Origin of the sequence: Leptospira barantonii (assembly GCF_002811925.1) — a bacterium.
Classification (GTDB): Bacteria; Spirochaetota; Leptospiria; order Leptospirales; family Leptospiraceae; genus Leptospira; species Leptospira barantonii.
Genome location: NZ_NPDS01000001.1, coordinates 832,501 through 890,171 on the forward strand (window position 1 = coordinate 832,501; position 57,671 = coordinate 890,171).

The following is a 57,671-nucleotide window of genomic DNA, read 5'->3' on the forward strand; positions in this document are numbered from 1 at the left end:
CTCCTCGCCGCCGTACTCGGCGCGGTTCTTCTTGGAAAAAAGAATTTAGGAAAGGGCGAAGAAGGGGGAAACGTATGAGCCTCTGGATTTCCGGAATCCCGGTGCACTATTATCTGATTTTGGCGATGATCATCTTTACGATCGGAGTCGCTGGCGTGATGGTTCGTAGAAGCGCCGTGTTGATTTTTATGTCGGTGGAATTGATTCTCAATTCCGTGAACCTCGTATTCGTTACTTTTTCGAAAGCGCTTCACCAAGTGGACGGGGAAGTTGTCGTATTTTTCGTTATGGCGATCGCGGCGGCGGAAGCGGCGATCGGACTTGCGATCGTGATCGCGATTCATAGAATCAAGAAGACGAGTTTCGTAGACGAAATGAATCTGATGAAATGGTAGGAAGAGAATGGAAATATCAAATCTAATCCCTGCGTTAGTCGCTCTTCCTTTGATCGGATTTTTGATCTCCGGCCTTTTCGGTAAATGGTTGAAAGGTCTTACCGGAGTGATTTCCACCGGAGTCGTGTTTCTTGCATTTGCCTTGGCTTTGATGTCTTTCTTTCAGTTTCATCCGATGGAAAGAACGGTTCCCGAAATCGTAACCGTGTTTCCTTGGTTTGAAGCCGGGGGTTTGAACGTTTCTCTTGCGTATCAAGTGGATCAACTTTCCCTATATATGATTTTGATCATCACCGGAATCGGAGCTTTGATTCATCTCTACAGCATCGGTTATATGAAGGAAGATCCGGGTTTTGCGCGTTACTTCGCCTATTTGAATCTATTTATCTTCGCGATGCTCAATCTGGTACTTGCAGAAAACTTAATTCTTCTTTTTCTCGGATGGGAAGGAGTTGGGCTTTGTTCGTATCTATTGATCGGTTTCGACTATCACAAAGAGTCCGCCGCCAACGCGGGAATGAAAGCGTTTATCACAAACCGAATCGGAGATCTCGGGATGCTTCTCGGAATCGCGCTCGTGTTCTGGTATACCGGAAGCGTTTCTTTCGTTCAGATCTCCGAAGCGATCCCGGAAGTTCCTTCGTTTCGTTACGTTCTTCCTTTAGCGGCGGTTTGTTTTTTTATCGGAGCGATTGGAAAGTCCGCTCAGCTTCCTTTGCACGTTTGGCTTCCGGACGCGATGGCGGGACCGACACCCGTGTCGGCTCTCATTCACGCGGCGACGATGGTGACCGCGGGAATCTTTTTAATCGCAAGACTCAATCCTATCTTTTTATCCGCGCCTCAAGTGGGACATTGGATCGTAATCATCGGATCGGTCACCGCATTCTTTGCGGCGACGATCGGGCTTTTCCAAAACGATATCAAGAAGGTGCTCGCGTATTCCACGGTTTCCCAGTTGGGATATATGTTCGTCGCGATGGGTGCGGGAGCGTATGTTGCGGGGCTTTTTCATTTGATGACACACGCGTTTTTTAAAGCGCTTCTCTTCTTGGGGTCGGGTTCGGTGATTTATGCGCTTCATCACGAACAGGATCTCCGGAACATGGGCGGACTCAAAAATCAGATGAAGATCACTTGGATCACCTTTCTCGTCGGATCGCTTGCGATATCGGGAATCCCGCCGTTCAGCGGATTCTTTTCAAAAGATCTAATATTAGAAAAAAGTTATGCTTACGGAACCCTTTTTTACGGACTCGGAATCGTAACGGCATTATTGACCGCGTTCTATATGTTCCGAATGACCTATCTCGCATTTTACGGAGAATCGCGCGTATCTTCCCACAAGGCTTCGCATTTGCACGAGTCTCCTCTTGTGATGACGATTCCTCTTGTGATTCTTTCCATAGGCGCGGCGATCACGGGCTTTTTGGAAGTTCCTCATTTTTTCTTTGGGGGAATGGACGTTCTTACCCGTTACTTCGCACCCGTTTTCTTAAGAGGAACCGAAGTTTCTCAAATGGTCGTCAAACAGTCGTTAGACGCTCATGAAATCGCCGAAACGATCGAACTGAGTTTGGTAGCGGTTTCGGTCGCGGTTGCGATCTCCGGAATTTTCATCGCAAGAACCTTATTCTTAACCGGGAAAAAAATACCGGACGCTGAAGAATCGCATACCGGGATTAAAAGAATTCTTTCCCAAAAATACTACATCGATGAATTTTATAAGAACTTTATCGTAGAGCCGATTCTATTACTCGGAAAATTCCTCGCGGGATACGTGGAAAGAAATTTCCTCGACCTGATTTTGCGGGGAACGGGAAGGGTCGCGGTCGCGATCTCCTTGGTTCTAAGAAGGGCTCAAACGGGAATCATCGTGGACTACGCGATTCTGATCGTATTCGGAACCGTCGTCATTCTTTCCTTTTTTCTATTGAGGGGGCTGTAACTTGGATTTCCCGCCGTTTATATTAAGTATTTTTTTATTTCTGCCTCTGATCGGAGTGCCGTTCTTATTCTTATCCAATAAGGTTTATTGGTTACGATTTATAGCGGGAACTTTCACTCTCGTTCCGTTTTTAATCATCGTAGGTTTGTATTTTGAATACGATCCTTCGAACGCTTCTTTACAATTCGTGGATAGAATCCGAGACATCGTAGTTTCCGGAAATCTGAGAGTGGACTATCATATCGGACTCGACGGTTTTAGTCTTCTTCTTTGCGGAATGTCTTCGATGTTGTTCTTTCTTTCGACGCTTGCGACCTGGTCGAGCATCACCAATCGAATCCGAGAATTTTACATTTATCTAATGATCGTAGAGATGAGCGTTCACGGAGTTTTTCTTTCGGGAAATCTCGTATTGTTCTACATCTTCTGGGAAGCGATGGTTTCTCCGATGGTTCTTATGGTGGGAATCTGGGGTGAGGATCAGCGCGTAAAGGCCGCGATCAAGTATCTGATCTTTTCGTTTACCGGTTCCGTTTTGATGCTTGCAGGAATTCTAATCTTGTATTTTAAAACGGGAACGATCGTCATCGAGGAATTGTCCACCGGACTTCTTCCGGAGATTCCGAAAAACATCCGTTTGTTTATGTTCTTCGCATTCGTTCTTGCGTTTGCGATTAAGGTTCCTTTGTTTCCTCTGCATACTTGGATGCCGGACGTTCACTCTCAGGCGCCCACGGTCGGTTCCGTCGACCTTTCGGGGATCTTGTTGAAGATCGGATTGTACGGATTTATACGTCTGGCGATTCCACTTTTCCCGGAAGAGATGTTGGAATACAGAGAACTACTCGGCGGTTTATCCATCGCAGGAATCATATACGGAGCCGTCATCGCGATGGCACAGGAGAATTCCAAACGAGTTGTCGCATTCTCATCCTTATCACACATGAGTTTTTGTATGCTCGGGATTTTGAGTTTCACCGAAGAAGGAATGGCCGGTGGAATGCTTCAGATGTTGAACCACGGATTCACCGCGGGAATGCTTTTCTTTATGTTAGGAATGTTGCATGAAAGAATCGGCAACAACGACATCGCAAAGGCGGGCGGTTTGTCCAAATTGCTTCCCGTGTTTTCGGTGTTCTTTGCGATCGCCGTGTTCTCTTCGCTCGGAGTTCCCGGAACGAACAGCTTTATCGGAGAATTTTTAATCATACTCGGAAGCATCAAGGCGAACGTCGTATACGGTGCGTTAGCCGCTACCGGCGTCGTATTCGCCGCGGGTTATCTTTTGTTGTTCGCAAAAAGAATGATCTTCGGAGAACCTTCCAAAAATCTGATCGAACACCATGATCTAAATCTCAAGGAATGGGCGATTCTCGTTCCGACCGTAATCATGATTTTTTGGATCGGAATCTATCCGAAACCTTTCCTTAGAGTTCTGGAACCGTCCGTCAAAGTCGCATTAAATTCCGCGTCCATGAAAGTGATCGAAGAACGTTCTCTTAAGGAAAAGGATCTGAGCGATAAACCTTTCGAAAGAAAGTTCACGTCTTACAAATCCTTGGGAACGGAACCGGCTCGTTACGAAGAACGTCTCAAAGGATTTCCGAGCAAATACGCGTTACCGGAATCGATCCGAAAAGGAAAGGAAACCTCGCCTGAAGGGGACGAGGAGGCGCAAAAATGAATTTAATACCGAACGTTCTCGATTTATTTTCCATTCTTCCCGCGCTGATATTGGCCGGTGGCGGGGTATTCTTAATCTGTTTATCCGTTCTGTTTAAAACAAAAGAATTTTTGATCGTACGATATGTGGCCGGTCTGATTCTTCTCATAGCGTTTGCGAGCGTCTTTTATACCGCGTTTCGGTTTCCCGGAAACGGAATCTATTTCGGCGGACAGATCGAAAACTCGGTCTTATCCTTTTGGCTCAATCTGATCTATATCTCGATGGCGATCGGAACCGCGGCCGTCGTTCCGAGAATATTAAAGAATCATAAGATAGAATTCCCCGAATTCTATCCTTTATTGTTGTTCGCGACCTGCGGAATGATGCTGATGACCGCCGGACAGGATTTTATTCTCGTGTTCGTTGCGCTCGAACTGATGAGCATCTGTCTTTACATTCTGATCGGAATGGCTCGAAGCGATTTGTTTTCGCTCGAAGCGACTCTCAAATACTTTCTCTTAGGAAGTTTTTCATCCGGCTTTATGCTGATGGGAATCGCTTTCCTATTCGGAGGAAGCGGATCTACGAATATTTCAGTCGCGTTGAAGCCGCTCATCATCGCGGGTTATCAGGGAAATTTTGCGAAGATCGGTCTTGTGTTGTTCATAACGGGTGTCGCGTTTAAGATCGCGCTCTTTCCATATCACGCATGGACCCCGGACGCATACGAAGGAGCTTTGACTCCTGTAACCGGTTATATGTCCACAGCGGCGAAAGCGGCTTCGATCGGATTGTTGCTCGTTCTTTATTCTAAACTTCCACTTCCGCTGGAAGACAGCACTTGGGCTTGGTTGCCAGGAATTCTCGCGTTGTTGTCGATGGTATACGGAAACCTTCTCGCATTAAAACAGGAAAATTTAAAGCGAATGCTTGCGTATTCCTCGATCGCACACGCGGGTTATATCGTCGCGGGGATTTCGGCAGGAATCAAGGAAGAGGTTCTATTTTATCTCATCGTATATTCTTTTATGAGTTTGGGAGCGTTCGCGATTCTTGCGTATCTCGAAGATGGAACAAGACAGGTAACGTTCTTTTCGGTTCAGTCCTTATCGGGAGCGAAACCGTTTACGGCGATTGCGATCAATATTTTCTTTATGTCTTTGGCGGGAGTTCCACCGTTCGGAGGATTTTGGGCGAAGTTGTTTCTCTTTCAAAAGCTCGCCGAGTCCGAACATCTAATGAATCGAATTCTTCTCATCGGCGGTGTGATGAATTCCGCGCTCGCACTTTATTACTATCTTCGAATCGGAATCGCGACCTTTATGAGTAGCGACGAGGGAGAAATTTCCCGCAACCATTCCGCGCCTTACAGCATCGGAGTCACGGTCATCGTGGTGATCTGTTTCTTTATGGTCGCACTCGGTTGGTTCTTGCTCGTTCCCGGAAATCTTTTAGCCATCGGCGCCTTGCAATATTTGAGCTATTGACTTCGCTTAACAAAATCGGGCGCCTCCTTTCGATTTTCAATCGAAAGGACCGCGCTCTTCCGCGACTTCGCGTTCGCTTCGGCCGCAAGGCGGCTGCGTTGCATCGCTCTGATCGCTGGCGCGGGGAGAAGTCAAGACTCGGTCGGAGTTCCGACAAATTTTTAGTAAACGGCCCCCACCCGAGAAACTCAATAAAATGCTCCCTATGGGTCGCATTTTAGGGCGACGGTGGTGGGCCTTGTGGGAACCCATCGGCGAATTTTTCTCTAACAGAAAATTCAACTTTTGTAAAGTAAAATCTTCACCACGAATTCTCGTCGTACCTCCGACAAAACCGCCGACGACAAACGAAAGTTCTTGAAGAGTTGTTTCTTTGAGATAAGCTCTAAGATCCATGAACCGATTCGCGCTCATCCTGATTCTTTTCGGATTCTTCTCGGATTGTAAAAAGGCCGGTCCTCCGACCACATTCTCCGATGACCCCAAGGAAAGATTTCGATCGTATTGGGAATCGGGAACCGCGGAAATCTCCACCTACAATTTAAACCAGGTTCGATACGGGGAGAATCATACCGGCAAAGCGATTCTTTTGTTTGTCACGGAAGATTTATCCAAAACGAAACAGGTTAAACTGGACGAACCGGAGAAACACGAAACCGATCGGGCCAAAGTACTGAAGTTCAATTTTGTAAAGAATTTCGTGACCGGAATCTACGCCTATTCGATGACTCTATCCGTGTTCACGCCGCTGGATACAAAACAAAATCCTAATACGATCAAAGAGAGCATGTCGTCTCAAGAATGGTGCGGAAACGTATTCGCACAATTGAATCTGGATCAGGATCGATATAGAATCGAATCCTATTCTTATTTTGAAAAAGAAGGAGATCGAAAATTCTTTTTGGAAAAGGAAATTCTGGAGGATGAACTCTGGAACCGAATCCGATTGAATCCCGAAACCGTACCGACCGGAGAAGTAAAAATCATACCGGGGCTATTTCACGTAAGGCTCAATCACAAAGAACTCAAACCCTTAAAGGCGATTCTTTCCAAACAAAAACAGGACGATTCTTTCGTTTATACGATTTGGTATTTGGAGGAAGAAAGAACGTTGAAGATCCGAGCCGAGTCCGCATTTCCGTTTAAAATTCTCGCTTGGGAGGAAACTTTCCGCGATTTCAACGGAAGATTGATGACAACGTATGCGACCTTGGACGCTACGATTCAAAGCGATTATTGGAATCGTAATCATAACGAATTTCGAAACCTTAGAAAAAATCTCAAACTTCAGGACGACTCGACTTTTTAAGAGGTTGTCAGTCTTTGAGGTCTCAAAGAGCCTGTGTTTTAATCGGGTCGAAAATCGTATTAGATTTTCAAACTCGAAGGGGGAAATGTGAACATTGAAATCGGAAAAGGATTAAACGGTCTTTATTTCGGAATGTCTAAGGAAGAAGTAAAGTCGAAGCTCGGAGAACCCGACGAAATTTATGATTACGATTATGAAGGTTCCATTTCGACCGGGTTCGAATATTTTTCCGCGGAATCGGAATACGAATTCGATCAGGACGAAGGTGATAAATTGTATTCCATCACCATCTCCAATCCTTCGATTCTACTTTTCGGAAAACCGATCATCGGAGAATCGATCGAAAGCATTCGAGAACTCTTAAGTAAAAACGGAATCGATGATTTCGAAGAAGACGACGAGGAACACGATCACGAAGATCATGACCACGACGACGAAGATCACGTTCACGGAATCACCGCGTTCTCCGATAAACTCAACGCGATCTTTCAGTTTGAAGAAAACGAACTGATCTTCTTCGGATTCAGTCCTCTTTTCAAAGACGACGCGATCGATTGGCCTAAATACTAAGAGTTAGTTGCGGTAAGCCGCGCGTTTCGAAAATGATTTGACTCGGTTCTTTTTCGGGACCAGTCTAAATCATGCGGGTTTGTTTTAAACTCGCGTAGATTGGATTTTCGTTATGCGCTTCCCATTACAAACCGGTCGATCGTTTCTTTTCTTAGTCCTCTTCGGACTCAATTGCGCATACGCGAATATAAATCCGAGTTTAATCACCGGAGTCGAAGCCAAACAAATCATCTCGGATCGATTGCTTCTTAGCCAATTGGTTTATATCATGGCCTTAAACGAGCCTGAGCCACTTCATTCCAACGCGGTCGCGGGTTTGACTCTTACGGTTTTGATTCCGGACGGGTTGGGCATCGACGAGAAAAAGATGTATCAAAAGGACGCCGTGAACGAATGTGCGGATCAGATCTTTCTCGTTTCCTTGGTTTCTACCGGGCTAACCTCCTTTATTTGTAAGGCAAGCAACCCACCGATTAGCATCCCAGTAATCAGTAGAAAATTATAATATACCGATATTCTTTTCTAATTTTCGGAAGGGATCAGTTCCAATTCTTCGATATCCTTTTTGTCGATTTCGGTTTTTTTTCCTTCTGCGTCGGTAAGAATGTAGAAACGATCCGTTTCCTCCACGTAGCCTCGAAAGTTTTTTCCGTTTTTAAGAACGATCTTGTAAGTCGGAGTCCGTTCCGAAATTCCGGTTTCCTTCCGGAGAATGGAGATCGTTTTTTCGTCGTGATGTTCGTTTTTATTCGATTCTTCGTTTAAGATCGATTCGGAATGTTTCGAAAGAATTCTATATTTTTTGAATGTGTTCGATTCGATTTTTGAAATTCCGATCATAGGAGTATTCGAATCGGATTCGTTTTGATTCCCTACGTCTACGTAGTCCTTTACGATTTCGTAACCGACTCGAACTTCCGGTTCCATACCCTGCACGCCGAATTCTTTCACTCGAATCGCTCCGTCTAACACCAAAATCTTATATTGTTTTAAGGAAGAATTCGCGATCAAAACGAGGGTAGTTCCCAAAAGTTCGGAGGAAAGCGTCTTCGCCTTAGAACGAATTTTTAAAAAGGAACGATTTTTATGCGTAGTAAACAAAACGATTCCGTAGTTTAGATTTAGATCCGCTTCGTTTCCGTTCTGTACGACGTAAAATTCGGAATTCGGTAGAAGTCGCAGAGTCAATCCGAGGTCGCCTTCCATTCTATAATCGCAGAAAGAATCTTCTTCCGCCTTAAAAAGAATTTCTTTTCCGTTCGGATTTTGATCGATCGAACATTGTCCCGTGGTGATGGAACGAACGATCGACAATTCGTTTCGATGAAATCGAAAGAACATAAAATAAATCGCAAGTGTGGAAAGAATCAAAACGCTCGCGGCGGCCAGAAAGAAATTTTTAAAATCGAAAATTCTTTCTTGGGCGCGGATCGAAACGTCCGTAAACGGATGGGTTTGAACGTTCAAACGTCCGATTTGATTTTTGAGTTTCATCAATTCGAAAAATTCTTTCTTGGATAAAGGATCCGAAAGGAAATCTCCGAGTTCGTTCCTCGTCATTTCATTGGAGATCGCTTTTTGCATTTTCGCTCTTCGAGTAAAATTGGAATTGTTTCTCACCTGCGACCTCCTATATACCTTCGTAATCGAAATTCAACTTTTGCAATTTTTGCCTCAGAACCGTTAGCGCCGCATACGTTTTTCGGTTAACAGTTCTTACGGATATTCCCAGCAACTCCGCCGTTTCTTTGATCGTATGCTTCCTTAAAAAACGAAGTACGATTATATTTTTTTCCAAATGAGGCAGACTTTCCACGGTTTCGTTCAGAATTTTATAATGACGTCTCGATTCTTCCTCGCCCTTCGTTTGTTCTTTGGAGATCGAATTCAAAATCTTCTCGGAATCGATAACCACTTTTGTTTCGATAAGCGTCTTCTTTTTGACCAGATCCAAAAAAAGATTTTTGGCGATCGTAATCATCCAAGACGTTTCGTTTCCTTTGGATGGATCGAACTTATCCCAATGATTCAAAACTTTGATGAAGGTTTCCTGACAAACTTCGTCGGCTTCTTCTCGGGATGCGTTTTTGCTAATGAGAAATCGAAAAATTTTTTCGTAGTTCCTCGAATACAAACCGTCAAAATCGAAAACTCGATCTTTTGTGTTCTGATTCATCTATTATGGATAACGGGTTGACTTTTAAAAATGTGCCAGCTTAAGGTAAAAAAAGTATGACGTTGGTTCGCCAAAAAGTTTTTTTAATTCTTTGTTTCGCGCTTTTTTGTTTCGTATCTAAGATCGATGCGAAGTCGATTTTATTGAAGAATGGTAGAAAAATTACGAACGTGGACGTAAAACCGATCGCAAACGGTTTTGAAATCACACATAAAAACGGAAAAAAGGAAACGGTTTCCCTAAAGGAAGTCCAAAAGATTTTTATCTCAAACGATCTGCCGACAAAGATACGGTTCAAAGAAAATCAAAAGGACAAATCGGAAATCACTCAGATTTCGAATCAGGTTCCAACTCGGATTCCATCCGATCGAGAAAAGAATTTCGAAGAAAAACAAATCCCGTTTGTTCCGAAACAAAAATCGGGCCTATCCGTATTTGCGGAAGGTTTGATTCCGGGTTGGTCTCGTTTGGTTCGAAACGATTCCAATTCTTTAAAGAGTCTGGGATTTTTTCTGATGTTTGCGGAACTCTTTCTCGCATATGAAAGTTATATTTATTTGTCTCCCGCAGAATCCGTCGCCAAATCTTCCGTGAACGTTCCGATCTCTCCCGGCGAAATCGCGGTATTAGCGTTAAACGATACAAAACTGACGACCGTATTGGTTCTCAATCGGATTCATTGGCAATCTTCTCAGATCGTTCTAAGCAACGGAAGAATCATGCAACAAGGTCTTTACGAAGAGGAAAAAAGAACGTATGTTTCCGCGTTCGTATTCGCATTAATTTTGGACGCTTTTCTCGGTTATAAGTTCGAGAATTGGAACGTGGTTCCCAGTCTGAACGTTTCCTTTCGTGAAAGAGAAATGTCCGGCGGAATTACGGTTCGTTTTTAATTTATTTTTTTCGGCACAAAAAAAGAAGGAAGATCGTTAGCGAGATTGAATCTGATCAGGAGGATTCGACTATGATTCAAAAAATCACAACGGCGTTGTTCCTAACGTTAACTCTTGCGTATTGCGGCGGTAACAACGAGGATCATTCGAAGAACGATTTGGCTCTTCTTTTGGCGCTTCAACCTCAGGGTTTGGGAGTTTCTGGAGTTTACGCTTCTCTCAACGCGAGAAGTTCAAGCGGCGGAGGGCAGGCGTTTTATTCAAACGGAAGCGTTTCTCCGTATTCTTTGATCTCCCAGTCCCAGGATTGTGCGCAGGGTGGAAAGATGACATTAACCGGAGATATCACGATGAACGCGACCGCCACGAGTGCAACCGCACAATTCAACAATGCAAAAACGGTTTTCGAGTCTTGTAAACAAACCGTTCCTTTGGTGGATGGAAGCGAGAATTCGACTGCAATCGCGGTGATCGAAGGTGAAATTCAAAGAAACGGTCAGGCAAGTATCGTGATCGATCCGACTTCTACTTCCGCTTTGACGAAGGCGACCGGAAACGCGACCGAAAGAATTCAATCCAGCACATACAAGGTGAACGGATATCTTTATCCTAAATTCGATATTACGTTTACGAGAAATAATTCCAAGCTGACCCTGGAGAACATGAACGATCTGGATAAGGCTTACATTGGGATGGAAGAAACGGTTCAAGTGAGCGGAACGATGGGAACGGAAACTATCAATTCTTCTTATTCTTACAAATCTAGAATTAAACTTCGTTGATAGATAAATCTCCGGATGTTCTACGAGTGTCCGGAGTTTTCATTCGAAGTTCCTTCCACCGATTCGGTTCCATCAAAGTTTCGTGTTTTGAATAGAACGGAATTATCAGTAAATTGAATATATGAAACATTGATTTTGTTTAACCCCATTGAAGGGTTTCCGAAGAGGAAACATAGATTATCTTAAAAACTTCTTTCCAACTTTCTTCGATCTCGTGCGTGAACCAAGGTCCCAACCATTCTTCCATGGCAAAGATCCAAGCCTTTTCCAAAAGAAAAATTTCGTCGGCTCGGTTGCAGAGTTTGATACATTCCATTCCGAAAGTATGAATCGCCTTTTCTTGGTGAATGCTTTGAGCGCCCGTTAACGCGATGTTTCTCGCGGAACCCATAAACGATCTCACTTCTTCCAATTGAAGTCTGGAAAATATATCCTCGTATTTCGGGCTGTTTTCCTTGAGAAAAAGAAAGAACAATTCGGCGAACTTAATTCGATCCAGATTGATGATTTCAAAGGAATCGACTAAACTTCGGAATTGATTTTCTGTGAGGTTCATTCTAATTCTCCCATCGCAATCGATTGAAAAGACTTTCTAGAATGATATACGAATCGGAAGATCCTTGCCTCTTGCTTTATAATGCGAAGAGGATCATAATATAACTTGGGATAAATAAAATAAGTGTTGAATGAATTTTCCTTTCCGACTCGACTGAGTCATGAATTTCCTCAAACGTTCTCCGCTTCCGCTTCTTTTTTGTTTCGTTCTACTTTATACGATTTGGTCGTTTATCGGCCGTTCTCCTGGGGAGGAAAAAACGGATTCTCGTTTGGAAAGAATCGAAAGTGTGGGCCGCGACATTCAAAAGGGAAATCTTCTGGGAATTCAACCTTGGATGTTTCCGGGGGACTACTCGAGTGAACGAAATTTTTTGGCGAAGATCGATTCTTATCTGATCCAAGCCGACCGCGCAAAATTCTTAAATCCAAAGACGATCGTAGTTTTTCCCGAATACTTAGGAACTTGGCTCGTGATCGCCGAAGAAAAAAATTCGGTCGCAAGATCGGAAAAGATCGAAGACGCGATGCAAACCTTGGTTCTCAGCAATCCGATTTTCTTTATACGAAGTCTTTTATCGGCCCGAGGCGCGGACGGCGTTCGAGACGCGCTTTTTAGAATGAAATCGGATAGGATGTCGTCCATCTATTCGAACGTATTTTCGTCCTTGGCTCGTAAGTATAAGATTACGATCGTCGCGGGATCGATTCTTCTTCCCGAACCGACGATCGAATCGGGTAGGATTCGCATCGGAACCGGATCTTTGAAGAACGTCTCTTTCGTGTTTTTACCGGACGGTTCCGTCGCCGAAAATTCTCCCCAAAAAATATATCCGATCGAGGATGAGAAGCCGTTTGTAGCCGCGTCTCCAAGGGAGAATCTAAGATCGATCCAAAGCCCCGCCGGTAGGATCGGCGTTTTGGTTTGCGCCGATTCTTGGTATCCGGAGGTCTACGAAACATTCAAAAAGCAGAATGTAGATTTCATCGTCGTTCCCTCGTATGTGGCTCCGAACGGGGCAATGTCCGAGATTTGGAAGGGTTATAACGGTTCTTCGAACCCGGCCGACGTTCGTTCGGAGGACATAGGTAAGATTGTCGAAGGCGAGGCTTGGTTGAAATACGCGATGGCGGGAAGACTTTCCAAGTCCGGAGCGACTCATGGGATCAACGTATTCTTAAGAGGTTCTCTTTGGGATCTTGGTAGCGACGGTGAGACCATTCTTGTTCAACATTCTCAAGTGAAGACCTTTCCGAAGATCGAAGGAGCAAGCATCGTAAACCTCTGGTTAAATTAGAGGAAAAGATTTATTTCTTGAAAACTCTTCGAAATAGATTCTTCTTGGTGCATGTCACTATTTCTTTTTGAAACCTTTTCTGATAACTTTCAAACCAAACACAAGGAAGTCGCTTCCGGTAAGTGGTTCGGTTTAAACACTTTGAATCTAGACGGAAAACCCTTTGCGGCTTTTTTCGAAGGCGAACTCGTTCTTAAACTCGGAGCGGAAAAAATCGCTGAGATTTTAGACCGTTATCCGGGCGCAAAACTCTTCGATCCTTCCAGAAACAACAGAGCGATGAAAGACTGGCTTCAGATTCCGGTCGAATTCCAAGAAGATTGGGATTCTTTGGGGGAAAGCGCCTTGATTCTCGCTCAAAAGGCGGCCAAAGCGGGAACTCCTGCGAAGAAAAAAGCGGCTCCTAAAAAAGCCGCGAAGAAGAAAGTCGCCGCTAAGAAAAAGAGCGCTCCAAAGAAGAAGGCCGCTAAACCTAAAAAGGCTTCCGCGAAAAAGGCGAAAGCTAAGGTAAAACCGAAGAAGAAGGTTGCGGCTAAGAAAAAAGTCGCTAAGAAAAAGACCGCGGCTAAAAAGAAGAGAAGATAATCGAGGTTTCGTAAACCTCTTCGATTTGAAAGAGGTTTACGATTTCTGAAAGTCTTTTAAAGAGGAAGGGAAGGAATCACTTCTTGGGAGCGAAAACTCTTTGGATGAATTCCTCTTCTTCCTTTAGAATCAAATCCTTGTCGCTTTTCATGTATTTGGAAAACAATACGTGATTTCCCAGTTCGATCCTCACGGCCTTGTTCAAAGGACTCGCTTTTCCATTCTCATTCACTTTTTTGAATGCGTTTAACATCGATTGAACGGATGCGGACGCGTCCTGTTCCTTATCGTTTTTAAAGTAATAAAACATCAAAACGGGAGAAGTGATCTTGGAAAACGGATCGGTTCCGAGGACGTATTCTCTTAGATCCGAAAGATTTTGAACCGCGGCGAGATACTGATCTCTATACCAAAACGCGGCGGCCGGTTCTTTTTTTTGTTCTTCCGTGGACTTACGGATTTTTCCCATCACGAGATGTGCGAATTCTTTTCCCCAGGAGAATTGATAAATTCCTCCGAGAGCGCTCGTAAAATCGTAAAAGGGAGAAGCAAGAATCAAAGCGTGCACCTTATCGGGATATTTCGCGGCCAAGTAAGTAGAAATCAATCCGCCCATACTTGTTCCGATCAGAATCGTTTTGTTACCGAGTTTCTCCGATTCCAAAAGAGCCGTTTCAGAATCCTGAAGAATTTCGGCAAAGGTCGAATCTCTGTGATCTTCCAAGTTGGTTCCATGACCGGGAAGACGAAGGTAGTAAAGATTTGCTTTTAGATCCTTTGCGAGTTTGTCCGTTACTTCCTCACCTTCGGCTCGAGAAGCTCCGAAACCGTGTATGTAAAGAATTGCATATTCCGTTTTGCCGGGAGAATAACGAACGAGTTTTTCCTCGTTGTCCGGTCTCGCCTTTTTGTTCCGACTGATTTCTATCTTTTCGCGATAATAGGAATCGAAATCCGCGTGGAGCGGAGTCGGCTTGTATTCATATTTAGGAGTTTCTGCATAGAAGGTGACGACGAGAAATAGGGCAAGGGTTCCGACGATTCCCAGGGTCCACTTGAGTATCTTCATTTTTGTATTTTTCCTCACTATTGAATGAAGCTATTCAAATCCTTTCGCATTCACCTGCAAGAAAAAAGGTGGGAGTTCCCACAAAACCGAAAAAGGCCTTGAAATTTGTTCCTTCCATTCTATTTTGTAGCGGTCGATACAATGGTTTTATCCGAGAATCGAAGGGTTAAAAAGGGGAGATCTATGTTTTTTACGACTACGGAACCGTTTCAAAATCCGAAAAGGCTGATCCTTTTGGCGCTTGGAGGAGGAATTGGTCTTGCCCTTTGCGATCAAATCCACGTTCAATTTGACGTTCTGCGTTACTTTCATTCCGGAGTTTTCGGTCAGGCTTGGTGGGTTGCGCCCCAGTTCATACTTGCAACTTTCTTTATGTATTTCGGGGCTTCGGTTTTTAGAAAGGAAATCGAAGCGTTCGAAATTCGAGATTTCACCTTGAGTCTTGTTTGGTTCGTCGCGGCGTATTTTGCGAGCGGGCTTTTTGCGGGAACTCCTATCACTCTCGCCGTTATCTATCTTGCCACTTGGTTGTTTCGGATCGTTTTTTCGCAGGAAAGAAAGTCCCTGGCGATTTTTTCGGTTCTTCTTGCGATTTGCGGAACAAGCGCGGAAGCATTGATTTCAAACGCGGGTTTTTTCGTCTATAACCGACCCGATTTTCTTTTGGTTCCGATTTGGCTCCCCGGTTTGTATCTACACGGAGCGCCTTTGATCTGGAGTTTGATTTCCTGGGTTAAAAAAAGATAGGAAAGAATTCAGAATTCTTAATATATCTTCCAGTCTTCCATGTGGAAGGAAACCCCGGGCATTACATAGATCTCGTTGATGGTTTGTTTGTAACTGGAGGACATTTCCGAAAAACCGATTCCTTGGCTTCCCGCTGTATAATCCGCTCTTGCGATGGAGCCTAACGTGTCTCCGTAATAAGAATTGTATTTTCTCGTGATGTCCTGACGAAGCACCCCAATGTCCAAACTGAACCTGCAATATCGAAGAGAAGCTTCCACCATAAACAAGGTTCCGCTGTCCTTTGCGCTTCCGCCGTAAGCCGGAACCGAAGCGAAATACGTATTTTGTCCGCTTGCGCTCGCTTGATCTAAAATCTGAGAACCGAAAACGGAAAAGTTTCCTTTGCGGCTCAAGAGTTCGAAGCGGGAACGGATTTCCAACCAGGGAAGAATTTTCGCTTTGATAAAAATTCCGGGAAGAATTCCGGACATTGTATATTCCGCGTTGATACTTCCTCCGATGCTCCAAGTGACTTGGTTCGGATTCGAAGCTGTTTCTCTTGTCACGGAATAAGAACCGAAACTGATTTCGTTTCTTTCCGAATATCTGTGAATCCCGATGGAAGGTCCGATCATCAACCAACTTAAGATCGGATGCGTGTAGGAAAGACGAAACGTCTGTGAAACTCCTCTGAAGTTGATCAAACGTTTTCCTTCGAACGCGGACGCGTAGTAACGATCGGTCCTTGGAGAAACGAAGTTCACGGAAGCCGGATTCTCCCTTCCGTATTTTCCGGAAACGCTGTCTTGGCTAAAAGAAAGATCGATCTTATTCTTCCATCCGTACGAAATATCGGAATGTTGCGTGAAGATGTCCAGGTTCTTGGAGGAAGTATAAGGAATCGCAAGCGGCGCGCCCGGATCGGTGACTTGTCTAAATAAAGAATTCTTCAGCCAAGAAGGTCCGGTTTCGTCGAGAATCGCCGGGCTTAGATCTCCGATACCGGCTCCGATTCTAAAACGAAGTCTGTGGTCGAACGCTTCTAGATATTTTTGCATCGATGAATTGGACGCACTCGCGGCGTTCGCTATGTTCGATTGGTTTTGTTTATCCGCGTTCGCGTTTTGGTCGTTTCCGGCGGGCCCCGGAGGTTTTGTTTCGTTCTGCGCGTATATCAGAGAATTCGTAAATAAGAATATTAGAATACTTAAAACTACAATACGGATCTTTTTCAAAGAATTTTTCCTTTTATGATTTCACTTCGTGTATCAAAGAACGAGACGGACCGTGCCGACATAAATTTCGGTTCTTCTGTTTCTCGGTTCTGCGAGCATCGTATCCACGATCTTAAACTTGTCCGCGTAACCGTCGACTTCGCCGAATCGATTTTCGGGAAGATTGTGTTTTTTGGATAATTCCGATTTCACCGAGTTTGCTCTCGCCTTACTCAATGTTAGGTTCGCGTAAAAATAACCGACGCTGTCCGTATGTCCTCCGACTCGAACCTTTGTTTCCGGATACGCGTTCATCGCGTCCGCGATCTTTTCGATCAGAAGTTTTGCGGCCGGTGTTAAGGTCGCCTTACCGCTCGGAAACGAAACGTCTCCGTCGATGGAAAGAAGAATCTCGCGTAACTTCTTATTCTCGTCCGTGATTCTTTTTAATGCGATTCCCTTTGTTTCAAGGCCGTCCGCTACCGTATCGAACTTCGTTCCGCTGAATTCGAAATCGGATTTGATCCCAGTGTAAACCTTTTCGAGATAATCCGGAGTTCCCATGTCCTCTAACGCGCCTTCGGGCAAACGGCCCAAGGCTTCCTCTCTCGATCCGCTCGCCAAAGGTTCGGCGAATTTGGAAGGAGGACATCCGCAGAATTTTTGAAACGCAGATGAGTTCGTAAAATCCTTGAGATTGGAAGAAAAGCTGGAACAGGATCCCGATAGGATGACACAAAGAAAACAAAGAATCGTTTCGATCGATCTCGTTTTTAGGAAACGCGAGATACGATTTGTTTTGATTCGAGGCATTTCGTTTAAATAGGGGAGAATTTCGACTTCAAATCCGCTTTGAGTGGACGGCACGTTACGACAGCGTTTCATTCTTATTCCAATTAATATATTATGATTCGGTAAAACAGGTTTTCGGAATCCGTATGTCGTTGACAATCCAATCCGAAAATTTCGAAAAAAATTATTAACCTTTTTTGACGTTTAAATTGAAGGAAACTAACGTTTCGGAATAAAAAATTGAATGAAAAAGGTTGGAACGATTTCGATTCTGTCGTCGAAGGTTAGAATACAAGAATAAATATCGGATTTGAAAATCGTATGACTCAAGCAATGGCCTCCAAACTCCCTTCCCGTATCATAGTTAAATTCTTATTTCATCCTTTCCTCGTTCTTATCCTTTTGTCGTCGATCGTCTCTTGTAAAAAAGTCAGCGACGCCGCAAGTTATACGCTCTTCGGGATCAGCGAACAACTTGCGAACGTATTTCAGACTCCAACCGGAGTTCCGATCACCCTCCCGGCGGGACTCATAGCGGGATGTCCTTCCGGAACGTCGAATTCGATTCTTGCGATCGGTAACTGTTTCGACGACGGAAAGGATAAATCGATTTCGGGTTTTATCGTTACGAAGTCGGGCGGTTCCAGTTGTTCGGTTCCGGACAATTACAGTCCCACACTTGCGTTAAACACATTGCTTTCCTTTTTGGCGAACGATTCCACGTCCGCGGAATCTCCACCTCCAAGTCCTACGTTCGCATCCTACAGTTTGATCACTCTCGGTTCTGTGAACTCGGGGGTTCAGTCCGCGCGTTTTATTCTTCAGACCTCACAACCCAAAAGCACGGAATGGGTGCGAAACGAAATCCAAAGAAAGGTATTCAACGATAATTCTCAGTCGATCGGAACCACGAGCGACGCTTCCACGGACACTTCGTTTATCGTCACGATTCGTGTGACCGCAACGGGAAGCAGTTGTACTTTCACGGTCGATACGAAATACGAGGTTACGGTTGTAAGAGCGGGAGCTTGGGACGCCTATTCGTCGTTAGTCGATGGGAATCTGGGAGGCGGAGGTTCTTCTCCCCCCGATTTAAGAAACGTTTCCTGTACTTGGAGAGAAACATTCCCCACAAAAGCTCCTCCGAAAGCGGATTTTCTTTTTGTGATCGATAACTCGGATACGATGACTCCGATTCAGACCGCGGTTAAGGCGAAGATGGTCGCGTTCTTCGATCGAGTTTCGACTCTCGGTTTGGACGCGAGAATTTCCGTGATCACCACGGACAGTTGGAAACTTCAATCCCCTTCGGGTGATACGGGAGAATGGTTGGACGTAAGTTCTTCCACGGATCGCACCACGTTCACTGACACGTTAAACGCCATTAGCAACAATGGAAGCCAGTTCGAGTCCGGGATTTTTATGGCGACAAGAGCTTTGATGAACTCGAGCTCGGGCGGTTCTAAATGTACTTCTTCTCAACCGTATTGTTCTTCCAGCGGAAGAACGACGAACGGAGACAAATGTTCGATCACCTCGGTTGCGGCTCAGGATCCTTGCAACGGCACAAATCAAAACGCGTGGAGCAAGAAGGTCGGCTTAGGAAGAAGTTCCGTTCCCACAGCGGTCATAATCATCACCGACGAAGGTGATATGTACAATCACTGGGAAAGTTATAACTATTCCATCGGAACGTCATCCGTTCCTTGGGGGCCGTTGGATAGTCCGAGTTCTTTTCCTGCGAATCGTTCCGTTACGTTTCCTGCAAGTCCTTTGTATTACAACGCGGGAAGTTCGGGAACTCCGGTTCTTGGAACGGGAAGAACATACACGGACTTTTTAGATTCTTTGAGAAACACTACGACCGGTGCGAGCGGAAGCGCGAGCATCAATTCTATCTTGAACCTTTTTGCGGACCGCAACAATACGAAGATCTACGGAATCGTGGCCCTCAATTCGCAAAGCAACGATTATGCGACCGTGGACGTTTCTAAAAGTATAGACTCCAGCGTTTACACGGGAGTTACGTTGACCAACTTCCATACAAAAACCGAAGTTTTCTGTAAAGGGGAAATCACCAGTTCGACACAATGGGCGACGAGCGGTCAGGTGGCTCATTACAGAACTCTCGCCAATATCGGAACGGCAACTCTTACGAATCAACTCTTGAATACTCCGAACAACCTCGGTCGGGACGACATGGTTTATTCCTTGAAGGACGTCGCTTCCACGAGCGGAGGAGGGGTTACTTCGATCTGCGGAACCTCGGTGAGTATTAGCAATTTCTTAAATTCGATCGTAGACAATATGGTGACTTTGCAAGGAGGATATCCATTAGGAAAGTATGATGCGACTTGGAACCGCACTTATACTTCCGGGAATCCGAACACCGCATTGTTTCCTACGGGCACCGCTCCGACCACCGGGAACATATCACCCGGCAGTGTGAAGTTGTATTCGATCGCGGATACGAGATCCATTGACGGTTCGGATTTTATCGCCGGTAATCTGGTTCCTACGGGAACACAAACGACTACGAATTCGACCGGCTACAGTTATACAATGCTCAGTGGGAACGTGGTGTTCACGAAATATTCCGGATTTACCAATCTCCCTGCGAGCGCGAGTGCCAATCGGGTTCTTGGTGTGGAATACAAATACACTTGGAGAGATACGACAACAGCGGGGAACACAAATACTACCGTCGGTTCCGTGGCGAACTGCCCGGCTTACCCGATCGCGTTAGCCGACACGGCTTCTCCCGTAACTCCTATCAGCAGAAGAATTTTCGTATCGGCAACAACTCATAACGGTAACTTCGGAGCCGATGAATCTTCTGCGGTCGCTTCTGCGGACTCGCTTTGTAACGCCGATGCGAACAAACCTTCGACCGGAACTTACAAAGCGCTTCTTTGGATTGGAACAACTCGAAATCCAAGCGTTACCGATTGGCCTTTGAAGTCCAAGGTTTCCTACTTTCAAGCGGGGAACAACCGAACTTGGGTAGGAACGACGGATATCAATAAAAAGTTTCCATTTCCTTTGATTGCCGGAATCGGAACCGCGGCCGATAACATTTGGACCGGAATCTCCGTTACGGGAACAGGGCCTTGGACTTGGGCGGAATCCGCAAATACCTGTTCGACCTTTACGAGCGCTACCGGAAATGGAGCGACTGGAGTCGCAAATGGAACGACTCTTACAAGCATAGACGATAGCACCGGGGATTCCTGCGGAAATTCCAAAAAACTGTATTGTGTAGAACAGTAGATCATAGAAGAGCGATTCGGATCAAATCGGAATTTGTAGTTTCGGTTTGATCCCGTGTTTGTTCGGGTTTATCCTGTCATATTCTAAGGATAGAATATTCTAAAAACAGAATCGAGTTATGTTTTACTCACCTTTATATTTGAGTGAAAGGTTATATTCTTTTTTTTTAAAAACGCAGACAGCGTTTGTGTAAATAAAAAAGAATTCTTAAATATTTACTCCCCCTCTTTGGAAAAAACTTTTTATAAAAAGTTCGTTATTGGTTGCGGATCGAAATTCGTTTTCTTACTTTTAACAAAAATAAAATAGTAGGAAAACAATGAAACAGTTGAAAATACTTTTCACTTTAGTTGCAATCTTTCTGGTGATCGAGCTCGGCGCGCAAGACAATCAGTCCTCCGGTAACACAAACAATCGCCCAAGCGGAAACTACGAGAATAGCAATTGGTCCGTTCAATACGGATTCGGAGCGGGAACCGCGACTTATTCCGAACAATCCGCAAGTAGCGGTTCTTCGGCGCTTTTGCCCATTCTTTTGACTTCAGGTTCTTCGAGCTCGTCCAGCTCTTCGAATTTGTTGCTTCCGTTACTTCTTTCTTCCGGTTCTTCCAAACAACAGTATTCCGGTTCGACATATCACGGAAGATTTTACGCGGAATATCTGCCGGGGCATTTCGGTTTGTTGTTCGGTATGTCGAATTCGGTTTTTGATTTAAAAGCGAAAGCCAATCCGACGGATCAACTCTTGCCGCTCTACCTTCTTCAAAGTATGACGAGCTCCAGTTCTTCGTCCTCTTCTTCCTCGTCATCCTTGACTACGATTCTATTGCTCAGTTCTTTGGATACCGGTTCGGCGGCGAAAATTCAAGATAGCATAACGTATCTCGATATAGGTCCTACGTTTCATGCAAGACCTCGCAAAACATTCGATCCGTATTTTGCTTTGGGAGTCGGCGCGGGTAGTTGTTCCGGAAACTGTTATGCTTATCGGGGTTACGCGAAATTCGGTTTGAGAGTGAATTTCGGAGGCGGTTATATTTTCTTCGAGGGAGAACAATCCCACTCTGAAGTTAGAATCGGAAAAGTCTCTTCCGATCCGATCAAAAACCAAATCGGAATTTTCGGTTTCGGTTTGTATCTCTGATCTTTTCTTAGAAATGTTCGAAACCGGGATAACTAAACGTTGTTTCGGTTTCGTCCGCTTTAAAATACTTTACACCTTTCCAATCGTCGACTGCGGTTCCGATTTTTGTAATCGATATTCCGCCTAATGTATTCGGTAGAATTTCGGAACTTAAGAATAGAAGTTCCAATTCTTCCCCGGAGCCGAGAGCCTCGTTGAGACTCAGGACTTCCGAAGAATTTTCGGGAAGAGGAATTTTATCCAACTCGATTTTTAATCCGACTTCCGAAGAGGACGCCAACTTCGGAAGATCCTGCAGAAGTCCATCCGTAAGATCCATACAACAGGAAATCGTAAAGTGTTTGGAAAGTTCCCGCGCGACGTTCAATCTCGATTTCGGTGTGAGATGTCTTTCTAAGGCAAGGTTTCGCAGAGATTCGGGGACATCCAGACGTTCGTTTAAAAATTTATAACCGAGTTGAGAAAGTCCGACGGAGCCGGTGAGGTATAAAAAATTACCATTCTTCCCTCCGGATCGTTTCCAAGCCTGTGTCGTAACTCCGACCAAGGTCAAAGTCAGATTCAAGGAAGGGGAACGATACGTGTCCCCGCCGCAGAGTTCTATATCATAAGATTCTAATGTTTCTCGTAAGGTTTTGGAAAAGGGGAGAATCCATTCTTCCCTGGAACAAGCCGCGCTGAGTCCCAAATTGAGAAACGCTTGGGTCGGAACTCCGCCACCCGCCGCGATGTCCGATACGTTTACTTCTACGAGTTTTTTTGCGATTTCGTTCGGGCCGCTCCACTCGGTTCTAAAATGAGTTCCTTCGCAGATCGTATCGGTGGTGAAGATCCGACCTTCTTCGTCCAGATAACAGTCGTCAGTCTGTGTATTCCCCGGTGAGTAGAGAGCGCGGATGATTTCCGATTCTTTCAAAATTGAATTTTCCTTCAAAAACCTTGACTTTCTTCGATTTCAGGTCAGTCTGAAAGACTATGAAACGAATCATTCTATTCTATTGTTTGATCCTACTTCCTTTTGTCGCCGGATTTTCGGAAGAGCCGACCAAAAACCAGACCTGTAACTACTCGTATGATCACGCGAGTACCAAGTTCGGTTGGAAGGCCTTTAAGTTTACGGAAAAGACCGGGGTCGGTGGGTCTTTTGATAAGATCGAAGTGGTCGGAACTACGGCCGGAAATTCTCTCGAGAAGGTCTTGAAGGGAATCAAATTTACGATCGATCCGAACACGATCAATTCGGGGAATAACGACAGAGACGCAAAGATCAAGTCCGCATTCTTTTATCCATTGAAGAAGAATGGAAAAATCGAAGGTCAGGTTGTTTCTGTTGCGTTGAATTCCGACAAAACGTCCGGCAAGGGTGCGATCGAACTCAAATTCAATGGAGTGAGCAAGAAGTTGGATGTAAATTTTACGATCCAAGAAGGAAATCGTCTGGAAGCGAATTCCAAACTGGAACTTGGAGATTTCAAAGCGCTTTCTGCAGTGGCCGCGCTCAACGAAGTATGCAAGGATTTGCATAAAGGAAAGGACGGAGTGACCAAACTTTGGTCGGAAGTCGAACTTACGATTTCCACTCAGCTCAAAGCGGATTGCAAATAAGTAGAATTGTATGAGTTCCTACATTTTGGAAATCCGCAAAGATTTCGAGGTGTAGGAGTTCCCACAAACTCCGAAAAACAGGTCCAAACAGCCTCTTTCCGGTACTTTGGCTCTTTTTTCTTGACTTTGGGGGTCAAAGCGAAAATCTGGCTCCTACAGGACGATTTTTCATGTCAGTATTATCAAAAGCGCATAAAACTCCTTCTCTTACGAAAGAAAATGCCGTAAAAGGCTGGTTCGTAGTGGATGCAGAAGGAAAAACCTTAGGAAGACTCGCTTCCGGGATCGCCGCAAGACTTCGCGGAAAACACAAAGCAACTTTTACTCCGAACCAAGATTGCGGAGACAATATCATCGTTATCAACGCTTCCAAAGTGAAGGTAACCGGTAATAAAGAAACTCAGAAAATGTATTATCATCACTCTCGTTATCCGGGTGGGATGACTGAAACCGTTTTCAAAGATCTTATTGCAAAACAACCTGAAAAAATAATCTACGAGGCCGTAAAAGGAATGCTTCCAAAAAGCAAACTCGGAGATAAAATGCTCACCCATTGCAAAATTTTCTCGGGTGCTGAACACAACCTCCAGGCACAAAAGCCTGTGAAACTGGAAATCTAAGGAGACCTGAATGGCACCCGCAAAAGAAATCTGGGCTGTAGGAAGAAGAAAAACCTCCGTCGCCCGCGCAAAAATCAAAGAAGGTTCCGGTAAAATCACCGTAAACCACAAAGATATCAAAGATTATCTTCAAAACCGCAAATCAATCATCGAAGAAGCGGTTCGTCCTCTTTCTCTTTTGAACGTATTGGATAAGTATGATCTGAATCTGAACGTTTCCGGAGGAGGAATCACAGGACAAGTTGGCGCGATTCGTCACGCACTTGCGAGAGCGATCTGCAGAATTAAACCGGAGTTCCGTCCAGCCGTGAAAAAAGAAGGATTCTTAACAAGAGATCCAAGAATGGTGGAAAGAAAGAAATACGGTCTACACAAAGCGAGAAGAGGAACTCAGTTCTCCAAACGTTAAGTTTCTTTTTCATTTCGTTTCGTTTTTGAAATGCCTGAATCTCTTTCGTCCGAGAGCTTCAGGCATTTTTTGATTTTAGAGGTATCATGAAAACAAAATCCGTATCGGAAATCCGCGAAATCTTTTTAAACTACTTCAAGGACAAAACGCACAGCGTAGTTCCGTCCTCTTCTCTGCTTCCCGCAGGAGATCCCACACTTCTTTTTACCACGGCGGGAATGGTTCAGTTCAAACCGTTCTTTACCGGCGCGGTTGAACTTCCTTATACAAGAGCGACCTCTTGTCAGAAATGTCTGCGGACAACCGACCTCGAAATTGTCGGAAGAACGGAAAGACATTGCACATTCTTCGAGATGCTCGGAAACTTCAGCTTCGGAGATTATTTCAAGGAAGAAGCGATTGAATACGCACTCGATTGCTCCGTCAATCATCTCGGTTTCGACAAGGAAAAAATCTGGGTTACCGTTTATACGGACGACGACGAAGCCGAAAAAATCTGGTTGTCCAAAGGGATTCCTAAAGAACGCATAACGCGTCTCGGCAAAAAAGACAATTTCTGGGGACCTGCCGGGGACAGCGGAGCCTGCGGACCTTGTTCCGAACTCTATCTCGATCGGGGAATCGAAAAGGGCGGACCGGATTGTGCTACAAGCGGAACCTGCAGACCCGGTTGCGACTGCGATCGTTTTTTAGAATTTTGGAATATAGTTTTCAACCAATTCAATCAGGACACGGAAGGAAATCTCCATCCGCTGAAACAAACCGGAATCGACACGGGCTCCGGACTCGAAAGGGTAGCGCTTCTTTTACAAGGAGCCGATTCCGTATACGACACCGACGAACTCCGTAAGATCATTTCTTTTTACGAAGAATTATCCGGTATCACCTACACGAACGAAAACAAAACCGCGTTTCGTGTCGTGACCGATCATATTCGTTCCGTGCTCTTTTCGATCGGAGACGGAATTTATCCGGACAGAACGGGAAGGGGATACGTTATACGCCGTTTGATTCGTCGCGCCACTCTTTTCGGTAGAAAGCTGAATTTCACGGAACCGTTTTTATACAAACTCGTGGATAAGGTAGTGGAGATTTATAAATCCCGTTATCCGGACCTCGGTAAGAACGCGAAGGCGATTCAAAAAACCATTCTCGCGGAAGAGGAACTATTCTTAAAAACCTTGGAGCTCGGACTCGAAAAGATCGAATCCCTTGTCGAAAAAACGAAATCAAGCGGAAAGAAAATCTTTTCCGGAACGGATTCGTTTTTGCTCTACGGAACCTACGGTTTTCCGGCCGAGATGACGGAAGAAATCGTCGCGGAACAGGGACTTGACTTTGATAAAAAGGGATTTCAGGAAGAATTAGAAAAGGACAGACAATTCTCCAGAGAATCCTGGAAGGCGAATAAGGTTTCGCTTATGACCGGCCTGAACGTGGATAAGACCGAGTTTTTGGGATATTCTTCCGTATTAGAAAAAGGGAATATTACACATTTATTCTTTGATAATAAATCGGCTTCCTCGTTGAAGGAAGGACAATCCGGTGCGATCGTATTAAACCGAACTCCTTTTTATCCCGAAGGCGGGGGCCAGGTGGGGGACACCGGGTTTCTGCGTCAGGGAAAAAACGTATTCAAGGTTTTGGATACTCAAAAGGAAAACGACAGCATCATTCACTTCGGAGAAGTTCTCAGCGGAGAATTTGTTTCCGCTCAGGAACTCGACGCGGAAGTCGAAACGACTCGAAGAGAACGTTTGAGATTCCATCACTCCGGAACTCATTTGTTGAACGGAGCGCTTCGAAATCTTCTCGGAGATCATGTCTTACAAAAAGGTTCGATCGTTTCTCCGGAATATCTTCGTTTCGATTTTTCGCATCCGTCCGCATTGACCGGAGATGAAATTCGCAAGATAGAATCCTGGGTCAACGAATCGATTCGTAAGGACTTCCAAGTTGAAACCAAGGAACTCGGAATCGATGACGCTAAAAAAACCGGAGCCGTCGCAACCTTCGGTGAAAAATACGGGGATCGTGTTCGAGTCGTTCAGATGGGAGACGCATCGGTGGAATTCTGCGGAGGAACTCACGTTTCTCACACGGGAGAAATCGGTTACTTCTTCATCAAAAAAGAATCTTCACCGGGTGCGGGGAATCGTCGTATCGAAGGCGTCTGCGGTCCGGCGGTGATCGAAACGTTTCAGAACCGTTTTGCGGAACTCACCGAATCGGTGCAGAACTTAAACTTAAAAATCAGATCGGAGTTAGGCAACGAAGGTTCTAAAATTCTCGTGAACTCGAACGTTCCCGGTCCCGATGAGATTCGAGAAAAACTAGAGAAGGAAGGCGCTACCGCGGTTACATTCTTCCGCGATCTTTCCGAAACCATCGCTTCTCAAATCGAAGAAAGCACTTCAACATTCTTAAAAACGAAAAAGACTTTGGAATCGAGAGACTTCGAGAACAACACGTCCGTGATCGAAAAAGTTTTCTCTTCTTCCGTGGAAACGGGGACGGGCAAAATCGTTTCGGCGATCTTCGACGATAAAGATCCGAATTCCTTAAAAGGTCTTTCCGATAACCTCAAGGTCCGCGAAAAAAATCTTCTCGTGATTCTGGGAAGTAAGGGCGCGGAGAACGCAAGCGTCGTCATTACCTGTTCTCCCGAACTCGTTTCCAAAGGAATTCATTGCGGGAATTTAGTAAAGGTCGCCTGCGAGATGTTAGGTGGTAAGGGCGGCGGTAAACCCGACATGGCTCAAGGCGGCGGTAAAGAGAAACAAAATCTCGAATCCGCGATTGCCGGAGCCGTGAACGAAGCAAAACAAATCTTAACCGGAGAAAGAGTATGAGCGATCCTTCCTTTGACGTGGTTTCAGAAATCAGTAGACCCGAGTTGATCAACGCGGTGACTCAGGCTCTCGGTGAAATTAAAAACCGTTTTGATTTTAAGGGTTCCAAATCCGACATTCAACTCGAAGACGAACAACTCGTTTTAACTTCGGATAACGAAGCGAAGTTGGAAAGTGTGATCGACGTTCTCATTTCCAAGATGGCAAAACGCGGTTTGGGTTTAAAGAATTTCGATTTCAAATCCAAGATCGAATCCGCGACCGGCGGCACCGTCCGGATGAAGGTCAAAATCCGCAAAGGAATGGAAAAGGAACAAACCAAAGAAGTTACGAGAATCATCAAGGATTCCAAACTCAAGGTAAACGTTACGATCATGGGAGAATCGGTCCGAGTCGTGGGCAAAAAAAAGGACGATCTCCAGGAAGTGATTCACCTGTTAAAAACGTCCGAACTTCCGTTCGACGTTCAGTTTACCAATTACAAATAATCGCTTCTTCTTGACAGAGTGGCAACGCTCTGTCAAAATCTGCAACTATACAGAAACCTAAATTCTTGGATCGGAAAACGAATCCAAGACCTGAGTTCCCACTATGCCTATGACCGATTTAAAAACGGATAAGGACTTCGCCGAACTTCCGGAAGGAACCTTGGCGGAGCTTTTGGATGGTGAGATAATTATGGTTCCAGCTCCGATCCCCGAGCATCAGAGAATTTCCGGTAAGTTATATACTTATCTTTTGAGATACGTAGAACGCAACCAACTCGGAGAAATTTTCTTCTCCCCGATCGACGTGTTCCTCGACGAACACAACGTGGTTCAACCCGATCTCATTTTCATTTCAAAAGCGCGGAGTTCCATCATCCGGGAAAAAAGAATCGAAGGCGCTCCCGATTGGGTCGCCGAAATTCTTTCGGAAGGAAACGCCTATCACGACTTAAAGACCAAAAAGAAACTCTACGAAAAACACGGAGTTTCCGAATACTGGATCGTCGATCCGATGGAACGTTCCGTGGAAGTTTTTTCCAACGGAGAATCGGGATTTAAACTGGTCGCGTCCGCGACTTCCGGCAAAATTTCCTCCGTCGTTCTGGAAGGATTTTTCATCGAGATCGAGCCGCTCTTTACAAAACCGGAATAGACTCGAGCGACGTTTTGTTCGATTCGGGCGTTATACGATATATCGTAGCCGCCGGAAGAATTCTTTTCTTAAACAAATCGCGGACTACATTGGTCAAACTAGTATGAAAAAAATATTCCTCATCGGTGTTTTAGCAAGTTTGATTACCTTCGGAATCTCTGCCGAAGACGAAAGTCCCGTTAAATTCAAATTGGAAAAAAGTTTCGGAAATTCTTATCTTCTCAAGATCGTTCATCCGGCCAATTACGGAATTCAGAAAGACGCTCCGCATAAGATTCTTCTCAATGCGAGCAACGGATTGAAAGTCGAAAAAGCCGACCTAAAAGTGAAAGGGAAAACTTCCGAAAAGAAAAAGGAATACCTCGCTTCCGTAGATCCGATTCCGTTAGTCGTAACGGGTAAGGGAGAATTGGAAATTCACGGAAAGATCTATTACTGCAATTTCGATAAGAACATCTGCATTCCCGGCAAAATCCAACAAGTAGAAATCATTCAATAAACGATCGCAATCGCGGAAGACGTTTCGTCCGCGATCGCGCAATTTCGACTAACGTTTCAAGGAAGACTTTAAGCCGGGAGAATTCACCTGGAATAAAAAGTAAGTTTTTCCTTGGATCGAGCCGGAATGTTTTACGATTTTTCCTTTGGATTCTACGAGTTCTTTGATGACTACCTTATCCGAAGAACGAAAATTCTCCCCTTTCTCCGCAATGAGAAGATTGATCGCCCGTTTGCGCGCGAGATCCTGAGCGCTGTCCGCGTTTCCTTCCAAGGAAGAAACGACAACTTGAAACGTATCCGAGTTTAAAAAACCTTCGGTCGCTTTCGTAAATTCGTCGGCCGCCGTTTCGCTCGATTCTTCTTGAACTGTGGTTTTGTTTTCTTTGGGAGTTTCGTGTTCCGGCTTTTTCGTCGTAGTCGACGAACATTCGATCAGGAATAAGAATGAAAGTGTAAGAACAAAAAGTTGGATCGATTTCATGGTGCCTCCGAAACTTCCTCTTTGGAGATGGGCTTTAGGCCCTTTCGTATAACGTTCGCATACAAATCTTTCTGAATATTTCTATAAATGAAAGTACAATTCGCGGGATCGGTGTAGTCTTCTCGAAAAAGAAACATGGAATTTAAGAACCAAGCGAAGGCCCCTCTATAAACCAAAACGTCCTGCGCCAAAAGTTTCGCCTTTTCCTTATCCTTCTCGGTGACCTTCGGATCGGGAATCAAAGAAGTCGAAGCGGTTGCCGCACCACTTGCGGTGTTTTGATTTGCGGCTTGATTCGTTCCGGTCGTATTTGTCGCGCTTCCCGAAACCGCTATACTTCCCGGAGCTGTGGAAGCCGTGGTCGTGCTCGTAATCTGACTCGGAAGAGCGGGCGCGGAACTGCTGGATAAATCTGCCGGAATCGCTCCGCCGTAGATACGTTCGTTGGATCGGATTTCCCTGAGAAGAATGGAAACCGCGATCTCGTCCCGTTTTGTTTCGGCGATCTTTCTGCATTGAGTTCTGAGTTCTTTGATTCCCGCGTCTTTTGCGGGAAGGGGAACCTTGATTAAGATCTGAAAGAATTCTCGGGAAATAAAACCGGTGTCTTTGAAATTTTCGAGAACCCTTTGTCTGTATTCCGGATCTGCGGGAACACATGCAAAAAGGAAGAATGGAATGAGAATCGACAAAGATAAAAAGCAGATCCGCCGCATGAGACAAGCATTTTCGAAACTGACTGAAAAGGAAGCAGGATTTTTCCGGGAACTTCTGGACACCAGGTCCTAAAGAGGAAAGAATGTAGCTATGCGTTTTACGAAACCGATTCTTAAACCATTTCCGATTTTCGGAATCTGCGTCCTTCTTTGTAACGTTTCACTTTACGCGGACGCGACAATCTTTTCCGGACTTAAAAAATCTTTGGAAGAAAAGACGAAAACCTTTCAGATGGAGAACGGACTTCGCGTTCTTATGATGAAACGAGAAGATTCTCCCACGATCGCCGTTTATACGAAATTTTTAGTGGGCTCCGCAGATGAAACTCCCGAGATCGCTGGTACTGCGCATCTTTTGGAACACATGCTCTTTAAGGGAACGAAGAACATCGGAACCACGAACTACGAAAAAGAAAAACCGTATCTGGAACAGATCGCGGTTTGGGGCAAACGTTTGGATTCTCTTCGAATCCAAGAACGAGAGATGAAGGAAAGAGGGGAAGAACCTTCTTCCGATTTCAAAAATCAAATCGAAACCTTAAAAAAAAGATTCACGGTTCTTCTCGAACTACATCGTAAATTCGTAATATCGAATGAAGACAACTTTATCTACTCGAGAAACGGAGGTGTGGGTTTTAACGCTTACACATCGAACGACGTTACGAACTATCAGATTCTTCTTCCAGCGAACCGTTTGGAAATCTGGGCCAAACTCGAATCGGATCGTTTGAAAAACCCTATATTAAGAGAATATTATACGGAACGGGAAGTCGTTCTGGAAGAAAGAAGAATGCGAGTCGAAAACAGAGGACTCGGAATTCTCCGTGAAAAATATATGGACGCGGCGTTTCCGGAAGGACATCCGTATCGAATGCCCGTGATCGGTTACGAAAAGAATCTGGGCTTTCTGGATTTGGAAAAGACAGAACGTTTTTTTAAAAGTTATTACGATCCTCAAAGAATGGTGATCGCGGTTGTGGGCTCGTTGGATTTTGATAAGACCGAAACGATTCTTCGCAACTATTTCGGAGATTTGAAAAAAGGAAAACCGCAGGCTCTCAAAAAAGTCGCCGATGCCGGATTTGCCGGACCCAAGTTCGTTTCCGTGATTCATCCGAGCACACCTTCCAAAATCATCGGCTTTAACAAACCCGCGTTTCCTCATCCGGACGACGCGGTATTTAGCGTGATCGATACGTTACTCGCCGAGGGAGAATCGGGACGGCTCTTTAAAAAATTGGTTCTGGAAGAACAGATCGCTCAGGGAGTTTATTGTTGGAACGGAGATCCGGGTGATCGACTTTCCAATTTATTTTCCATCTACATCACGAACAATCAAAACGCGGATCAGAAAAAAGTGGAGAATCTAGTTCAAGAAGAATTGGATCGATTGAAGACGGAACTCATCACGAACGAAGAACTTTTTAAGATCAAGAACCAAATCCTCGGCGGATATTTGAGAGCCTTGGACGACAACGGAAAACTCGCGGACATCCTTTCCTTGTATCAACTTCTTTACGGAGATTGGAAGGAAGTTCTCAAGGGTTACGAGGACTTGGATACGGTGACTCCCGAAGACGTTCAAAGAGTTGCGAAAAAATATTTCGTTTCTGAAAACAGAACGATCGCGGAACTCAATCCTCCTTCCAAAGACGCGAAACTTTCCGGAAAATAAACGATGAACTTCAAAACTATGACTTACAATTTTTTCAATTCAAACAAGGTATCATTCTCTAAGCTGAACGGTAAAAACGAAAACGTTGAGCCGGTCGGAAGCGCCGAGCAAAGTTCCGAGCCCACAGACGCTCGCCATAAAGTGAAAAATTCTTATATAAGAATATTCTGTTATTCTTTCGTCATTGGAGGGCTCTTGTCTTTGTCTCCGAAGAGCTCCTCTCTCGGCGCGGCTCCGGGAGATTTTGTCAAAAACGTAAAGGTTCCTCCTCTCAGTTTTGAGTTTCCGGAAGTTCAGACGTTTACGTCTGGAAAAGGAACCGAGGTTTATTTTTTGCCGGGAGAAGAATTCCCGCTTCGGAATCTGGAAATTCATATCTACGCGGGTGTTTTATCCAATCCGACTCTCGCTCCCGAGGTTCCCGAACTTTTTGTTCAGGCCTGGAAACACGGAGGAATTCCTTCGGCCCCGGGAAGTGCCTTTATCGAAACCTTGGAAGGTTACGGAGCTAAAATCGATACGGACGCGAACTCCGAAAAAATCGTATTCACGATTTCTTATCTTTCCCGTTTCGAAAAGGAGATTCTCCCCTTAGTAAAAGAATTTATCGCGACACCGTTGTTAAACGAAGAGGGATTTTCGGTCGCAAAACTGAACCTGGAAGAATCCATCAAACGAAGAAACGATAAAATCCCCGATATCGCCTATCGTAAAACCGCGGAACTCGTTTATAAAGGAACGATTCTTGGTAAAAGCGCTCAGTTGGATTCTCTTTCAAAGATTGAATCTAAGGATGTTCGTGATTTTTTCGAGAAGACCGTTTCGGTTTCGAGAAGAATCGTTCTTCTCACTGGTGATCTTCAAAGAAAAGAAGCGGAACCTTTGATCGCTTCGATTCTTCCTCCGAGAGAAAACGTTCGAGTGGAAAGTCAGGTTCCGATCAGTTCTCAAACTCTCAAAAAGAATTTGGATTCGCTTTCCTTTCAGGTTCTGGGTGTGGATAAGGACGCGACTCAGAGCATCGTGATGATGACCGGGATTCTTCCCGCGCACAAGGACCCGGATTTTTACGCGATCCAATTGACGAACTACATCATCGGAGGCGGGGGTTTTAGTTCTTACTTTATGCAGAAAATCCGCTCCGATCGCGGGCTTGCGTATTCTTCGAACAGCTCCACGTATTTCGAAAAGGATTACGGCGTCGTTTACTTTACGACTCAGACAAAAACATCCACGACCAAAGACGTCTACGATCTGATGCGCGAAATATTAAGCGAAGAGACGATTTCCAAAATCACCGTGGAAGAGTTGGAATCGGCGAAACAATCCATCGTGAACCGATTTATCTTTCAGTTCGCGGATAAGATGGGAATTCTCCACAACTATCTTCGTTTTAAAGAACACGATATGCCGAACGACTATCTAAAAAACTATCGGGATAAGATCCAAGCGGTTACGATCAACGATCTGAAACGAGTCGGTAAGAAATACTTCGTACATTCTTCCGTGAAGACGATTCTTACCGGGCCGAAAGACATTACAAAAGGATTGAATGAAACCGTAAAACATATCGGACCGGAAGAAAGGATTCCGTAAGTGTATTGTAAATTTCAACACAAACAATATCAATTCGAAGGGATTTCCGAAGGAGGAATTCGAACCTCCTTGTATCTTCCTTCCTTGAGTTTGATGTTCGATATAGGAGCGCAAAATCCGAATCGAATTCACCTGGACAATCTTTTACTGACTCATTCTCATCTGGATCATTCTTCCGGATTGCCGTATTATATTTCACAAAGATCCCTGCGTAAGTTAAAACCCCCTAAGATCTATCTTCCCGCTCCCTTGGAAGAACCGATGCGAAAGATTTTGGATCTTTATTCTCAGATCGAGGATTTTCCATACGCATACGATATGAAAGCGGTGAATCCCGGCGATAGGATCGATTTGGATCCTCAGCATTTTTTTTCACCACATAAGACGTTTCATCGTGTTCCTTCCCAAGGTTATACGATTTATCAAAGAAGAAAAAAACTGAAAAAAGAATTTCAAGACCTTCCGCAGGAAGAATTGAATCTCGCTCTGAAGGAAAAAAAGGAAGTTTCCGAACTCAGTGAAACGCCGGTCGTCAGTTTTTCGGGCGACACCAAGATAGAATACGTTTTGGAACACGAGGATGTCGCAAATTCGAGTATTCTGTTTATTGAATGTACTTACATAGACAAGGAAAGAAACGTGGATCGCGCGCGGGAATGGGGTCATATTCATCTCGACGAGATCGTGGGAAATCTTTCCTCCTTTAAAAACGAAAAGATCGTTCTCATTCATTTTTCGAAACGATATTCGATTCCTTATATTCGGGAGATTTTGGACAAAAGAATTCCGAAAGAGGAAAAACATAGATTCCATGCGTTCCTACCATGAGTAAGGGAAGCCCGCCGGGTAAATACGGAACCTCCGTTTTTTTAAACGGACTTGAGGAACACATCGATAACGAATTGGTTCCTCGTCCGATCGACATTCTTTTTCAAATGGAAGAGGACGCGGCCGCGCTTGGAGTTCCCGTTTTAACTCCTGCTTCGGGATCGGTTCTTCGTTTTCTCGTCGAATCCGAACAGCCCGAGGAAATTTTGGAACTAGGAACCGGTTACGGCATTTCTCTTTTTTGGATGGCCTCCGGTTTGAAAAGAGCCGCGAAAATTATTTCCTTAGAAAGGGAAATCGATTACATCGGAAGGGTTCGTTCGTATTTGGAAAAACATCCGTTCGGCGATCTGGACATTCATCTTTTAAAAACTCATTGTCTTCAATATCTAAAGGACGCGGACGAAGATCCGAAAGCGAACTGGAACGGGAAATTCGTTTTTATAGATTGTGATAAGGTCTTATATCCGGAGATCTTTCGGATTCTCAAACGCCTTCAACCGGACGTCGCTGTGTTCGATAACGTTCTTTGGCACGGGAGAATTTTCGATCCTTCCAGACAAGCTCCTTCGGACAAATCGGTTCGAGAGTTTTGGGACGAGGTTCGAAGTTCCGATCTTTCTTATACACTATTCCCGGTGGGAGACGGTCTGCTTCAGATTCGATTTCGCGAGAAGCGTTGATTCGATTCGCCAAGCAAGACCCAAAAATAGGACTTGCGTTTTAAAACACTGTGCTATACTTCCGCGTAGGAGATTCGCATGTCATTAATAAGTTTCCGATTTTCAATCTTAGTTTTATTCTTCGTTACATTCTCCCTATCGGCTCAAACTGCTGGAACCAAAGACGAAGGCAAGGGAAGCGAACTTGCAAACGCGGCTAACGATCCCAAGTATCAAGGCGACTACTTGGAAGAATTTCATTACGCAAGAACTCTCGATTCCACAAAAGAAAGAGTCAAAAACGACATCTACGCGCTCGCGACCGTCACGAAAAATTTCGGTTCCACCGTTCAAGGTTCGAACGACGATCTGACTTCCATCTGGAAACAATACAACGACGCTCTTCACTACTATTACAGAAGACAATACGTCGTGGCCGGAAGAAAAATGCGCGAGACTACCGAGAGCATGGACAAACTCTACAACAAGTTTTCGGATCAGTATAATAAAAGAACCGATCAGCTTTTGGGAGAATGTGCGGATACGATCGTAAGCGTGGAACAAACTCAAAACGGTCCGGCTCAATCCGTTTCAGCGCGAAGCAGAGAGATTTCGGCGAATCATCACAAACTTCAGATCGCTTATTACCAGATGATCCAAGCCGACAGAATGCGCAGGGATTCACGATATAAGGATTCTCTTATACACTTCCGTCTTGCGAAAGAATACGGAATTTCCATTCTCAGCAAATTGAAACCGGAAGAGGAAAGCAAGAACGTTCGCGAAAAATATAAGATAGACTTGAGCGACAACCGGAATATGGTGTATTCCGAAAGCTCGGATAAGGAATCGCAGAAAAAATAGTGAGGCGTCTTCAAAACTTTTCTTCGTTTAACAATTTCATTCTTTTTTACGTCTTGTTTTCGGGAGCGGTCCTTACGGCCGGTCCCGAAAAGGAAGAGGCGGATTCAAAATCTCAACCACCATCTCCATTCAAAACCTTCAAAGTAGTGATCGATCCCGGACACGGAGGTGTGGACCTTAAACCCAAAGAGGATCACGGAGATAAATACGATCCGATCGCGGATAAATTTCTGGAACTCTATAAGTCGGGTGCGTCCTCCAAAGGAAGAAAGGAGCGCGCGGTCGTATTAGAACTTGCTAAAGAACTCAAAGAGATTTTGGATCTTACGAAAACTCCGGAAGGTTTCGAAACCTTTAAGTCGTATATGAAGTCGTTTACAAACGACGATCTTCCTTGGATCAAAATCGATTCCGTAATGACGCGTAACGGTAACGCGGAGGAACGGGAATATTCTTCGAACGAAGACCCGAACGCTCCGTATCGTCTTTTCGATTATCCGGATAAAAAAACGAAGAAGATAAAACAGGGAAGAATTTCGTTTATCAATTCCGAAAAGCCGAACTTAGTCGTTTCTCTTCATCTCAATCCGAGTTATAAGGAACATCCCGGTGGTATGGCCGCCGTTCTTTCTCCCTCGTATAGAACCTTTTACGTTTTGAAAGGAATTTCGGAAGGACGTTATAGCGAGGATAAGTTTACCGATTCTCCTTGGTCGGAGTGGATGATCTTCAAGGAAGGTTGGTCCAAACTCGAGAATGCGGTCGCCGATGCATGGATTTATTTTCACGGTTACTGGCCGAACAAAAGCGGCAAAAAAACGGATCTTTCCGCGTTCGAAGGGTATCGCCAAAACATGATTAGTTGGAAATACGGCGACATTCCCGGTTGGGAAGAATTGGCAAAGGCGGGCGGTAAAGGACCGTATTCCAAAAGTCATAAGAACTTTGTAGCGGAAGGGAAATTTTGGGAAAGGGAAAAGGCCGAGCCCGAACTCTGGAGAAGAGAGGACGGACGAGAAGGTTTCGGCGGCGACAACCACTACGCTTCCGCGGAATTGATGCGTTTTGTTCAATACGGTTTGCGTAAAAGAAAGACCGATGAGGAATCTCCCGAACCCGGCCCGATCAACAAACCTTATTTGTCCACATACGCGCTTCCCACCTTTATCAACGCTATCTCCGCTTATTTAGAAATCGGTTATATAGATAAGGAAAAGGATATGACCTTGATGACCAAACGCAAAAAGGACGTTGCGATTTCTCTCGCGGCGGGTATTTATTCTTTGGCGCATGGAATTAAGATCAAACAACAGGATTATCCGTATATCCCCATCGGAAAGAAGATCAACTGGAAACGTTACGAAAATCTAAAAGACGGTAAGAATTACTTTCAGATCGTGAGCGATTGAGAATATTCAAAAATTCTAATCTTCCTCGGGAAGAAGCGGCGTGATGAAGTAGGCGATAAAATCCAGTTTTCCTCTGGTTCCCGATTTTTGATAGATGGAAGAGGCTTGCACCTCGACGGTTCTAAGGCTCGTATCCCGGATTCCGGCGATCTGTTGATTGGAAAGTCCCCGAAGAAGATACACCGCCACTTCGATTTCGGATCGGGTATACTTCCAGTGTTCGAATTGTTTTTCCACACCGTTCCAGAATTTTTCGCGGTCCCCCGCGCTCAAAAGCGATTTATGACGAAGATCCTGAATGAGATCCTTGGATTCCTGAATTTCGGAATGAATCCGTTTCGATTCGTTTGCGATAAAGTAGATTCCGAACAGGGTCATGCTCCCGATCCAGATTTCGAAGTAGTCGACGTATTTTGCTACGATCGCGGAATTCTCGGGATCGATCGCGAACTCGATTCCCTCAAAGATCATCCAAAGAACAATATTGAAGATAAAAAAACAAAAGAAGTAAAACCCTTTCGGATGAAGCAATTTCAATTTCATACGTGTTTCCCGCAATGCGGACGTCCCTTATGGACAAAGCTTACAGAATATTATAAAATTGAAAACAAAAAGAAAAAGGAAATGAGCCACCTTGAATTCAATTCTGAAGACCGGTTTTATTGGTCTATTGTTCCTGTTCACTTTCAGTCTATTCTCCCAACCCAAAAACGAAAAAAACAATCCGAGCCTTGAAGCGGAGCCGATCGAAAAAACGAAATCGGAAGATCCGCATTCTCCATCCGATAAAAAAAAGGAAGGGGATCACGGAGAACATCACACCGAGGTTAAGATCGAATTCGCCACGGATTATATCCGAAGGGGTTGGGCGTTGGGAACCGAGGATTCTTCCCGGATGAACAACACTCCTTATAAATCCTTCCAACCCGTTTGGGCCTTTCAACCCACGATCGAGTTTCCGACTCCGATTAAACATCTCTACGGGGAACTCTTTCTCAACATCTGGATGTCCGATCGCGCAGATAAGGACAACGAACAGAGAATTTTACAGAGTAAATCCGGCGGTCCCGAGTTGTTCTTTCGTGCACAACACGATATCGATACAGGAAATATTTGTCCTTCGCCTAATAATTGTTATACGTCAGCTGGAAAATACGTGAATCAAAACGGAATGGCGAGGAACAGCGCGGGAGAATTCACGCTCTTTTACGATTTTGAAAAATCGAAATATGGAAGATTTATGGTGGGAGCGTTCCGTTATGCGATCTTTCCGACGAACGGAAGCGGTGGACTTGCCAAAACGCAGGGATACGTAAGTTGGGAAATGCCTTTTCTGGAATTTTTACATCCGAAAATTTCCATCTACAAGACGGTCAACTTTAGAAACCAAGGAACTCCCGCCACGGGTTTGAACCGTTCCTCCATGTACATTCCTCTCGAATTCAAATATACGTTTCGGGAGAATCAATTCTTTCGTGTGGACTTAGGCACAAACATCGGTTATATGTATCAAGCGAACCCGAGAAACAAAACGTCCGGTTTCTCCGATATTTCCAGTTATATCAAAATACATCTCGGGAACTTTTTCGTTTCCGGAAACCACGTCAACCGTCCGGACGTTCATCTATACGACAACAACAACTACTTCGACGGCGCTACACGTTTGGTTCACGACGGTCACGTTCAAGATCCTTCCAAGTTATACGGTTATGAGAACACGGCCGTTTACGATCAGATCAATGCGAACTTTTCCGATCCGAATCAGAGACAATACGTAAAGGAACGATACAATCAGCAAAGAATCGTGACGAACTTCGTCTACTTTAGTTTGGGATATTCCGCAAAATTTTAACAGAATCAATATAGAATATTCTAAAATTCTGTTTTACTGTGCCAATAAAATGAGATTGCCGTCCCCGTCTTGAATCGTCGCGGAACGGTTTTCGACTTCGCTTAACAAAATTCCGCCGTCCCGAACGAGAGTCTCGATCGCTTTTTTCAGATTGAGAACTCGAAAGCCGGTCGCGATTCTTCCCTGATCGGAAAGCCCCGATGTATTTTCGGAGGAGAATCGATTGTATGTGAAAACCTCGAAAGTAGGGCCGCCCTCGCTATAACCCGGAAGTTCGAGGTGACGTCCCTTCACTTCGGCGCCCATAACGCCCGTTAGTCGCTCTATGAATTCTCCCTTGTAATCCCTTTCAAATCCGGTCGTGGCCGTTCCGAATGCGTTCTTGTAATACGATACGGTCTTCGACCAATCCTTCGAGTTGATGTTTACGTGCAGAAAACGAATCCGATCCGTTGCCGGAGGTGATAACTTAAAGTTGGTTCGTATGAGAGAGTTTAACGTGCGATAAATCGTACGTGGTGTGATCGGAGACGGAAAGGGAAGATGAACCTCGAATACGTTTCCGTCGGGGTCCGTCGCGTAAACCGCGGGAACTTTTTTAAGATCTTCGAAGTTGCTTACGATCTTACCGCCGTGTTCCGTGATTTTTTGTATGAGACCGGGAACGTCGTCCGTTTCAAAACAAATATGCGCGTAACCTAGATCGTTCGCAACGTGTATTTTTTGGTTCGGTTTCAGGTTCTTGAGAATGGTCAACAAAGGGCCTTGATCCCGGTAATCGGGCGTTCTCAACGTAATTGTGGAATCGTTCGAACCTTGTGGATTCCACACGGGATCCGAATTCGTTTTCTTCGCATTAAAAACATTTTGATAAAAACCGGAAAGACGTTCGGGGTTGGGGCTGTTGAAGATCACCGTTTCAAAGAAAAAATCAGAATTCTTCAGAGTCCGATAGTCGCTCTTTGAAGCGCTGAAAAACCACCACATAAAAAGTGAAACGAATAAAACCCCGATGATGCTGAACGTCTTTTTCATTTTGCTCCCGATCCGCGCCGAAATCCGTGGAATGTTTCGAATATTCGCCACTATAACACGTACAATCGGCGGAACGCTTGAACGAATCCGGTGGGGCCTGCGTTTTTTTCTTGCTAACGTTTCTTTTTTAAAAAGAATCCATTTCGAAACGAACCGGGTCTTTTCAGTTCGGAGAATACGAAAACAGAATGGATATCGCTTACAAAGGAATTCTTTACTTATGGAAAAGCAGGGTGATGTTCGCGACGAACTCGATGCAAACCGAATTCCATTCTCACTATGCAGCGACACTCGCAGTTTCTTTAGAGAAAAATATCCGAATCGAAACCGAAAAAGGAATGGAAGAGTATAGGATCGCGTTAGTCGGTCCGAACACGTATCATAGAACCGTTTCTCCCGGTGTGGAAATGATCGCGCTTATGATCGATCCGGAAACCTACGAATACGGGGCGATCTCCGATTTAGTCCGATCGGGCGAAGTAAAACGTTTGGATCCGAAGAACTTTCTTCCTTTGATGGGACAGTTACGGGAATTATATTATGGAAATTTAATGGACTCGGACGCCTGGGATCTACAACAGGAAATGCTTCGTTCCGTCTATCCGTTTCAAAAACCCGAAAAGATCGTGGATGAAAGAATCAAAAAGATCGCACAAAAAATCCGAACCGAACTTCCGGACAGCATTCGTATGAAGGAGATCGGTAAGGATTTTTCCATTTCGGAAGACAGATTGATTCGTCTTTTTAAGGAGAATCTCGGAATTCCTTTGCGAAGATATTTGTTATGGGTTCGGATCATAGAAGCGGTGAAACGTTTGATGGAAGGTAATAATCTTACGGAAGCGGCTCACGCGGCGGGTTTTTCGGATTCCGCACATTTTACGAGGACCTTTAAGGAGAATTTCGGATTCGTTCCTTCGGTTTTTTTCGGTCATCTCAGATCCATTGAAATTCGATTCTGCGATACCGAAGATCGTATCTTTTAAAAAAATCTTTCTCATACCGGATTCATTCAAGCGATTCTTCGTTTCGTTTGTTAGTCTTTACTCATTCGAGTTGAGAGAAGAATCCATGCCAATAGAAACGCAAAGAGGAATCTTATCCAGATTCTCTTCAAAAATATCCAAGTATAGTTCACGATCGGTTCACTTGCCTACCGAAGAAGAAAAAGCGGGTTTTTTAAAAGCGCAAAGACTCGCGTATCAATGTGTGACGGAAGTTGAAAAGGAAATGCGCGAAGGATGGACGGAACTCCAGACCGCAAAACGTATGGAAACTTTTTTACGCGATCACGGTGTGAAAGCTTTTTTACATAGGCCCTTTGCTTGGTTCGGCGAACACGCGCGTTTCGACGGTTACAAACGTTATACACAATTTCATCCGGGTAAAAAGAAGTTAACCGCACACGAACCTTTTATTCTCGACGTGTCTCCGGTTGTGGACGGGTATATCGGCGACATCGGTTATTCTTCCTGTTTAACCCGCAGTGAGGAATTGGATTTCGGTATGAAGTATCTTCTCGAATTGAGAAAAGAAATTCCGAAATACTTTTCGTCTTCCATGAGCGCACGTGAGATCTGGTGGAAGATCGACTGGGACGCAAAAGAACGCGGTTTCGACAACGTGCATTCTTTGTATCCGTTCGCCGTTTTGGGGCATCGAGTTTATAAGGTTCATCTTCCTCAATTCTCCTTTCCTTTGTTGCCGATCAGCTTTGCGAGTTGGTTCAGCCTGCAAGGTTCTTATGAATTTTTAACGCATAAGGTTCTTCCGGAACTTTTAACCCCGGATCACGAAGGGGATAAGACCGGTCTTTGGGCGATCGAACCCCATTTGGGTCGAGGAAAGGCGGGATTTAAGTTTGAAGAAATTCTCGTGGTGGAAAAAGACAAAGCGTATTGGTTGGACGAAGAGGTTCCTCACGTACAAAAAGCGTTGCAACTTGCAGGACAAAAATGAAAGAAAAACTATATATTCTAATATTCTTATGTGTATTTTTCGGAATCGGATGTAATTCCGAAAAGATCAAGATCGGAGATTCGTATCGTCTTGGAGAAATTCCTCCCGAGATTCTCAAAGTGGAAGCGGCCGTAGATCCGTTTCTAAACGGAATGAAAACCGAGATGACCGATCTGCCTGGTCACGACGATTTGATTTTCGATTCGGATCGAAAAGTCGCATACGCTTCCGGAATGGACGGATGGATTTGGAAACTGGATTTTCAAATCGGAAAGGCGGAAGTTTGGTTGAAACCTCCGGTGAATCCGGCGGGAATGCAGTTTGCAAACTCGAACAAGGATAAAATTGTAGTTTGCGCTTCTCGATTGGGAGGAGAACAGTACGAAGACACTCAAAAAGTCGGTCTTTACGAATTGGATATTCGGAGTAAAAGCATAACACCTCTGGTATTGGATCTTCCGAAAACGGAAATTGGAATATTCGAAAAAGTGTATGTTTCTTCCGAAAGACCGGTAGTGTCTATAAAGGATTTAAACGCATCCAACTCCAGACCGTTCTCCCTTTGCAACGATCTTGCGATTTCAAAAGACGGCAACCGGATTTATATCAGCGAACCGTTCGAAAGAGAAGGCGCGGCGATGGGAAGCGGGGCAGTGCCGGAAGCGATCGGTCTTTATCCTCACGGAAAACTTTGGATGTATGATAGAAAATCGAATTCCATTTCTCTAATATTGAACGGATTCACCTTTGTGGACGGAATTCTGATCGAAGAGAATTCTTCCGGCGGAGAAGAATCGGTCGTATTCACGGAAACATCCAAGTTTAGAATCGTTCGCGCGTTTTTATCCGGCGACAAAGCGGGAACCTCGGAAATTCTTTTTGAAAATTTACCGGGTCTTGCGGACGGTTTGGAACGGGACGATCTGGGAAGAATCTGGGTCGGGATCATCAAACGAAGATCGTCTCTGATCAATGTGGTTCACGCTAACGTTTGGTTGAAACCGTTTCTTCTTTCTCTTCCACAATGGATTTTACCCATTTCCAAAAAAACCGGGATTCTAGTTTTGGATTCGAAAGCGAAGAAACCGCTTTATTATTCTTTGCACGACGGTTCCAAGATCGTGGATATTTCGGTTTCGGTTCCTTTCGAAGGCCGGGTTTATTTTCCGTCGTTTCATAAAACTTCGAGAGGTTTGTTTTCACTTTCGATCGCCGATCTAAAACTGGACGAGTGACACGCACGAATTTATCCGATAAAGAATGGACATGAGGAACGTTTTGTTATAACGTAAATCTCCCGTAAAAATTTACGTCGAATCCGTTTATACAAACGTTCGTTCAGACTCTTTCGGAAATACGATGCATCTTCGAGATTCAAAACAAAAAATACGAAGAACCTTAAAGGAATTCAAAACCAAAACTTCCTCCGAATTTCCGGCCTGGAAAAACGCGGAGGAAGAGGAATTTGTTCGAAGCAGATTGAAAATCCATTCTTGGAATTCGAATCTTCAGAACGATTCGCAGATTCCGATCGGCTCCCTTTGCCTCGTGATTTCCGGAAAACTGGAAGAAACCCTTCTGAACACGGAGGAGAAAAATCTTATCCTTCGGGATTTGTTGCCCGGGGATTACTACGTATATCGCCCCGATAAGATCACTCAATCGGGAATATCAGAAATTCTTTATATAGATCCGAAAGACTTAAGCAGAATCACGAACAAACTTTCCACTTGGAAAAAATGGATCGACGATCTGAATCGGGAGAATCATCTTTTTCACGTATCCAAGCTCAGGCCTTCTAAAAAGGAACTCATGTCCTTTTTGTCCTCCGTGGAACTTCTCTTTCATCTGGACAAGGCCACGTTATCCAATCTTGAATCGAGAATGGAATGGCTCGTAATTCCCGGAGGAGAAATTCTACTCAGACAAGGAGACGCCGGCGATTCGATGTACATTCTCGTATCGGGAAGATTGTCTTGGACGGTCCGTTCCAAAGCCAAAGAGATTCTCGCGGAAGGAGAATTGGGCAAAGGTGATATCATCGGAGAGATGTCGTTGCTCAGCGGAGACAAAAGATCCGCGACGGTGGTCGCTTCCAGAACGAGTCAGGTTGTTCGTATATCCAGGGAGGATTTTAAAAAAAGTTTCGCAAATTCTCCCGAGGCTCTTTTTCAAATCACCGGAACGATCGCACATCGACTCGGAACCGAAAGAAACCAAGGTTATAGAAGATCGAATTCGGTCCGCAACGTTTCCATTCTTCCCTTAAACTCGTCTTCGACTCCGGAAGAATTCTATCGTTCTCTGCAGAACGGTCTTAAAAATTTCGGTAAAACAATATTAGTGGATTCTAATTCGTTTAAAAAAGGAACGGGTTCGAAACGTTTTCACAACGGAACCGGCAGGTCGGACGCGTATCGGATCGGAGATCTGGTCAGCTGGTTTTACGATCTTGAAAAGGATTACGATAAACTAATATTCAAAACCGATATCGAAAACCCGGGTTGGAGAGAGACTTGTTTTCGACAATCGGATCGGATTCTCGTTTTGATCGATCCCAACCGACCGATCGGAATGGAATATTCGGAAGTCGGTTCGATGTTGCCCGATGAGATTCAAAAAGAACTCGTTTTCCTAATCGATTCGCAATTTTCGAATTGGAAAAAGATAGAATCGATCTTAAAGGAATTTCCTTCGATCACCCATTCGATTTTACGCAGGGACGTGGACGCCGATTTCGGAAGAATGTCGAGAAGACTTACCGGCAAAAGTATCGGTGTCGCATTATCGGGAGGAGGCGCGAAAGGTTTCGCACATCTCGGTTTGCTAAAGTGTTTTGAAGAGAACGATATTCCGGTGGATATGATCTCCGGAACGAGCGCGGGTGCGATCATGGGCGGTCTTTTTGCGATGGGTTTGAGTTCTTCGGATATTCTTCCCTTGATCCGAAACTTTTGGTTGGATCGAAACATTCTCGGAGATTTTACGTTTCCGTTCGTTTCTCTCGTACGAGGGAAACGTTATTCGAATGCGATTCACGAATTTTTTAAGGATCGAAATATAGAAACTCTTCCCATACCTTTTTACGCGGTGGCGTGTAACCTAACGAAGGCGGAGAGAAAAGTTTTTGACAGAGGTTTGTTATGGAAAGCCGTTCGATCGAGCACTTCCATTCCCGGAATTTTTCCACCGTTTTCGGAAAGCGGAGAATTGTATGTGGACGGAGGTCTTCTCGACAATCTGCCCGGTTCCATTCTAAAGGAAAGAGGAGCGGGAATCGTGATCTCGGTGGATTTGGGAGGAGGGGGCCAGGTCGATAAGGATTTAATGTATCACAATCTACTCAGTCCTCAGTATCTCGGAGAAGCTCCTTCTTTTCTCAATTTATTATTTCATCATCTAAAACGACAAAGTCTTAAAACCAAGTATACGGGTTTCGCCGAAATTATGATGCGATCGTTGATGTTATCGAGCAAGAACAGTCAGAATCGAACCAGAGACAATTCCGATTTATACATAGAACTTCCGGTGGGAGGATATTCCACGTTCGATTGGGATCAGTTTCAAAAACTATACGAAATCGGTTATGAAGCCGGAAGAAAGAAAGTTCACGTCTGGAAAAACGAAATTAAGAAAAAACTAAATTCATAATTTCCCGTTTTTTTATTGAAATCCTATTCGCGAAGAAGTTAGAATTGTCCTTCTTTAGCGGACGCCATGCAAAGATCTGGAATCAAATCCATGGAAGAATTCTCTTCGGAAATTTCTTCCTTTCATGATAAAATCTGCATACTCGAAGAACGTCCTTCCGGGAAACTTCTTTTTTCGGAAGAATGTATTCGTTTTTGGGGATTTCGCGGTTTCGATCGAGAGCCGGATACGTTTTCCTCGTTTTTATTTCGTCTTCACGGAAAGATCCGCAACTACGCCGATTTCACCGAAAAAATTCTATTCAAACACATTCAAGATTCTGAATATTTTGACACTTTGTTCGGGGAAAATCATATCCTTCGTTTTTTTTGGGAAACGGTTTCGGGAGAATCCGAACCTCGATACAGACTTTATACCTTCGAAATTTTGACGAGGGAAGGGGATTCCGACGACGTATCTCCGAACGAACCGAAGGTGGAATCCATATTTTACAAACTTCCTCAACCTGCGTTCTTATTCGATCCTTCCACATTGAACTTTCTTGCGGTAAACGACGCCGCGATTTATCTCTACGGATTTTCGAGAAAGGAATTTTCGGAGATGAATCTTTTGGAGATCCGTCCCGAAGAGGACCGTTCCGAGATGGAAGCTCTGATCAAAAATTACGCCAAGGAACCCGGAATCAGGTCCAGGGGAATTTGGAGACATTGGAGAAAGGATAAAAAGATCCTGTATATGAAGATCACCGCGAATCAGATTCCGTACGGAGATTCTTACGCGGTTCTTGCTATGTTGACTAACGTTTCTGATACGATCGAAACGACTTACGCACTCAAACAAAACCGCGCCGAAAAACAATCCCTCATCGAAAGTATGTCCGATCGGTATTTCGCGCTTTCGAGGGATTGGAGATTCATATCGGCAAACGAACAGTCCTTGGCTACATTAGGAAAATCTAAAGAAGAACTGATCGGCAGAATCATTTGGGATCTTTACCCGGAACCGTCCGCCCGATTTTTTAGGGAAAAATACGAACTGGCGGTACAAACTCGGAATCCTCTTACATTCGAATACAAAATGGCCGACACGGGAAACGTGGTCGAGTTCCGGGTTTTTCCGTTCGAGGAAGGAATCTCCGTTTTTTTTCAAGACATCACCGAAAAAAGAAGAAGGGACACTGAGCAGAACATTCTCCGTGAAATCGCATTCAAAATTCCTAAAGCATCCAGCGTAAAAGAATCCTTTGAAATTCTTTTGGAAACGATCTGCAAAAGGACTTCCTGGAGTTTCGCGCAGGTTTGGCGTTTTCAAAACGGAAAACTTATACTCGAGGAAAGTTCTTCCTGGTATTCGATCGAAGCGATTTTTCTCCGTTTTAGAATGGATTCCTTTGATACTTCGTTTTCGCCCGGAGAAGGAATGATCGGAAAGGTTTTTTCCACGGGTAAAATACGATTCGTTCAGGACATTCAAAAGGAAAAAAATTTCAAACGAACCGTCTCCGCCGTTCAAACGGGGATCAAATCCTGGATCGCGATTCCTTTGAGAACCGGACATGAAAGTTACGTTCTTGAGTTCTGCACACATATGGAACTCGATTCAGTAAATTCTTATATTCAAATGTTTGAATTAATTACGGATCAGATCGAGGTTCTTTTTAAAAACAAGGAGGCGGAAGAGGAAAAGGATCAGTTTTTTAAACTGTCCGGGGACTTGTTTCAGCTTTCCACATTCGACGGACAGGTGATCGAACGCAATCAGGCATGGGGGGATGTGTTGGGTTATTCTCCCGAAGAAATGAGTCGTTTGAATCTGGAAGAAATCGTTCATCCCGACGATAAGAACACGATGATAGAGGTTCGTTCCGAATTTAGAAAGAATAAAAAGAATCTTTCCATTTCTCTGAGATATATCGCGAAGAACGGACAGATCAAAACGATTCTTTGGAAGACGATCGTTTCCGCCGAACACGGGTTAATCTATACCACCGGCAAGGACATCACCGAAATCCAAAAGGCTCAGATCAAACTCGAGAACTTGACCAAGGAACTGCAAAGATCGAACGCCGACTTGGAAGACTTTGCGTTTATCGCCTCGCACGATCTTCAGGAACCTTTGAGAAAGATCATGGCTTTCGGAGATCGTCTTTTGAAAAAAACATCCAATCTCGATTCCGAGTCCGTTGATTATCTGCAAAGAATGTCATCTTCCGCGCATAGATTGTCGAATCTGATCGAAGGTCTTTTATCGTATTCGAGAATCAAGAGTAAAGCGAAGCCGTTTCAATTGACGGACTTGAGCAACATCCTTAAGGATTCGATAGGCGATCTTGAAATTTACATCAAGGAAAGAAACGCAAAGGTGATCCATTCTCCGGTCGGATTTACCTGGTGTGATCCTTCTCAGATAGGAATGGTTTTTCAGAATCTGATCAAAAACGGAATCAAGTTCAATCAAAGCGAAACGCCGGAAATCATCATTCAATGTGTTCCACATCCGACGGAACCGAACTGGATTCAAATTACGTTTTTGGATAACGGAATCGGCTTTGACAAAAAGCACGGCGATAAGATATTTACGCTCTTTCAAAGACTACATAGCAGAGAAGACTATGAAGGAAACGGAATCGGTTTGGCCGTTTGTAAGAAGATCATAGAACTTCACGAAGGGAGAATTTACGCGGAGAGCGTTTTACAAAAAGGTTCCACGTTTTATGTGGATCTTCCCGGCACGCTTCCGTCCGTTTAAAAAATATGAAACCCGAAATCAAAAATCAAAATTCGATTCATATACTCGTCGCCGAGGACGATCCGGACGATCGTTTGTTGATGCGCGACGGATTTAGGGAGAATAATCTGATCAATCCTCTTCATTTCGTAAAGGACGGGGAGGAGCTTTTCGAATTTCTTCAAAACAAAGGAGAATATTCTGATATTCTAAAATACCCCAGACCCGGAATTATTCTTTTGGATCTGAACATGCCCCGTATGGACGGAAGAGAGGCTTTGAAGACGATCAAATCCATTCCCGATCTGAAAAAAATTCCGGTCATCGTTTTGACGACTTCTAGGGAAGAAGAGGATATGCTTCAGACATACGATCTCGGAGCGAATTCGTTTATCAGAAAACCGGTGGAGTTCAGCGCGTTTATGGAAACGATCCGAACTCTCGGTCAATACTGGCTTGAGATCGTGGAGCTTCCCATTGTCTAACTCGAAATCCTTAAACGAGGACGAGATTCACGTCCTTTTGATAGAAGACGACGAAGAGGATTCTATTCTTTTTAACGAATACGTAAACGAAATCGTTTATCCGAAATATATCGTAAAACGGTTTAAGGACGGAGAGGGCGCCCTTGCGGACTTGAGATCGAATCCTTCCCGATATCGGATTCACGTGATCGATCATTTTTTAGGATCTTCCACCGGGCTGGAGTTGATTCAAGAGATTCGTTCGGTTTCGCCTAACGTTCCTTCGATTCTGATTTCGGGTCTTGCGAACGAAGACATAGAAACGGGCGCACTCAAAGCGGGTTTTCAAAAAACTCTCGAAAAAAAAACGTTATCGGCTTTTATACTCGGAAAAACGTTTCAAGATCTTTTGAATCAAAAAAGGATCGGAACGGAAAAAAATCAATCGTTCGATACTTTTCTTCTAAGAATGGAAACGATCGCGCAGTTCAGCGGCGGAATTGCACACGATTTTAATAATATTCTAAACATCATCATCGCAAATTTGGATCTTCTCGAAATGCAGTGTAAGGAACAACCGGATGTTTTGAACCGGGTTCGTTCCGCTCAAAATGCGGTGATGCGCGGAGCTGAAGTAAATAAGAAATTGTTAAACTTCTCGAGAAAACAATCCCTGAGTCCGGCGGCCGAGGATCCGAACCGATTGATCCAGGAATATTTGGAGAATCCCAAGGACGGATTCCCGGAAAACGTTCGTCTGATTTTCGAACCCGGAGGACCGGGCGGTAATCTTTGTAAAATCGATCGGGGCGAATTTGCAAATTCTCTAATGCACCTGCTTCAAAACGCGAAGGAAGCAGTGGAAGAAAACGGCGGAACGATCCTGATCGAAACCGATACGATCGCGTTAAACGACGATGCGGATTCCGAGTTCTTGGATTTGGAAATTGGAAATTATTTTTTGATCAGAATCGCGGACAACGGTAAGGGAATCGATTCGAATCTTTCCGAGAAAATTTTCGAACCGTTCGTATCCACAAAACCCAAGGGAAAAAGTTCCGGGCTCGGTCTTCCTATGGTTTACGGTTTTGTAAAAAGAAGCGGAGGCAAGATCGTTTTCGAATCTCATCCCGGTTGTGGTTCCGACTTTTACGTTTATCTTCCGATTGAAGATTCAAAATCCGTCGCACAACCCTTAGGTATCAAATCTTGGAATGGCTCTAAGAAAATTTTTTATTTCACAACCGGAGGAGAATCTTCCAAAAGAACGTCTTATGTCTTTCGGGGTTTCGGCGCAAACGTTCGTCGTTTCGAAAATTTGCATTCTTTTGAATCCGTTCTTTCGCAAATCGACGAGGGAACGATCCTGTTCTCCGAAACTTGGGCGGACGATTTTTTGAAATGGAAGGAGATCGTGATGAATCTAAAGAAATCCGATTCCAAACTGAACGTTTGTTACTTTTCACCCTCTACAAACGAGAATGACTTGGAAAATTCTTTCGAAATCCCTTGGCCCATATCTCGAAAATCTCTTGAGAATCATTTAGCCGAATTATAAATTAGCTATTCATTATGAATCCGTCTACATTACCCAATCTACTGATTCTAGACGACGAGGAAGAAATCGCCGGTATTCTCGGAGATCTCGCCAAACAATGCGGATTTGAAGTCACCATCGCTCACGAAGCCGGAAAGTTTTTCGAAAAGCTGAACGAAAGCACTCAATATATCATTTTAGATCTTATGATTCCGGGCGTGGACGGAGTGGACGTTTTACGGATGTTGTCCGGAAAAAAATTATCCGTGTCCGTCATTCTGATCAGCGGAGCGGATCGTAGAGTTTTACAAAGTGCGGAAGCGCTTGCGATTCAATACGGTTTGAAGATTTCGGGAGTTCTTGAAAAGCCGATTCGAATTCAGGAATACCAACGAGTTCTCACCGGACTTATCTCCGATAAAAAAAATGAAACCTCGAACTCGTTCGTCGCGGGCAAAAGAGCGGCTCAAGAACCCGCGTCCGCGATTGCCGCGGAAGAAATCGAACAAGCGATTCGAGAGGATCAGTTCTTACTTTTTTATCAACCCAAAATCAATTTTAAAACCGGAACCGTATCCGGTTTCGAATCCCTAGTGCGTTGGTCGCATCCTCACCGAGGTTTGGTTTTTCCGGATTCTTTTATACCGACTTTGGAATCCTATCCGAGTCTGATGGACGCGATGACCGAGAAGTTGATTCTTCAGGCCTTGGGTCAGTGTTCGATCTGGAACAAACAATTTCCCGGAATCGCCGTGGCGGTTAATGTGTCTCCGGTGAGTATGAACAAACTCATTCTGCCGGAAACGATTTCGAAGATGATCGAAGGGTTCGGTTTGAAAAACAACCAGCTCATCGTGGAAGTCACCGAAACTCAGTTGTTGGAAAACATAACTTCGACCTTGGACATTCTTACTCGGATTCGTATTCGAGGCATCGGACTTTCCGTGGACGATTTCGGAATCGGTTATTCATCCCTGAAACAAATTCATCGTTATCCTTTTACGGAACTGAAGATCGATCGATCCTTTGTGAGCGTCGCGCCTTACGATAAGGAAGCGTTTTTCATCTGTCAGGCCGCGATCGATCTCGGGCATAAACTCGGTATGACCGTCGTGGCGGAAGGAATCGAAACCGCGGAAGTCGGAGAGTTGATGAAGAGGGAAGGTTGCGATAAGGGACAAGGTTATTTTTACAGCAAGCCGATGCCCGCAGACGCGGCTCTTCAATTCTTATCCAGTTTTAAATCCTAATTCTTTTTTGGTTTACTCTTCGGGGAAGAATTCAATCCTTCCGGTATATGAAAAATTTTCTCAAGGACCCGGACTTTCCAATTTTGATTCGGGCCTATCGTTCCTCTTTGATTCGTCGATACGGCGTTTCTAATTTGGAACGTTATCCGGAATTGAAAACGATTCCACGATCCGTAATCGATACTCTTTTAAAATACTTTCTCGAACTTCTTTATCCGGAATACGAGGGAAGAATTCTTTTGGACGAAGCATTTCATTCTCTTTCTGGTTTCGTTCACAGTCCTTCGAAGGTTTTCGGTTTGATCGGTTCCTTGGGTGCCGCGGCGTTCAGCTTCGGTAGACATTTAGGCGCCGCGTTTAAGACCGGATTTGCGGCGTTGAATTCTTATCTAACCGCAAGACATTTCGAAACCTTAATGTTCGAATTCACAAAGGAAGAATTGAAAGCCGGCAACGATCCGATGGACGATGCAGTTTTTGATCGAATCATCGCGCAGGTCCCGAAGAAGGAAGCGGATCAATTCAGAAAGGATATCGTAAAACTTTTCGAAACTCTTTCCAACAAGGAACTTCTAAACAAAATCGTTTCGATGATGAAGGCGATCGTTTCCAAGATGGAAAGCAAACCTAAAACTTATACTCCCGAAGACGTGGCGGGAATTCGTCTCGGTCTCGCCATTCTTTTAAAAGGGGAAGAACTCTTTCAAGGTCTTTCCGATTCTGAGATGAAATTGATTCTGAAATCGATCGATCGAATCGAGACGGATTTTTTCGAAGACGCGTTAAAAAGAAACGGAAAGTTCGAAACGACTTAGGCTTAACTTCGAAAAGTCCTTGCGGGTTCGTTCTCGAATTGTTAGAATGAGGACCCTAATTGGAGTAAAGTCTATGAAAAAAATCTTGGATTGGACGACGCGACTCGTCGCCGTTGTGATTTTGATTCCGGCGTTTTACTTTAAACTTTCCGGCGCCGATCGTTCGATCGCCACCTTTACGGCGTTGGACGCGGAACCGTTCGGTCGTTATGTGATCGGCTTCTTTGAACTCGGCGTAGTTCTTTTGTTGCTCATTCCTCAGACCAGTTGGTTGGGCGCGATGATCGCGACCGTTATTATGATCGGAGCGATCGGTTCGCATATTTCCATTCTCGGCTTTCAAGGGGATGCGGGAATTTCCTTCGTGTTGGCCTTTGTGGTTTTGATTTGTTGTCTGGCGGAGTTGGTCGCGTCTAAGGATCGAAATCCGATCTTCACGAGAATTTTTGCAAATAAAAGTTACTGAAGAGTATTCCGGTTTTTGAATGTTTCTTGTGAGAACGATCGCTTGTGGGAGTTCCTACAAATGGTCGTTTTGTGATCCGGCTTGACTTCCGGATGTTTTTCTGTTATGGAGATTTTTGCGAAATTTCCCACGAAGCCCGCCACCACCACCCAATTCGGGTGGGGGCCGTCGTTTTACGAAAGAATTGTAGGATCTCCTACAAATTTCCCGATTTCAATGCGTCAGCGATGGGGAGCGTGCGAAGCAGTCTCTCCATTGGAGAGACCGAAGGCGATAGCCTGAGCGCGGACCAAGCGCGATCCCACGGAGTGGGAGACGCCAAAACTTGCTTCGAGTCGTATGTTCGTTGTTGATTGAAAATTCGCCTGATGGGGCGACTGGAACCGACGCTTGAGTTGCGTCGGTGGATTTTGAATTTCTAAAATCTTGCCGATGGTCGGACTCGAACCGACACAGAGTTGCCCCCGGTGGATTTTGAATCCACTGCGTCTACCAGTTTCACCACATCGGCGGTTTGATTGCGGAAGTAAAGATCAGTCGTCTACTTCGATGTACTTGCCTTTGCCACGTGCGACGATCTTACCGATTTCGTTTTCGATTTCCGCTCTATTCTCAATCACTTTCTTGTTCTTCTTCACGAACCATCCGCGCAAGTGAAGAGGTTGATTGACGAAGGCGGGCTGTAAAAAACGAATCGTAAGCTCACCCGTGGTTGTTTTGAAATTCATGGCTTCATTGATTTTCACCATGATTTCGTCTAAGATCGTAGATATAATTCCCGGATGGATTACATCTGGCTGACCTTGAAACTTTTCCGGACAAGTGAAGTCACCGTATGCAGATTGTGTATCTTCATCGAAGGTGATTTTCAATTGAAGTCCGTCCGGATTGTCTGGACTGGATCCAAAACTCAAGTTTGCCCGAACCGAAGCTTTCATAAGTCAGAATTATACTATACATACATGGCGTCAATTACAAAAAGAAGTCCGAATGGGTTCAAGAATGGTATCTGCGTTTGTCGATTTTAAGAACAGTAGCTTCTCCCAATGACAACACTCCTATTATTCATGTTAGGTCTTTTATCCGCAGGGGCGGGAGCTTACACTCTATTTAGAGACAAGCCCGCACCAAAGGATGGAGAATCCGGTTCGGGAAAATCTTCTTCCGGCGGTGGACCCGGTGGCGGTGGGTCTAACGTTAGAGGAGATCGTGGAAAAGAAATTCCGGTTTCTTCTCCCGGAGCGCCGGGTTCACAAGCGGGTGGCGGTCCTCCGACCTCGGGGGGTGCCGGACAACCACCTTCTTCCGGCGGTGGTGCACAACCTTCCGGTAAGGGAGAATCTCCCAAATCAAAAGAAGACGTTCCCGGTCTTCGAAAGAAACCCAAACTCGATCTTAAAAATAAGGTCGATGATATCATCCGCAATAATTCTAAATTTGCGAATCACCGTCGTCCTCTCATCAACGCCGAAGCCTTGGTGGACAAGGAAAGTTTTAACGGCGCATTAGAAATTTATAAAAGAACCAAAACTCGAGTTCCCGACGAAGAAATTCAGGGAAAGATTCAGGAGAACATCGACCAAATCCAGAATCATCTCGAAAGCGACGAGGAAGAAGTTTATCGTCCCGACAACTACGACGGTCCTCCGATTCCTTTGGGGGATTTGGTCCGCGCGATCAAGGACATCAGTGAGTCGTTAGGCGATACGATTTCGAAAGGATTCGGAAACCCGATCAGTCTTCCTCTTTCTCCGTTGGATCCCGGAGCTTTGCCCGGTCCTCCGACCTTGCCCGGAAGTTTACCGCCCGGTCCCGTTTCTTATCAGATCTTCAGTCCAGGTCCTTCTCTTCCACCGGGAAGCATTCCTCCTCCAAGTCCCGAGTCTTTGGCGGGTGGGGGAGCCGTTTATCCGACCTTTCCTATGGGTGGTCCTGGCGGCGGCGGTGGCGCGTCCGGGCCCGGTGCTGGAGGTTCAGGTACCGAGGGTGGTGCGGGAACTCCTTCCGGATCTCCTGGAGCGGGTGGAGGAAGCGGCGGAGGTGGTGGCGCTGGGGTCGGAACTCCATCCCCCGGTGGCGGACCTGGAGGAGCAGGCGGTGGTTTTCCTGGCGGCGGAGGTTCTCCTCCGACACAACCTTCTCCCCGAGAACATCTGGATCCGAACGCGATGGATCTTCCGGACGACACATTCTTTTCGGAAGAATGGGAAAAGTTCAAAGACTTACCCTTAGTCGATCGAAGAACCGGAGAAAGCAGAAGATCGGGAAGCGATCGTCGCGGAGAAGATCCGACACGAAAGGACAGAAGACAAGGAGACGATCGAAGACAAGAGGATCTTTTTAAACTCAGAGACGATTATCTCAAACAAAAAGAAGAACAAAAAAAACAAGAAAGAGAGGCCGAACCTCAAAGAGCCCCGGAACCGCAGGACTACGATTGGCCCGAGGCGCCGATGCGGGACGAACTTCCGCCATTCTTAGCTCCCGTCATACCGAAGATAGAACTTGTACCGATTCGATTACCCGATCCTCAAGATAAAACCGTACGTCCGCCCGACGAACCAACTCCTTCCGCACCGAGTCCTTCACCGGTCGGAGAAACTCGATTCGAAGCCGCACCTCCTTCCGAAGCGCCCGAAAAAGAATTTAAACCATTAGAACTTCCTAAAATAGGTTTGCCCGATCCGGAATATCAAAAGACCGGAGAATCCACGGTTCCGGAAATTCCGCATCTCGGACGCCAACCTGCAGGCGAACCGGAACCCGATGAAGCTCCCGAGATAGAAGTTCTCGAAGGAGGACTGGAACCTCTCGGAGAAGACACCGAAGACGAAGAAGGTGGCGGTGAAGAATCCGGAGGCGGGCCGAAGGAAGAAGAACCGAGAATGATCCACGGGATTCTGGAGTTAAAACCTCCGGAAGTCGACGACGCCCCGTTTCTCACTCTCACATACGATTTTGGAAAGATACCGCACGCGTTTAAACTTTCAAAGAATTATAGTATTATGGAATACTCATACTATAAATACAAACCTATGCTCGTAAAGGCTCAGGAGTTCGCGAGAAGGAAGATGTTGAAAAACGCCCTCAACTACTATCGCGTCATCAAATCGCAGAACATTCCGCCCGAGCTCAGAAAGATGATCAATCGGAACATCAAGGACATCACCGAGTTCATGGAAAAATATCTGATGGCTAAGGGCGGATAACGTAGAAAAAGGAGAATGTTTTCGATTTCCATTCTCCCTTAAAAAATCAAATCACCTTTGAGCCGTGTCTTTTTCCGAACTCTCCAAAGAAAAATGACGATGGATGTTGAATCCCACGGTCCATTCTTTCTTGCTGTAATCGTAATCCGCTCCACGTAACAACTGAGTTTGTGCGATGGATCTGCTGTTCGTCACGAACAATTGAAACACGTGACCTCCGGTTTCAAAGTCCACACCAAAACTCAAAGGAACCGTCATATACTCGACCGGTTTGGAAAGAAGAATGTTATTGATGGCCGCGTCGATCGTCTTTCCTCTTGCGATGAGATCGTTGACTTCCGAGGCGGAATATTCAACTCCGTTGATCTTTGTCTTTCTGTCTTCGGTCGCGTAAGAATCTCCGATGTAATCCCGCTTCGGAGTAAGAATGGTTCCGAACGTAAAATCCAAACGTTTGAAAAGGTGAATCCGAAACGAAACATCCAGACCGGTTCTATCGTTCGAAAGATGATCCTTTACGAAGTTTCTATGAACGAACATAGGAGATAGTTGAAGCGAAAAGTATTCGCTGAATCTTTTTGAAATCAAAAAGGAAGCAAGAGTGCTCTGACGATCCGAATACGATAACTCGTATGTGTTGAATTTTTTAGTCATTTCCGAATCGAACGCCGTATTGCCCGTGGAAACTTTCAGATAAGGACCGTAGAACATTTTTTGTTCTTGGGTTTCCTGGCCGAAAACTCCGTAGAAACTAATCGTAACCGGAAAGCTTGAATCCTGAGTTAACAGACGAACCTTTCCTCTTGCTTCGTATGTTTTTTGAAATGAGGTTCTTGCAACTCCCAACGTGATTCGGTCGGTAACGCCGTAGTCGAGAGAAAGTTGCGTGTTCGCGCCGTTGTCCAAACCTAAGAAATCATAGGACGTAGACTTGGCGTCTCCGAATCTGTGATTGAAACGGAAATCAAGACCGTTCTTCCCCACGTCTTCGGTGCTCGGCATGTGGATCAAACTGGTTCCTAAGAACGTGGATTTTCTTTGTTCCTGAGCTGAAACGGAGAACACAAAGGAAATAAAAAGTAAAACGGAAAATAAAAAAAATACAACGGAACGGATCTTAAGTTTCATTCTTTGTTTTGCCATAGTATGGATGTTTCGATTCTGATTTTTTCATTCAGTTTCAAAATCACTAATTTAGGAATTTCGATTTTAAAATCCGAAAGGATAACTTCAAAATCCGCTTTGACCGCGAGTTCCTTATCCTTCTCTTCGAAACTTCCCTGGATCTTGAAATTCTTTTTTGTGATTCCATGCAGAGTGAATTCTCCCTCGGCGATCACCGTTTTTGTGGCACGATCCCATTTGAGAATGTTTCCGTGAAACGTAGCGAGCGGAAATTTTTCGGTTTCGAGATAATTGTCGTGCATGTGACGATTCATCAGTCGATTGGGAACGTTTAGATCGTT

At 44.8% G+C, this 57,671-nt stretch carries 55 protein-coding genes and 1 tRNA gene (2 of these 56 only partly in view); 40 read left to right on the top strand and 16 right to left on the bottom strand.

Annotated elements, in window-relative coordinates; translation table 11 throughout:
* The 5 genes in view from CH367_RS04030 to CH367_RS04050 are tightly spaced (at most 7 nt apart) and all read left to right on the top strand, a layout consistent with a single transcriptional unit that may run on beyond the window.
* Positions 1–78 carry the 3' end of an NADH-quinone oxidoreductase subunit J family protein gene (locus tag CH367_RS04030; RefSeq protein ID WP_100761165.1) on the top strand. It extends 546 nt beyond the left edge of the window, so only the last 78 of its 624 coding nucleotides appear in the window; its start codon lies beyond the left edge, outside the window; it ends in the stop codon at positions 76–78.
* Entirely contained in the window at positions 75–395 is a 321-nt protein-coding gene (nuoK, locus tag CH367_RS04035) for an NADH-quinone oxidoreductase subunit NuoK (RefSeq protein ID WP_100761166.1), read from the top strand. The genes CH367_RS04030 and nuoK overlap by 4 nt, the downstream gene beginning before the upstream one ends.
* Positions 396–402: 7 nt before the next feature.
* Positions 403–2,343, top strand: coding sequence for an NADH-quinone oxidoreductase subunit L (gene nuoL / locus CH367_RS04040; protein WP_100761167.1), 1,941 nt, complete (start codon positions 403–405; stop codon positions 2,341–2,343).
* Between the two features lies 1 nt (position 2,344).
* Complete coding sequence (locus CH367_RS04045; RefSeq protein ID WP_100761168.1) at positions 2,345–4,027, top strand: NADH-quinone oxidoreductase subunit M; 1,683 nt, start codon at positions 2,345–2,347, stop codon at positions 4,025–4,027.
* Complete coding sequence (locus tag CH367_RS04050; RefSeq protein ID WP_100761169.1) at positions 4,024–5,496, top strand: NADH-quinone oxidoreductase subunit N; 1,473 nt, start codon at positions 4,024–4,026, stop codon at positions 5,494–5,496. Before CH367_RS04045 ends, CH367_RS04050 begins: the two co-directional genes overlap by 4 nt.
* 36 nt (positions 5,497–5,532) lie before the next feature.
* Here the strand turns inward: CH367_RS04050 and CH367_RS04055 are convergent, their stop codons facing one another.
* A complete protein-coding gene (locus CH367_RS04055; protein WP_100761170.1) occupies positions 5,533–5,892 on the bottom strand; it encodes a hypothetical protein in 360 nt (119 codons plus the stop codon).
* On the opposite strand from CH367_RS04055, the gene CH367_RS04060 reads away from it, so the two are divergent.
* The 3 genes from CH367_RS04060 to CH367_RS04070 all read left to right on the top strand — a co-directional run bounded on the left by CH367_RS04060 (position 5,891) and on the right by CH367_RS04070 (position 7,880).
* Entirely contained in the window at positions 5,891–6,805 is a 915-nt protein-coding gene (locus CH367_RS04060; protein WP_100761171.1) for a hypothetical protein, read from the top strand. The two genes, CH367_RS04055 and CH367_RS04060, sit on opposite strands and share 2 nt — an antisense overlap.
* Positions 6,806–6,892: 87 nt before the next feature.
* A complete protein-coding gene (locus CH367_RS04065; protein ID WP_100761172.1) occupies positions 6,893–7,375 on the top strand; it encodes a hypothetical protein in 483 nt (160 codons plus the stop codon).
* A 112-nt stretch (positions 7,376–7,487) separates the two neighbouring features.
* The gene (locus CH367_RS04070; protein ID WP_100761173.1) at positions 7,488–7,880 is read left to right on the top strand and encodes a TIGR04452 family lipoprotein; all 393 of its coding nucleotides are present in this window, start codon (positions 7,488–7,490) and stop codon (positions 7,878–7,880) included.
* A gap of 17 nt (positions 7,881–7,897) precedes the next feature.
* On the opposite strand, the gene rsx is transcribed toward CH367_RS04070, so the two are convergent.
* Both rsx and CH367_RS04080 read right to left on the bottom strand, forming a co-directional pair.
* Positions 7,898–8,995, bottom strand: a complete 1,098-nt coding sequence (gene rsx / locus CH367_RS04075; RefSeq protein ID WP_244284458.1) for an LIMLP_03685 family anti-sigma factor — start codon at positions 8,993–8,995, stop codon at positions 7,898–7,900.
* A 10-nt stretch (positions 8,996–9,005) separates the two neighbouring features.
* Complete coding sequence (locus CH367_RS04080; protein ID WP_100761174.1) at positions 9,006–9,551, bottom strand: RNA polymerase sigma factor; 546 nt, start codon at positions 9,549–9,551, stop codon at positions 9,006–9,008.
* A gap of 56 nt (positions 9,552–9,607) precedes the next feature.
* On the opposite strand from CH367_RS04080, the gene CH367_RS04085 reads away from it, so the two are divergent.
* Both CH367_RS04085 and srp read left to right on the top strand, forming a co-directional pair.
* On the top strand, positions 9,608–10,444 hold the full coding sequence (locus tag CH367_RS04085; protein ID WP_100761175.1) for an LA_0442/LA_0875 N-terminal domain-containing protein: 837 nt from the start codon (positions 9,608–9,610) through the stop codon (positions 10,442–10,444).
* A gap of 71 nt (positions 10,445–10,515) precedes the next feature.
* Positions 10,516–11,226: a sigma factor SigX-regulated lipoprotein gene (srp, locus tag CH367_RS04090; RefSeq protein WP_100761176.1), complete on the top strand. Its 711-nt coding sequence runs from the start codon at positions 10,516–10,518 to the stop codon at positions 11,224–11,226.
* Positions 11,227–11,365: 139 nt separating this feature from the next.
* Here srp and CH367_RS04095 read toward each other — a convergent pair whose 3' ends face one another.
* Positions 11,366–11,782 (bottom strand): globin family protein, encoded by a 417-nt coding sequence (locus CH367_RS04095; protein WP_100761177.1) that lies wholly within the window; start codon positions 11,780–11,782, stop codon positions 11,366–11,368.
* 160 nt (positions 11,783–11,942) lie between these two features.
* Between CH367_RS04095 and CH367_RS04100 the strand changes: the two genes are divergently transcribed.
* Positions 11,943–13,079, top strand: a complete 1,137-nt coding sequence (locus CH367_RS04100; RefSeq protein ID WP_100761178.1) for a nitrilase-related carbon-nitrogen hydrolase — start codon at positions 11,943–11,945, stop codon at positions 13,077–13,079.
* A 51-nt stretch (positions 13,080–13,130) separates the two neighbouring features.
* A complete protein-coding gene (locus CH367_RS04105) occupies positions 13,131–13,664 on the top strand; it encodes a DUF773 domain-containing protein (protein ID WP_100761179.1) in 534 nt (177 codons plus the stop codon).
* A gap of 76 nt (positions 13,665–13,740) precedes the next feature.
* On the opposite strand, the gene CH367_RS04110 is transcribed toward CH367_RS04105, so the two are convergent.
* On the bottom strand, positions 13,741–14,733 hold the full coding sequence (locus tag CH367_RS04110) for an alpha/beta hydrolase (RefSeq protein WP_100761180.1): 993 nt from the start codon (positions 14,731–14,733) through the stop codon (positions 13,741–13,743).
* Positions 14,734–14,916: 183 nt separating this feature from the next.
* Here CH367_RS04110 and CH367_RS04115 point away from each other — a divergent pair, with 183 nt between their 5' ends.
* Positions 14,917–15,480 (top strand): DUF2878 family protein, encoded by a 564-nt coding sequence (locus tag CH367_RS04115; protein WP_165783205.1) that lies wholly within the window; start codon positions 14,917–14,919, stop codon positions 15,478–15,480.
* A 17-nt stretch (positions 15,481–15,497) separates the two neighbouring features.
* Here the strand turns inward: CH367_RS04115 and CH367_RS04120 are convergent, their stop codons facing one another.
* Both CH367_RS04120 and CH367_RS04125 read right to left on the bottom strand, forming a co-directional pair.
* Entirely contained in the window at positions 15,498–16,697 is a 1,200-nt protein-coding gene (locus CH367_RS04120) for a hypothetical protein (protein WP_100761182.1), read from the bottom strand.
* 33 nt (positions 16,698–16,730) lie between these two features.
* Positions 16,731–17,561 carry an OmpA family protein gene (locus tag CH367_RS04125; protein WP_244284459.1) on the bottom strand — a complete coding sequence of 277 codons (831 nt, stop codon included), beginning with the start codon at positions 17,559–17,561 and terminating at the stop codon, positions 16,731–16,733.
* Positions 17,562–17,789: 228 nt separating this feature from the next.
* On the opposite strand from CH367_RS04125, the gene CH367_RS04130 reads away from it, so the two are divergent.
* A complete protein-coding gene (locus CH367_RS04130) occupies positions 17,790–20,738 on the top strand; it encodes a DUF1554 domain-containing protein (RefSeq protein ID WP_100761183.1) in 2,949 nt (982 codons plus the stop codon).
* A gap of 319 nt (positions 20,739–21,057) precedes the next feature.
* Positions 21,058–21,882, top strand: coding sequence for a hypothetical protein (locus CH367_RS04135; protein WP_100761184.1), 825 nt, complete (start codon positions 21,058–21,060; stop codon positions 21,880–21,882).
* A gap of 7 nt (positions 21,883–21,889) precedes the next feature.
* On the opposite strand, the gene thiL is transcribed toward CH367_RS04135, so the two are convergent.
* A complete protein-coding gene (gene thiL / locus CH367_RS04140; protein WP_100761185.1) occupies positions 21,890–22,816 on the bottom strand; it encodes a thiamine-phosphate kinase in 927 nt (308 codons plus the stop codon).
* A gap of 41 nt (positions 22,817–22,857) precedes the next feature.
* On the opposite strand from thiL, the gene CH367_RS04145 reads away from it, so the two are divergent.
* The 7 genes from CH367_RS04145 to mpl17 all read left to right on the top strand — a co-directional run bounded on the left by CH367_RS04145 (position 22,858) and on the right by mpl17 (position 29,007).
* Positions 22,858–23,487 carry a YceI family protein gene (locus CH367_RS04145; RefSeq protein ID WP_100761186.1) on the top strand — a complete coding sequence of 210 codons (630 nt, stop codon included), beginning with the start codon at positions 22,858–22,860 and terminating at the stop codon, positions 23,485–23,487.
* A gap of 170 nt (positions 23,488–23,657) precedes the next feature.
* On the top strand, positions 23,658–24,107 hold the full coding sequence (gene rplM, locus CH367_RS04150; RefSeq protein WP_100761187.1) for a 50S ribosomal protein L13: 450 nt from the start codon (positions 23,658–23,660) through the stop codon (positions 24,105–24,107).
* A 10-nt stretch (positions 24,108–24,117) separates the two neighbouring features.
* Positions 24,118–24,516: a 30S ribosomal protein S9 gene (gene rpsI / locus CH367_RS04155; protein ID WP_100761188.1), complete on the top strand. Its 399-nt coding sequence runs from the start codon at positions 24,118–24,120 to the stop codon at positions 24,514–24,516.
* 86 nt (positions 24,517–24,602) lie between these two features.
* Complete coding sequence (gene alaS / locus CH367_RS04160; RefSeq protein WP_100761189.1) at positions 24,603–27,368, top strand: alanine--tRNA ligase; 2,766 nt, start codon at positions 24,603–24,605, stop codon at positions 27,366–27,368.
* Positions 27,365–27,856, top strand: coding sequence for a YajQ family cyclic di-GMP-binding protein (locus tag CH367_RS04165; protein ID WP_100761190.1), 492 nt, complete (start codon positions 27,365–27,367; stop codon positions 27,854–27,856). Before alaS ends, CH367_RS04165 begins: the two co-directional genes overlap by 4 nt.
* A 103-nt stretch (positions 27,857–27,959) precedes the next feature.
* Complete coding sequence (locus tag CH367_RS04170) at positions 27,960–28,508, top strand: Uma2 family endonuclease (RefSeq protein WP_100761191.1); 549 nt, start codon at positions 27,960–27,962, stop codon at positions 28,506–28,508.
* Between the two features lie 103 nt (positions 28,509–28,611).
* Positions 28,612–29,007, top strand: a complete 396-nt coding sequence (mpl17, locus tag CH367_RS04175; RefSeq protein ID WP_100761192.1) for a cell surface protein MPL17 — start codon at positions 28,612–28,614, stop codon at positions 29,005–29,007.
* Positions 29,008–29,055: 48 nt separating this feature from the next.
* Here the strand turns inward: mpl17 and CH367_RS04180 are convergent, their stop codons facing one another.
* Both CH367_RS04180 and CH367_RS04185 read right to left on the bottom strand, forming a co-directional pair.
* A complete protein-coding gene (locus CH367_RS04180; protein WP_100761193.1) occupies positions 29,056–29,490 on the bottom strand; it encodes a lipoprotein in 435 nt (144 codons plus the stop codon).
* Complete coding sequence (locus CH367_RS04185; RefSeq protein WP_425268786.1) at positions 29,487–30,206, bottom strand: hypothetical protein; 720 nt, start codon at positions 30,204–30,206, stop codon at positions 29,487–29,489. Before CH367_RS04185 ends, CH367_RS04180 begins: the two co-directional genes overlap by 4 nt.
* Positions 30,207–30,297: 91 nt before the next feature.
* Between CH367_RS04185 and CH367_RS04190 the strand changes: the two genes are divergently transcribed.
* From CH367_RS04190 to CH367_RS04215, 6 genes are all read left to right on the top strand, one after another.
* Positions 30,298–31,881, top strand: coding sequence for a M16 family metallopeptidase (locus tag CH367_RS04190; RefSeq protein ID WP_100761195.1), 1,584 nt, complete (start codon positions 30,298–30,300; stop codon positions 31,879–31,881).
* Positions 31,882–31,884: 3 nt separating this feature from the next.
* On the top strand, positions 31,885–33,477 hold the full coding sequence (locus tag CH367_RS04195; RefSeq protein WP_100761196.1) for a M16 family metallopeptidase: 1,593 nt from the start codon (positions 31,885–31,887) through the stop codon (positions 33,475–33,477).
* Positions 33,478–34,305 (top strand): MBL fold metallo-hydrolase, encoded by an 828-nt coding sequence (locus CH367_RS04200; protein ID WP_100761197.1) that lies wholly within the window; start codon positions 33,478–33,480, stop codon positions 34,303–34,305.
* Positions 34,302–34,988 carry an O-methyltransferase gene (locus CH367_RS04205; RefSeq protein ID WP_100761198.1) on the top strand — a complete coding sequence of 229 codons (687 nt, stop codon included), beginning with the start codon at positions 34,302–34,304 and terminating at the stop codon, positions 34,986–34,988. The genes CH367_RS04200 and CH367_RS04205 overlap by 4 nt, the downstream gene beginning before the upstream one ends.
* 78 nt (positions 34,989–35,066) lie before the next feature.
* Positions 35,067–35,831, top strand: coding sequence for a hypothetical protein (locus CH367_RS04210; RefSeq protein ID WP_100761199.1), 765 nt, complete (start codon positions 35,067–35,069; stop codon positions 35,829–35,831).
* Positions 35,831–37,240: an N-acetylmuramoyl-L-alanine amidase gene (locus tag CH367_RS04215; protein WP_100761200.1), complete on the top strand. Its 1,410-nt coding sequence runs from the start codon at positions 35,831–35,833 to the stop codon at positions 37,238–37,240. The genes CH367_RS04210 and CH367_RS04215 overlap by 1 nt, the downstream gene beginning before the upstream one ends.
* Positions 37,241–37,255: 15 nt before the next feature.
* Here the strand turns inward: CH367_RS04215 and CH367_RS04220 are convergent, their stop codons facing one another.
* The gene (locus CH367_RS04220) at positions 37,256–37,783 is read right to left on the bottom strand and encodes a helix-turn-helix transcriptional regulator (protein ID WP_244284460.1); all 528 of its coding nucleotides are present in this window, start codon (positions 37,781–37,783) and stop codon (positions 37,256–37,258) included.
* A gap of 91 nt (positions 37,784–37,874) precedes the next feature.
* On the opposite strand from CH367_RS04220, the gene CH367_RS04225 reads away from it, so the two are divergent.
* Entirely contained in the window at positions 37,875–39,092 is a 1,218-nt protein-coding gene (locus CH367_RS04225; protein ID WP_100761201.1) for a hypothetical protein, read from the top strand.
* A 33-nt stretch (positions 39,093–39,125) separates the two neighbouring features.
* On the opposite strand, the gene CH367_RS04230 is transcribed toward CH367_RS04225, so the two are convergent.
* On the bottom strand, positions 39,126–40,127 hold the full coding sequence (locus CH367_RS04230) for a VOC family protein (RefSeq protein ID WP_100761202.1): 1,002 nt from the start codon (positions 40,125–40,127) through the stop codon (positions 39,126–39,128).
* Between the two features lie 188 nt (positions 40,128–40,315).
* Between CH367_RS04230 and CH367_RS04235 the strand changes: the two genes are divergently transcribed.
* From CH367_RS04235 to CH367_RS04280, 10 genes are all read left to right on the top strand, one after another.
* Positions 40,316–41,113, top strand: a complete 798-nt coding sequence (locus tag CH367_RS04235; RefSeq protein WP_244284461.1) for a helix-turn-helix transcriptional regulator — start codon at positions 40,316–40,318, stop codon at positions 41,111–41,113.
* 85 nt (positions 41,114–41,198) lie between these two features.
* Positions 41,199–42,086: a M24 family metallopeptidase gene (locus CH367_RS04240; RefSeq protein ID WP_100761359.1), complete on the top strand. Its 888-nt coding sequence runs from the start codon at positions 41,199–41,201 to the stop codon at positions 42,084–42,086.
* Positions 42,083–43,321, top strand: a complete 1,239-nt coding sequence (locus CH367_RS04245; protein ID WP_100761203.1) for an SMP-30/gluconolactonase/LRE family protein — start codon at positions 42,083–42,085, stop codon at positions 43,319–43,321. Before CH367_RS04240 ends, CH367_RS04245 begins: the two co-directional genes overlap by 4 nt.
* A gap of 124 nt (positions 43,322–43,445) precedes the next feature.
* Positions 43,446–45,737, top strand: coding sequence for a patatin-like phospholipase family protein (locus tag CH367_RS04250; RefSeq protein ID WP_100761204.1), 2,292 nt, complete (start codon positions 43,446–43,448; stop codon positions 45,735–45,737).
* Between the two features lie 66 nt (positions 45,738–45,803).
* Entirely contained in the window at positions 45,804–48,485 is a 2,682-nt protein-coding gene (locus CH367_RS04255; RefSeq protein ID WP_100761205.1) for a PAS domain S-box protein, read from the top strand.
* Positions 48,486–48,490: 5 nt separating this feature from the next.
* Positions 48,491–48,949: a response regulator gene (locus CH367_RS04260; RefSeq protein WP_100761206.1), complete on the top strand. Its 459-nt coding sequence runs from the start codon at positions 48,491–48,493 to the stop codon at positions 48,947–48,949.
* Positions 48,942–50,486: a hybrid sensor histidine kinase/response regulator gene (locus CH367_RS04265; RefSeq protein ID WP_244284462.1), complete on the top strand. Its 1,545-nt coding sequence runs from the start codon at positions 48,942–48,944 to the stop codon at positions 50,484–50,486. The genes CH367_RS04260 and CH367_RS04265 overlap by 8 nt, the downstream gene beginning before the upstream one ends.
* 14 nt (positions 50,487–50,500) lie before the next feature.
* Positions 50,501–51,715, top strand: coding sequence for an EAL domain-containing response regulator (locus CH367_RS04270; protein ID WP_100761208.1), 1,215 nt, complete (start codon positions 50,501–50,503; stop codon positions 51,713–51,715).
* A gap of 47 nt (positions 51,716–51,762) precedes the next feature.
* Positions 51,763–52,530, top strand: coding sequence for a hypothetical protein (locus CH367_RS04275; RefSeq protein ID WP_100761209.1), 768 nt, complete (start codon positions 51,763–51,765; stop codon positions 52,528–52,530).
* 73 nt (positions 52,531–52,603) lie between these two features.
* A complete protein-coding gene (locus CH367_RS04280; protein ID WP_100761210.1) occupies positions 52,604–52,996 on the top strand; it encodes a DoxX-like family protein in 393 nt (130 codons plus the stop codon).
* A gap of 427 nt (positions 52,997–53,423) precedes the next feature.
* Here CH367_RS04280 and CH367_RS04285 read toward each other — a convergent pair.
* Together CH367_RS04285 and CH367_RS04290 are read right to left on the bottom strand one after the other, a co-directional pair.
* Positions 53,424–53,507 (bottom strand) — tRNA-Leu (locus CH367_RS04285).
* A gap of 22 nt (positions 53,508–53,529) precedes the next feature.
* Positions 53,530–53,934 carry a PaaI family thioesterase gene (locus CH367_RS04290; RefSeq protein ID WP_000648186.1) on the bottom strand — a complete coding sequence of 135 codons (405 nt, stop codon included), beginning with the start codon at positions 53,932–53,934 and terminating at the stop codon, positions 53,530–53,532.
* 129 nt (positions 53,935–54,063) lie between these two features.
* On the opposite strand from CH367_RS04290, the gene CH367_RS04295 reads away from it, so the two are divergent.
* Positions 54,064–56,205 carry a hypothetical protein gene (locus tag CH367_RS04295; protein ID WP_100761211.1) on the top strand — a complete coding sequence of 714 codons (2,142 nt, stop codon included), beginning with the start codon at positions 54,064–54,066 and terminating at the stop codon, positions 56,203–56,205.
* A gap of 51 nt (positions 56,206–56,256) precedes the next feature.
* Here the strand turns inward: CH367_RS04295 and CH367_RS04300 are convergent, their stop codons facing one another.
* Together CH367_RS04300 and CH367_RS04305 are read right to left on the bottom strand one after the other, a co-directional pair.
* On the bottom strand, positions 56,257–57,348 hold the full coding sequence (locus CH367_RS04300) for a DUF5777 family beta-barrel protein (RefSeq protein WP_244284463.1): 1,092 nt from the start codon (positions 57,346–57,348) through the stop codon (positions 56,257–56,259).
* Positions 57,330–57,671, bottom strand: the 3' portion of a protein-coding gene (locus CH367_RS04305) for a YceI family protein (RefSeq protein WP_244284477.1). 183 nt of this gene lie beyond the right edge of the window; 342 of the gene's 525 nt are visible here — the last part of the coding sequence; its start codon lies off the right edge, out of view — the gene reads right to left on this strand; its stop codon occupies positions 57,330–57,332. Before CH367_RS04305 ends, CH367_RS04300 begins: the two co-directional genes overlap by 19 nt.

Coding starts and splice junctions, on each gene's coding strand:
- CH367_RS04185 (WP_425268786.1), bottom strand. CDS start 30,206: ATGCGGCGGATCTGCTTTTTATCTTTGTCGATTCTCATTCCATTCTTC.
- CH367_RS04085 (WP_100761175.1), top strand. CDS start 9,608: ATGACGTTGGTTCGCCAAAAAGTTTTTTTAATTCTTTGTTTCGCGCTT.
- CH367_RS04080 (WP_100761174.1), bottom strand. CDS start 9,551: ATGAATCAGAACACAAAAGATCGAGTTTTCGATTTTGACGGTTTGTAT.
- CH367_RS04055 (WP_100761170.1), bottom strand. CDS start 5,892: ATGGATCTTAGAGCTTATCTCAAAGAAACAACTCTTCAAGAACTTTCG.
- CH367_RS04275 (WP_100761209.1), top strand. CDS start 51,763: ATGAAAAATTTTCTCAAGGACCCGGACTTTCCAATTTTGATTCGGGCC.
- CH367_RS04270 (WP_100761208.1), top strand. CDS start 50,501: ATGAATCCGTCTACATTACCCAATCTACTGATTCTAGACGACGAGGAA.
- CH367_RS04060 (WP_100761171.1), top strand. CDS start 5,891: ATGAACCGATTCGCGCTCATCCTGATTCTTTTCGGATTCTTCTCGGAT.
- CH367_RS04180 (WP_100761193.1), bottom strand. CDS start 29,490: ATGAAATCGATCCAACTTTTTGTTCTTACACTTTCATTCTTATTCCTG.
- CH367_RS04100 (WP_100761178.1), top strand. CDS start 11,943: ATGAATTTCCTCAAACGTTCTCCGCTTCCGCTTCTTTTTTGTTTCGTT.
- CH367_RS04260 (WP_100761206.1), top strand. CDS start 48,491: ATGAAACCCGAAATCAAAAATCAAAATTCGATTCATATACTCGTCGCC.
- CH367_RS04050 (WP_100761169.1), top strand. CDS start 4,024: ATGAATTTAATACCGAACGTTCTCGATTTATTTTCCATTCTTCCCGCG.
- CH367_RS04210 (WP_100761199.1), top strand. CDS start 35,067: ATGTCATTAATAAGTTTCCGATTTTCAATCTTAGTTTTATTCTTCGTT.
- nuoK (WP_100761166.1), top strand. CDS start 75: ATGAGCCTCTGGATTTCCGGAATCCCGGTGCACTATTATCTGATTTTG.
- CH367_RS04255 (WP_100761205.1), top strand. CDS start 45,804: ATGCAAAGATCTGGAATCAAATCCATGGAAGAATTCTCTTCGGAAATT.
- srp (WP_100761176.1), top strand. CDS start 10,516: ATGATTCAAAAAATCACAACGGCGTTGTTCCTAACGTTAACTCTTGCG.
- rpsI (WP_100761188.1), top strand. CDS start 24,118: ATGGCACCCGCAAAAGAAATCTGGGCTGTAGGAAGAAGAAAAACCTCC.
- CH367_RS04165 (WP_100761190.1), top strand. CDS start 27,365: ATGAGCGATCCTTCCTTTGACGTGGTTTCAGAAATCAGTAGACCCGAG.
- CH367_RS04220 (WP_244284460.1), bottom strand. CDS start 37,783: ATGAAATTGAAATTGCTTCATCCGAAAGGGTTTTACTTCTTTTGTTTT.
- CH367_RS04105 (WP_100761179.1), top strand. CDS start 13,131: ATGTCACTATTTCTTTTTGAAACCTTTTCTGATAACTTTCAAACCAAA.
- CH367_RS04235 (WP_244284461.1), top strand. CDS start 40,316: ATGGATATCGCTTACAAAGGAATTCTTTACTTATGGAAAAGCAGGGTG.
- CH367_RS04240 (WP_100761359.1), top strand. CDS start 41,199: ATGCCAATAGAAACGCAAAGAGGAATCTTATCCAGATTCTCTTCAAAA.
- nuoL (WP_100761167.1), top strand. CDS start 403: ATGGAAATATCAAATCTAATCCCTGCGTTAGTCGCTCTTCCTTTGATC.
- CH367_RS04130 (WP_100761183.1), top strand. CDS start 17,790: ATGACTCAAGCAATGGCCTCCAAACTCCCTTCCCGTATCATAGTTAAA.
- CH367_RS04205 (WP_100761198.1), top strand. CDS start 34,302: ATGAGTAAGGGAAGCCCGCCGGGTAAATACGGAACCTCCGTTTTTTTA.
- CH367_RS04245 (WP_100761203.1), top strand. CDS start 42,083: ATGAAAGAAAAACTATATATTCTAATATTCTTATGTGTATTTTTCGGA.
- CH367_RS04115 (WP_165783205.1), top strand. CDS start 14,917: ATGTTTTTTACGACTACGGAACCGTTTCAAAATCCGAAAAGGCTGATC.
- CH367_RS04070 (WP_100761173.1), top strand. CDS start 7,488: ATGCGCTTCCCATTACAAACCGGTCGATCGTTTCTTTTCTTAGTCCTC.
- CH367_RS04300 (WP_244284463.1), bottom strand. CDS start 57,348: ATGGCAAAACAAAGAATGAAACTTAAGATCCGTTCCGTTGTATTTTTT.
- CH367_RS04280 (WP_100761210.1), top strand. CDS start 52,604: ATGAAAAAAATCTTGGATTGGACGACGCGACTCGTCGCCGTTGTGATT.
- CH367_RS04190 (WP_100761195.1), top strand. CDS start 30,298: ATGCGTTTTACGAAACCGATTCTTAAACCATTTCCGATTTTCGGAATC.
- CH367_RS04250 (WP_100761204.1), top strand. CDS start 43,446: ATGCATCTTCGAGATTCAAAACAAAAAATACGAAGAACCTTAAAGGAA.
- CH367_RS04125 (WP_244284459.1), bottom strand. CDS start 17,561: ATGAAACGCTGTCGTAACGTGCCGTCCACTCAAAGCGGATTTGAAGTC.
- CH367_RS04290 (WP_000648186.1), bottom strand. CDS start 53,934: ATGAAAGCTTCGGTTCGGGCAAACTTGAGTTTTGGATCCAGTCCAGAC.
- alaS (WP_100761189.1), top strand. CDS start 24,603: ATGAAAACAAAATCCGTATCGGAAATCCGCGAAATCTTTTTAAACTAC.
- mpl17 (WP_100761192.1), top strand. CDS start 28,612: ATGAAAAAAATATTCCTCATCGGTGTTTTAGCAAGTTTGATTACCTTC.
- CH367_RS04095 (WP_100761177.1), bottom strand. CDS start 11,782: ATGAACCTCACAGAAAATCAATTCCGAAGTTTAGTCGATTCCTTTGAA.
- CH367_RS04110 (WP_100761180.1), bottom strand. CDS start 14,733: ATGAAGATACTCAAGTGGACCCTGGGAATCGTCGGAACCCTTGCCCTA.
- CH367_RS04135 (WP_100761184.1), top strand. CDS start 21,058: ATGAAACAGTTGAAAATACTTTTCACTTTAGTTGCAATCTTTCTGGTG.
- CH367_RS04170 (WP_100761191.1), top strand. CDS start 27,960: ATGCCTATGACCGATTTAAAAACGGATAAGGACTTCGCCGAACTTCCG.
- CH367_RS04230 (WP_100761202.1), bottom strand. CDS start 40,127: ATGAAAAAGACGTTCAGCATCATCGGGGTTTTATTCGTTTCACTTTTT.
- CH367_RS04145 (WP_100761186.1), top strand. CDS start 22,858: ATGAAACGAATCATTCTATTCTATTGTTTGATCCTACTTCCTTTTGTC.
- rplM (WP_100761187.1), top strand. CDS start 23,658: ATGTCAGTATTATCAAAAGCGCATAAAACTCCTTCTCTTACGAAAGAA.
- CH367_RS04195 (WP_100761196.1), top strand. CDS start 31,885: ATGAACTTCAAAACTATGACTTACAATTTTTTCAATTCAAACAAGGTA.
- CH367_RS04295 (WP_100761211.1), top strand. CDS start 54,064: ATGTTAGGTCTTTTATCCGCAGGGGCGGGAGCTTACACTCTATTTAGA.